This is a genomic window from Pollutimonas rozaliensis, assembly GCF_048751585.1.
Classification (GTDB): Bacteria; Pseudomonadota; Gammaproteobacteria; order Burkholderiales; family Burkholderiaceae_B.
The window spans coordinates 54,536-111,531 of sequence record NZ_JAZHOB010000008.1 but is presented as its reverse complement, the minus strand read 5'-3'; the positions used below and the strand labels follow the sequence as shown (position 1 = coordinate 111,531).

At 59.3% G+C, this 56,996-nt stretch carries 57 protein-coding genes and 1 pseudogene (2 of these 58 running past the window's edge); 31 read left to right on the top strand and 27 right to left on the bottom strand.

Going from position 1 to position 56,996, the window contains the following annotated elements; translation table 11 throughout:
* The 8 genes from V0R37_RS15800 to gapS6a all read right to left on the bottom strand — a co-directional run.
* Positions 1–984: the 5' portion of an assimilatory sulfite reductase (NADPH) flavoprotein subunit gene (locus V0R37_RS15800; RefSeq protein WP_420375414.1), read on the bottom strand. It extends 810 nt beyond the left edge of the window; the window shows 984 of its 1,794 coding nt (coding positions 1–984); its start codon is at positions 982–984; its stop codon lies off the left edge, out of view.
* Positions 985–1,176: 192 nt separating this feature from the next.
* Positions 1,177–2,364, bottom strand: a complete 1,188-nt coding sequence (locus tag V0R37_RS15795; RefSeq protein WP_420375413.1) for a JmjC domain-containing protein — start codon at positions 2,362–2,364, stop codon at positions 1,177–1,179.
* The gene (gene mutS, locus V0R37_RS15790) at positions 2,361–4,979 is read right to left on the bottom strand and encodes a DNA mismatch repair protein MutS (protein WP_420375412.1); all 2,619 of its coding nucleotides are present in this window, start codon (positions 4,977–4,979) and stop codon (positions 2,361–2,363) included. Before mutS ends, V0R37_RS15795 begins: the two co-directional genes overlap by 4 nt.
* 5 nt (positions 4,980–4,984) lie before the next feature.
* Positions 4,985–6,250 (bottom strand): tyrosine-type recombinase/integrase, encoded by a 1,266-nt coding sequence (locus V0R37_RS15785; RefSeq protein ID WP_118994193.1) that lies wholly within the window; start codon positions 6,248–6,250, stop codon positions 4,985–4,987.
* Positions 6,251–6,273: 23 nt separating this feature from the next.
* Positions 6,274–6,498, bottom strand: a complete 225-nt coding sequence (locus V0R37_RS15780; RefSeq protein ID WP_118994194.1) for a helix-turn-helix domain-containing protein — start codon at positions 6,496–6,498, stop codon at positions 6,274–6,276.
* 123 nt (positions 6,499–6,621) lie between these two features.
* The gene (gene xisR, locus V0R37_RS15775; RefSeq protein WP_118994195.1) at positions 6,622–6,825 is read right to left on the bottom strand and encodes an excisionase family protein; all 204 of its coding nucleotides are present in this window, start codon (positions 6,823–6,825) and stop codon (positions 6,622–6,624) included.
* 298 nt (positions 6,826–7,123) lie between these two features.
* The gene (gapS6b, locus tag V0R37_RS15770) at positions 7,124–10,438 is read right to left on the bottom strand and encodes a GapS6b family protein (protein ID WP_118994196.1); all 3,315 of its coding nucleotides are present in this window, start codon (positions 10,436–10,438) and stop codon (positions 7,124–7,126) included.
* Between the two features lie 22 nt (positions 10,439–10,460).
* Positions 10,461–10,802 carry a GapS6a family protein gene (gapS6a, locus tag V0R37_RS15765; RefSeq protein WP_254499649.1) on the bottom strand — a complete coding sequence of 114 codons (342 nt, stop codon included), beginning with the start codon at positions 10,800–10,802 and terminating at the stop codon, positions 10,461–10,463.
* 707 nt (positions 10,803–11,509) lie between these two features.
* On the opposite strand from gapS6a, the gene V0R37_RS15760 reads away from it, so the two are divergent.
* The 5 genes from V0R37_RS15760 (at position 11,510) to V0R37_RS15740 (ending at position 16,649) form a co-directional block, all read left to right on the top strand.
* The gene (locus V0R37_RS15760) at positions 11,510–12,334 is read left to right on the top strand and encodes a DUF932 domain-containing protein (protein ID WP_118994198.1); all 825 of its coding nucleotides are present in this window, start codon (positions 11,510–11,512) and stop codon (positions 12,332–12,334) included.
* 81 nt (positions 12,335–12,415) lie between these two features.
* Positions 12,416–14,449 carry a ParB/RepB/Spo0J family partition protein gene (locus V0R37_RS15755; RefSeq protein ID WP_118994199.1) on the top strand — a complete coding sequence of 678 codons (2,034 nt, stop codon included), beginning with the start codon at positions 12,416–12,418 and terminating at the stop codon, positions 14,447–14,449.
* Positions 14,450–15,167: 718 nt separating this feature from the next.
* Positions 15,168–15,695: a JAB domain-containing protein gene (locus V0R37_RS15750; RefSeq protein ID WP_164878371.1), complete on the top strand. Its 528-nt coding sequence runs from the start codon at positions 15,168–15,170 to the stop codon at positions 15,693–15,695.
* A 78-nt stretch (positions 15,696–15,773) separates the two neighbouring features.
* A complete protein-coding gene (locus V0R37_RS15745; protein WP_128354956.1) occupies positions 15,774–16,109 on the top strand; it encodes a hypothetical protein in 336 nt (111 codons plus the stop codon).
* A gap of 225 nt (positions 16,110–16,334) precedes the next feature.
* Entirely contained in the window at positions 16,335–16,649 is a 315-nt protein-coding gene (locus tag V0R37_RS15740; RefSeq protein ID WP_254499648.1) for a DUF736 domain-containing protein, read from the top strand.
* 71 nt (positions 16,650–16,720) lie between these two features.
* Here the strand turns inward: V0R37_RS15740 and V0R37_RS15735 are convergent, their stop codons facing one another.
* Positions 16,721–17,017 carry a helix-turn-helix domain-containing protein gene (locus V0R37_RS15735; protein WP_254499647.1) on the bottom strand — a complete coding sequence of 99 codons (297 nt, stop codon included), beginning with the start codon at positions 17,015–17,017 and terminating at the stop codon, positions 16,721–16,723.
* Positions 17,018–17,281: 264 nt separating this feature from the next.
* On the opposite strand from V0R37_RS15735, the gene V0R37_RS15730 reads away from it, so the two are divergent.
* From V0R37_RS15730 to V0R37_RS15715, 4 genes are all read left to right on the top strand, one after another.
* Positions 17,282–17,632, top strand: a complete 351-nt coding sequence (locus V0R37_RS15730; protein WP_118994203.1) for a DUF2958 domain-containing protein — start codon at positions 17,282–17,284, stop codon at positions 17,630–17,632.
* A gap of 370 nt (positions 17,633–18,002) precedes the next feature.
* Positions 18,003–18,809, top strand: a complete 807-nt coding sequence (locus V0R37_RS15725; RefSeq protein ID WP_420375411.1) for a DUF2285 domain-containing protein — start codon at positions 18,003–18,005, stop codon at positions 18,807–18,809.
* An 83-nt stretch (positions 18,810–18,892) separates the two neighbouring features.
* Entirely contained in the window at positions 18,893–19,177 is a 285-nt protein-coding gene (locus tag V0R37_RS15720) for a helix-turn-helix transcriptional regulator (protein ID WP_118994205.1), read from the top strand.
* A 26-nt stretch (positions 19,178–19,203) separates the two neighbouring features.
* Complete coding sequence (locus tag V0R37_RS15715) at positions 19,204–20,064, top strand: replication initiator protein A (RefSeq protein ID WP_118994356.1); 861 nt, start codon at positions 19,204–19,206, stop codon at positions 20,062–20,064.
* Between the two features lie 174 nt (positions 20,065–20,238).
* Here the strand turns inward: V0R37_RS15715 and V0R37_RS15710 are convergent, their stop codons facing one another.
* Positions 20,239–20,379 carry a hypothetical protein gene (locus V0R37_RS15710; protein ID WP_164878370.1) on the bottom strand — a complete coding sequence of 47 codons (141 nt, stop codon included), beginning with the start codon at positions 20,377–20,379 and terminating at the stop codon, positions 20,239–20,241.
* Between V0R37_RS15710 and parA the strand changes: the two genes are divergently transcribed.
* The 5 genes from parA (at position 20,378) to V0R37_RS15685 (ending at position 24,899) form a co-directional block, all read left to right on the top strand.
* Positions 20,378–21,016 (top strand): ParA family partition ATPase, encoded by a 639-nt coding sequence (parA, locus tag V0R37_RS15705; protein WP_254499645.1) that lies wholly within the window; start codon positions 20,378–20,380, stop codon positions 21,014–21,016. The genes V0R37_RS15710 and parA overlap by 2 nt on opposite strands.
* Complete coding sequence (locus V0R37_RS15700) at positions 21,013–21,297, top strand: chromosome partitioning protein ParB (protein WP_254499644.1); 285 nt, start codon at positions 21,013–21,015, stop codon at positions 21,295–21,297. Before parA ends, V0R37_RS15700 begins: the two co-directional genes overlap by 4 nt.
* A complete protein-coding gene (locus V0R37_RS15695; protein ID WP_118994207.1) occupies positions 21,294–21,839 on the top strand; it encodes a DUF2840 domain-containing protein in 546 nt (181 codons plus the stop codon). The genes V0R37_RS15700 and V0R37_RS15695 overlap by 4 nt, the downstream gene beginning before the upstream one ends.
* A complete protein-coding gene (locus V0R37_RS15690; RefSeq protein ID WP_118994208.1) occupies positions 21,836–22,435 on the top strand; it encodes a S26 family signal peptidase in 600 nt (199 codons plus the stop codon). Before V0R37_RS15695 ends, V0R37_RS15690 begins: the two co-directional genes overlap by 4 nt.
* A gap of 460 nt (positions 22,436–22,895) precedes the next feature.
* Positions 22,896–24,899, top strand: a complete 2,004-nt coding sequence (locus tag V0R37_RS15685; RefSeq protein WP_420375598.1) for a DUF3363 domain-containing protein — start codon at positions 22,896–22,898, stop codon at positions 24,897–24,899.
* Positions 24,900–24,914: 15 nt separating this feature from the next.
* Here the strand turns inward: V0R37_RS15685 and V0R37_RS15680 are convergent.
* The 17 genes and pseudogenes from V0R37_RS15680 to V0R37_RS15600 form a co-directional block, all read right to left on the bottom strand.
* A pseudogene (locus V0R37_RS15680) lies at positions 24,915–25,487 on the bottom strand (LysR substrate-binding domain-containing protein); the annotation flags it as partial.
* Positions 25,488–25,579: 92 nt separating this feature from the next.
* Entirely contained in the window at positions 25,580–26,428 is an 849-nt protein-coding gene (gene ccmI / locus V0R37_RS15675) for a c-type cytochrome biogenesis protein CcmI (RefSeq protein ID WP_118994212.1), read from the bottom strand.
* Positions 26,425–26,892 (bottom strand): cytochrome c-type biogenesis protein, encoded by a 468-nt coding sequence (locus V0R37_RS15670; RefSeq protein ID WP_420375410.1) that lies wholly within the window; start codon positions 26,890–26,892, stop codon positions 26,425–26,427. Before V0R37_RS15670 ends, ccmI begins: the two co-directional genes overlap by 4 nt.
* Positions 26,889–27,413: a DsbE family thiol:disulfide interchange protein gene (locus V0R37_RS15665; protein ID WP_254499641.1), complete on the bottom strand. Its 525-nt coding sequence runs from the start codon at positions 27,411–27,413 to the stop codon at positions 26,889–26,891. The genes V0R37_RS15670 and V0R37_RS15665 overlap by 4 nt, the downstream gene beginning before the upstream one ends.
* Entirely contained in the window at positions 27,410–29,371 is a 1,962-nt protein-coding gene (locus V0R37_RS15660; protein ID WP_254500287.1) for a heme lyase CcmF/NrfE family subunit, read from the bottom strand. The genes V0R37_RS15665 and V0R37_RS15660 overlap by 4 nt, the downstream gene beginning before the upstream one ends.
* Before the next feature lie 5 nt (positions 29,372–29,376).
* Positions 29,377–29,817, bottom strand: a complete 441-nt coding sequence (ccmE, locus tag V0R37_RS15655; protein WP_118994215.1) for a cytochrome c maturation protein CcmE — start codon at positions 29,815–29,817, stop codon at positions 29,377–29,379.
* The gene (locus V0R37_RS15650) at positions 29,814–29,996 is read right to left on the bottom strand and encodes a heme exporter protein CcmD (RefSeq protein ID WP_118994216.1); all 183 of its coding nucleotides are present in this window, start codon (positions 29,994–29,996) and stop codon (positions 29,814–29,816) included. The genes ccmE and V0R37_RS15650 overlap by 4 nt, the downstream gene beginning before the upstream one ends.
* Complete coding sequence (gene ccmC, locus V0R37_RS15645; protein WP_118994217.1) at positions 29,993–30,730, bottom strand: heme ABC transporter permease CcmC; 738 nt, start codon at positions 30,728–30,730, stop codon at positions 29,993–29,995. The genes V0R37_RS15650 and ccmC overlap by 4 nt, the downstream gene beginning before the upstream one ends.
* Positions 30,731–30,740: 10 nt before the next feature.
* Positions 30,741–31,424, bottom strand: a complete 684-nt coding sequence (gene ccmB, locus V0R37_RS15640; RefSeq protein WP_118994218.1) for a heme exporter protein CcmB — start codon at positions 31,422–31,424, stop codon at positions 30,741–30,743.
* A 4-nt stretch (positions 31,425–31,428) separates the two neighbouring features.
* Complete coding sequence (gene ccmA, locus V0R37_RS15635) at positions 31,429–32,046, bottom strand: cytochrome c biogenesis heme-transporting ATPase CcmA (RefSeq protein WP_228255687.1); 618 nt, start codon at positions 32,044–32,046, stop codon at positions 31,429–31,431.
* 238 nt (positions 32,047–32,284) lie between these two features.
* The gene (gene trxB / locus V0R37_RS15630; protein ID WP_254499640.1) at positions 32,285–33,238 is read right to left on the bottom strand and encodes a thioredoxin-disulfide reductase; all 954 of its coding nucleotides are present in this window, start codon (positions 33,236–33,238) and stop codon (positions 32,285–32,287) included.
* A gap of 4 nt (positions 33,239–33,242) precedes the next feature.
* A complete protein-coding gene (gene trxA / locus V0R37_RS15625; RefSeq protein WP_254499639.1) occupies positions 33,243–33,560 on the bottom strand; it encodes a thioredoxin in 318 nt (105 codons plus the stop codon).
* Between the two features lie 56 nt (positions 33,561–33,616).
* Positions 33,617–35,863 carry a heavy metal translocating P-type ATPase gene (locus tag V0R37_RS15620; protein WP_420375409.1) on the bottom strand — a complete coding sequence of 749 codons (2,247 nt, stop codon included), beginning with the start codon at positions 35,861–35,863 and terminating at the stop codon, positions 33,617–33,619.
* 7 nt (positions 35,864–35,870) lie between these two features.
* Positions 35,871–36,890 (bottom strand): c-type cytochrome, encoded by a 1,020-nt coding sequence (locus V0R37_RS15615; RefSeq protein WP_420375408.1) that lies wholly within the window; start codon positions 36,888–36,890, stop codon positions 35,871–35,873.
* 102 nt (positions 36,891–36,992) lie between these two features.
* The gene (locus V0R37_RS15610; protein ID WP_420375407.1) at positions 36,993–37,811 is read right to left on the bottom strand and encodes a c-type cytochrome; all 819 of its coding nucleotides are present in this window, start codon (positions 37,809–37,811) and stop codon (positions 36,993–36,995) included.
* Between the two features lie 7 nt (positions 37,812–37,818).
* The gene (locus V0R37_RS15605; protein WP_420375406.1) at positions 37,819–38,472 is read right to left on the bottom strand and encodes a cbb3-type cytochrome c oxidase subunit II; all 654 of its coding nucleotides are present in this window, start codon (positions 38,470–38,472) and stop codon (positions 37,819–37,821) included.
* A complete protein-coding gene (locus tag V0R37_RS15600) occupies positions 38,469–40,064 on the bottom strand; it encodes a cbb3-type cytochrome c oxidase subunit I (protein ID WP_420375405.1) in 1,596 nt (531 codons plus the stop codon). Before V0R37_RS15600 ends, V0R37_RS15605 begins: the two co-directional genes overlap by 4 nt.
* Before the next feature lie 238 nt (positions 40,065–40,302).
* Between V0R37_RS15600 and V0R37_RS15595 the strand changes: the two genes are divergently transcribed.
* From V0R37_RS15595 to V0R37_RS15515, 17 genes are all read left to right on the top strand, one after another.
* Positions 40,303–40,980, top strand: a complete 678-nt coding sequence (locus tag V0R37_RS15595) for a response regulator (protein ID WP_420375404.1) — start codon at positions 40,303–40,305, stop codon at positions 40,978–40,980.
* Positions 40,977–42,335 carry a sensor histidine kinase gene (locus V0R37_RS15590; RefSeq protein ID WP_420375403.1) on the top strand — a complete coding sequence of 453 codons (1,359 nt, stop codon included), beginning with the start codon at positions 40,977–40,979 and terminating at the stop codon, positions 42,333–42,335. Before V0R37_RS15595 ends, V0R37_RS15590 begins: the two co-directional genes overlap by 4 nt.
* A gap of 76 nt (positions 42,336–42,411) precedes the next feature.
* Positions 42,412–44,262, top strand: coding sequence for a protein-disulfide reductase DsbD (gene dsbD / locus V0R37_RS15585; protein ID WP_420375402.1), 1,851 nt, complete (start codon positions 42,412–42,414; stop codon positions 44,260–44,262).
* Positions 44,259–45,092, top strand: a complete 834-nt coding sequence (locus V0R37_RS15580) for a prolipoprotein diacylglyceryl transferase family protein (protein ID WP_420375401.1) — start codon at positions 44,259–44,261, stop codon at positions 45,090–45,092. Before dsbD ends, V0R37_RS15580 begins: the two co-directional genes overlap by 4 nt.
* Complete coding sequence (locus V0R37_RS15575) at positions 45,089–45,640, top strand: TlpA family protein disulfide reductase (RefSeq protein ID WP_420375400.1); 552 nt, start codon at positions 45,089–45,091, stop codon at positions 45,638–45,640. The genes V0R37_RS15580 and V0R37_RS15575 overlap by 4 nt, the downstream gene beginning before the upstream one ends.
* Before the next feature lie 35 nt (positions 45,641–45,675).
* Positions 45,676–46,449, top strand: coding sequence for a thiol:disulfide interchange protein DsbG (gene dsbG / locus V0R37_RS15570; protein ID WP_420375399.1), 774 nt, complete (start codon positions 45,676–45,678; stop codon positions 46,447–46,449).
* A 48-nt stretch (positions 46,450–46,497) separates the two neighbouring features.
* A complete protein-coding gene (locus V0R37_RS15565; RefSeq protein ID WP_420375398.1) occupies positions 46,498–47,301 on the top strand; it encodes a sulfite exporter TauE/SafE family protein in 804 nt (267 codons plus the stop codon).
* Between the two features lie 74 nt (positions 47,302–47,375).
* Positions 47,376–48,743 carry a dihydrolipoyl dehydrogenase gene (locus tag V0R37_RS15560; protein WP_420375397.1) on the top strand — a complete coding sequence of 456 codons (1,368 nt, stop codon included), beginning with the start codon at positions 47,376–47,378 and terminating at the stop codon, positions 48,741–48,743.
* A 27-nt stretch (positions 48,744–48,770) separates the two neighbouring features.
* Positions 48,771–49,277 carry a DUF302 domain-containing protein gene (locus tag V0R37_RS15555; RefSeq protein ID WP_420375396.1) on the top strand — a complete coding sequence of 169 codons (507 nt, stop codon included), beginning with the start codon at positions 48,771–48,773 and terminating at the stop codon, positions 49,275–49,277.
* Between the two features lie 497 nt (positions 49,278–49,774).
* A complete protein-coding gene (gene lnt, locus V0R37_RS15550; protein WP_420375597.1) occupies positions 49,775–51,463 on the top strand; it encodes an apolipoprotein N-acyltransferase in 1,689 nt (562 codons plus the stop codon).
* 97 nt (positions 51,464–51,560) lie between these two features.
* Positions 51,561–52,466, top strand: coding sequence for a LysR family transcriptional regulator (locus V0R37_RS15545; protein ID WP_420375395.1), 906 nt, complete (start codon positions 51,561–51,563; stop codon positions 52,464–52,466).
* A 32-nt stretch (positions 52,467–52,498) separates the two neighbouring features.
* The gene (locus tag V0R37_RS15540) at positions 52,499–52,765 is read left to right on the top strand and encodes an EexN family lipoprotein (RefSeq protein ID WP_420375394.1); all 267 of its coding nucleotides are present in this window, start codon (positions 52,499–52,501) and stop codon (positions 52,763–52,765) included.
* 233 nt (positions 52,766–52,998) lie between these two features.
* A complete protein-coding gene (locus tag V0R37_RS15535) occupies positions 52,999–55,014 on the top strand; it encodes a conjugal transfer protein TraG (RefSeq protein ID WP_420375393.1) in 2,016 nt (671 codons plus the stop codon).
* Positions 55,011–55,475, top strand: coding sequence for a CopG family transcriptional regulator (locus tag V0R37_RS15530; protein ID WP_254499624.1), 465 nt, complete (start codon positions 55,011–55,013; stop codon positions 55,473–55,475). Before V0R37_RS15535 ends, V0R37_RS15530 begins: the two co-directional genes overlap by 4 nt.
* Positions 55,472–56,524 carry a P-type conjugative transfer ATPase TrbB gene (trbB, locus tag V0R37_RS15525; RefSeq protein WP_254499623.1) on the top strand — a complete coding sequence of 351 codons (1,053 nt, stop codon included), beginning with the start codon at positions 55,472–55,474 and terminating at the stop codon, positions 56,522–56,524. The genes V0R37_RS15530 and trbB overlap by 4 nt, the downstream gene beginning before the upstream one ends.
* A complete protein-coding gene (locus V0R37_RS15520) occupies positions 56,521–56,898 on the top strand; it encodes a TrbC/VirB2 family type IV secretion system protein (protein ID WP_118994238.1) in 378 nt (125 codons plus the stop codon). The genes trbB and V0R37_RS15520 overlap by 4 nt, the downstream gene beginning before the upstream one ends.
* Positions 56,895–56,996: the start of a VirB3 family type IV secretion system protein gene (locus tag V0R37_RS15515; RefSeq protein WP_118994239.1), read on the top strand. The gene runs 183 nt beyond the window's last position; 102 of the gene's 285 nt are visible here — the first part of the coding sequence; its start codon is at positions 56,895–56,897; the stop codon falls past the right edge of the window. The genes V0R37_RS15520 and V0R37_RS15515 overlap by 4 nt, the downstream gene beginning before the upstream one ends.

Below are 56,996 nucleotides of genomic sequence, written 5' to 3'. Positions count from 1 at the left end.
CGCCGCCAGGAAAGGCTTGGTCAGTTGCGTCAGTTCGCGATACCGGCCCAGCCACTCCTTCAAAGTGCGCGAAACATTGTTGATGTCTATGCTTTCGGCGGCATCCAGGTCCAAGTGGGAAATGACCGTATCGACCAGGGCTTCGGATTGGGCGGGCCAGACGCCCAGGGCGTCGCCGGGCTGATAGCTTAGCTGGCTGCCTTCCAGCGATATTTCCAGATGGCGCACATCTTTGTCGCTGTTTCGCCCGGTTATGGGCTGGTTCAGCAGCAATTCGGCCAGGAAGGGCTGTTCCCGCGTGACCCTGGATGCCTTGGGATGCAGCGGCGTCACACTGGCTGTCGTTGCGGCCGTCTGCTTCAAGGCCTTTTGGGCGAGCCCGATCGCGGCATCCTGCCAGGGCAAGGCCACGGTTTCAATATCCAGGTCGGCGGTGCCCACTTCATGCAGGCGCTCGGCACCCAGTTCCGCCAAGCGGGCGTCCAGGGTCTGCGCAATGCCGCAGAACATCGGATAGCTGGAGTCGCCCAGGCCCAGTACGGCATACTTCAATTGCGGCAACTTGGGCGCGCGCCGGCTGGACAGGAACTCGACGAAGGCCAGGGAATCGTCGGGGGGTTCGCCATCGCCCTGTGTGCTCATGACGATATACAGCAAGTCCTCGTCCTTGAGTTCGCGTGTGGGATAGCGATCGGCGCGCAGCAGCCGCACGCTCAACCCAAGGCCGCCGGCCCGCTCGGCCAGCGATTCGGCCACGCGCTTGGCATTGCCGGTCTGGCTTCCATACACGACGGTCAGTTGCCTGGCCGCGCTCACCCCGGCCACCGCCGCGACGGGCGGGGGCGCGGAGCGGCTCGCCAGCCTGCCTTGAGCGACGCCGGCAAAGTAGCCGGACAGCCAGCTCAGCGCATTGGATTCCAGGCCGTCGGCCAGTTCGGTGATAAGGGTGTGCTTGGATTCGGGAAGGTAAGACGGGGCCAGCATGGCGTGCGCTCATGGTAATAAGTTCATCACCATTCTATGAAGCCCGCCGCCTTGCGCGAACGACAAGATTATTATTTCTATATCGCTTATAAGTTTATGCGCGCCGGTATTTATATGCTTTTGCGCATGTAATGCCCGGGGCGCGGGCGGTGTGCACGGGCCCTGCCTGCAAAGTCCCAGGGCAAGCAGGCCTCAGCCGGCGCCAAGATGCAGCCAGCCCTCGTGCAGCCATTCGGTCAGCATGCTCCGCTCATCCGCATTCAGTTTGCGGGCCAAAGCGTGGCCGCATGGAAGCTTGCGTTTGTCGGCCAGATGCCGCAGCGCCGCTGTCGCGGGCAGCGCGGCCACCTCGCCGTTTATGAACAGCTGTCGGCCGCGGTACATCAGGCGCGTGCAGCGATCCAGGACGAGCTCGCCGTCCGGCGGCATTCCATCGCCAAGATCAGTGTCCTCGTTGCCGGGTTCGAAATAGGCATTGGATGGCGGTTCGGTCAGCCATTGGCCAAGAAAGCGCTCGGCCAGCGCTTCGTTGAATTTTATTTTTTCGATGGCTTTGAGCGATGCATCGATCAGCGCTTGAGGAAGCGCGGCGGGATGCGCTGTTGCCGGCGTGCCGGCATCCTTGAACGTGGCCGACAGTGCCGGTCCCCGGATCACGGGATTGGCATACAGCCCGCCCGTATCGCCCAGGTTGGCCATGATCTGGTCGTTGGCTGCTTCCAGCATGCCGCAGGCCAGAGTGGCCATAGTCGGCGCGCGAAAGCCGATCGATATGGTCATGCAATCGCCCTCGGCCACGCCATCGTGGGCGGCATGCGGCGGCAAGTACAGCATGTCGCCGGGCTCCAGCAGGTATTCTTGCTGGGGCTGGAAGTGCTTGAGGATCTTCAGGGGCAGCCCGGCTTCAAGGGTCAGGTCTTCTTGCAGGCTGACGCGCCAGCGCCGTTTGCCGTGCGCCTGAAGCAGGAATACATCGTAGCTGTCGAAGTGCGGCCCCACGCCGCCGCCGTCGGTGGCGATACTGATCATGGCGTCGTCCAGCCGGGCATCCGATATGAAACGGAAGCGGTGCACCAGCGCGGCTGTGGCATCATCATGCAGATCCACGCTCTGCGCCAGCAGGGTCCAGTTCGGCCGGTTGGCCGGCGGCAGTCGCGAGAACGGTCCGCTTTTCATGTTCCAGCCTTCGGTATCGCGCCAGATCAGGCGCGATTCGACCTCTTCACGCCCGACCAGCTTGCGGATGTCGGCAATGGACAGCGACGGCTTGAAGCCGGGGATGGCCTGGCGTATCAGCAAGGGCTTGCGCTGCCAATAATCCCGCATGAATTGCTGCGGGGTCAGGCCGCCTAAAAGATCCAATGGCTGGTCGATGTTCATAGATGCTCGTTGCGCAGTCGATACAGGATATCCAGCGCTTCGCGCGGACTGAGTTGATCGGGGTCGATGGCTTCCAGCGCCGATTTAAGCGCAAGGGCGGCTCCGTCGCCATCCTGGCCGGCAGGCTCCTCGGAGCCGTCGCCGGCGCTGAACAGGTCCAACTGCGGCGTGGGCGCGCCTTGCGCCTCCAGACGCGACAGTTCGCGGCTGGCATGGCGAATGACGGCCGGCGGTATGCCGGCGCGCTGTGCGACCTGGATGCCGTAGCTGCGGCTGGCCGGGCCGGGCCGGACCTCGTGCAGGAATACGATGCCCGACGACGATTCGGCGGCGGCCAAATGTACGTTGGCCGCATTCGCCGCCTCGGCGGGCAGGCGGGTGATTTCAAAATAGTGGGTGGCGAACAGGGTAAGGGCCTGATTGTGCGTCAATAGCCTGTGCGCAATCGACCAGGCCAGCGCCAGCCCGTCGTAGGTGGATGTGCCCCGGCCTATCTCATCCATCAGGACCAGGCTTTGCGGGGTGCTGGCCGACAGGATCGCCGCGGCTTCGGTCATTTCCATCATGAAGGTGGATCGCCCGCCCGCCAGGTCGTCGGCTGCGCCGATACGGGTGAAGATGCGGTCGATGCGGCCGATGCGCGCCTTGCGCGCCGGCACGAAGCTGCCCATCCTGGCCAGCAGGGCGATCAAGGCTATCTGCCGCATATAGGTCGACTTGCCGCCCATATTGGGCCCGGTTATGAGCAGCATGCGGCATTGCGGACCCAGTTCGCAGTCATTGGGCGTGAACTGTTCGATGGTGTGCTCGACCACGGGGTGCCGTCCGGCCTCGATGGCGATTTCGTTGCCTTCGGAAAGCTCGGGGGCGGTCCAATCGTTCAACTGCGCATGCTCGGCTAGGGCGGCCAGCGCATCGATCTCGGCGAGTGCCGCAGCGCATTGCGACAAGGTCGGGGCATAAGCCGACAGTTCATCCAGCAGGTTCTCGAACAGCCATTTTTCGCGGCTCAGGCTGCGGTCCTTGGCCGACAACACCTTGTCTTCCCAGGTTTTCAGTTCCGGCGTGATGTAGCGCTCTGCATTCTTCAGCGTTTGGCGCCGGCGGTAATCGACAGGCACCTTGTCGGCCTGGGCGCGGGAAACTTCTATGTAGAAGCCATGCACGCGGTTGAATTCCACGCGCAGGGTGGTGATGCCGGTGCGTTCGCGTTCGCGCGCCTCCAGTTCGAGCAGGAATTCGCCGCTGTCGCTGGCCAGCCGCCGCAGTTCGTCCAGCTCGGCATCGTAGCCCGCGGCGATCACGCCGCCTTCGCGTATCAGCAGCGCGGGCTCGGGGTCGATGGCGCTTTGCAGCAACGCGCCGATCTCGGGTGGAATATTGATGCTGCGTATGAATGCGGCCAGCCGAGGCTGGGCGCTGAACGCCGCGTCAAGATGACGGGCGACCGTGGGCAGCAGGCCCAGCGCTTCGCGCAGGCTGGCCAGTTCGCGCGGACGCACCGAGCGAAGGGCGATACGGGTGGCAATGCGTTCCAGGTCGGGATAGCGGTCCAGCATCTGGCGCAGCGTGTCCAAGAGAGCCTGGGCATCCAGCGCATCCTTCACCGGCGGGGCCGACAGGAAGGCGGCGATGACATGCTGCCGTTCCAGCGCGGGCGGATTGCCCTGCAGCGGATGGTGCAGCCAACGGCGCAGCAAGCGGCTGCCCATGGGCGTTGCGCAGTGGTCCAGCGTGGAAAACAGCGTGGGGCTTTCCTCGCCGCTGATGGTTTCCGTCAGCTCAAGGTTCTTGCGGGTGACGGGATCCAGCACCACATACTCGCCCGCGTGATCGACGCGTATCGCCTGAATGTGGGACAGCGACTGGGTCTGGGTGCGGCTTACATAGCGCAGCAGGGCGCCGGCGGCGCAGGTGGCCACGGGCAAGTCCGCCAAGCCGAAGCTGGCCAGCGAATCAACGGAAAAATGCCGTTGCAGGACATCGCGAGCCCCATCGGCCTCGAAGTGCCAATCCGGAATGGCGCTTACGGCAATGCCGCCATTGGTTTGCAGCCGGGCGCCTTCCGCGCAGACCAGTTCGGCCGGGCCGATGCGATGCAGCTCGGTATCGAGCATGTCCGGCGCGCATTCGCTTACCCTGAATTCGCCGTTGGCCAGGTTCATCCAGGCCAGTCCGGCGCGTTCGGCCCGGTTGGCACGGGCCGTCCATACGGCAGCTATCATGCGGTCGGCCTTGGCCGGCAACAGGGCTTCGTCGGTCAGCGTGCCGGGGGTTACGATGCGGACGATCTTGCGCTCGACCGGTCCCTTGCTGGCGGCCGGATCGCCGATCTGTTCGCAGATCGCCACCGATTCCCCCAGGGCCACCAGGCGGGCCAGATAGCCCTCCATGGCATGGAAGGGGACGCCGGCCATGGGAATGGGCGCGCCGTTGGACGTGCCGCGCTTGGTCAGCGTAAGGTTGAGCAGGCGGGCGCCGCGCTCGGCGTCGCCATAGAACATTTCGTAGAAATCCCCCATGCGATAGAACAGCAGATGCGAGCCGGCCTCGGCTTTCAAGCGCAGGTATTGCTGCATCATGGGGGTGTGCGAAGATAAATCGGTTTTATTCATACAAATCAAATAGTTACTGTTTCTTCGCGGTTTTCTTGGGACAAATTTGGGACAATTTGACGCATGTTTTGCATGCTCTCCCAGATACGTTCCAGCTCGCTGGGAGACTCTGAATCTATCCAGCGCGCGTACACTTGCACGAGCATGGAGTAATCATTGTGGCCCATCTGATTGGCGATAAAGGCCAAGTTTCCGCGAGCCGTCAGATTCCAGCATGCGTAGGTGTGCCGCGTCTGATAGGGTGGGCGTGGGCGAATCTCCGCCCGTCGGACCAGGTTGCTCCATTTGGTATTCCAGGCGCTGGGCACAAAGAATTCGTTGACTTCCTTCCTGCGTGCTTGAGTTTTGGGCGACAGGAGAACGCGCACGCGGTCGGTACGCGATTCATGGCGGTTTAGCCAGACTTGCAGATCAGCGGGCTTGCGATGTTTGGCGTCCTCGATAAGCACCCGCAGTGCCTCACGGGCGGGCGGGAACAGCAAGACGGTGCGTTCCTTGTTTGTCTTGGGAACCTTGAACGTCATGGATTGGGTCACTGACCGGCGTACCGTAATCTTGCTCAGGTCGGTGGCCACGTCCTCCAAAGCCAATGCCAGCAGTTCGCCGGGGCGTAGTCCGGTATAGACCGCCAACGTGACTGCCGCCCGGTCAATCGGGTGTATGCAGCCTTTATCAATGAGCAACTGATACTCCTCGAAGCTCAACGGGTCGGGGTCTTTGTGGCTTTTGGTGAAGCGGGTGCAATGCTTGGCCAGATCCTTGCAGTATCCGTTGTCTTCGCACCAGTACAGGAAGCCGGAGAAGGTTGCGAGGTAGTGGTTGACGGTAGAGACCGCGCGGGTGGCGATCAGATCGACTCGCAACTGCTGGATGTCGGCGGGCTTGAGCGCGTCGACTTGGCGGTCGCGGCCGATCGTCTCCAGGCAGACGTTTAGCGCGTTCTCGTAGCGTGACTGTGTTTCCGGTGTGATGTCGACCGCCTTGAGCGGCTTGTAGCGGTCGCACAGGTCGACCAGGCGCTTGCTGGTTTGGGCAGTGCTTTCCGCTGGGCGCGTGTGCGGAAACATTTCTGCTTCGTTGTAGGTGCCGGTGCGCAACGCATACAGAGCCGCACTGCGCAGACGCGCGGCGTGCTTGAGGTTTGCTTTGGTGGGGTCAAGTCCAAGCGTATGCCGATGGCGCACGCCCTGGTGCATGAAGTCCACGCGGATCGATTTGCCGTGTATCCAGATGCCGGGGAAGCCGGTCTTCGCTACTGCTTCGACTGCCATCACGATGCTCCTGCTGCTTATGCTTACTCCGCCTTCGTTTGCTCGTTCAAGGGCCATTGGCCGGTCTTGAGCATGAAAAGCTCGAAAAGACCGGGAGGCATGGAACGGTCGCCCGCCTCCCAACGCTGCCATGCGCGCAGCGATACCCGCACAATTTGCGCGGCTTCCGTTTGAGTAAGGCCAGCTACGATGCGGGCATCACGAATGGTGGCGACCGGCGGGCTTTGCTGCTTCGTCGATTCAGACATAGACAAGAATGGTGGAAACCTGCGCGTTTGCAGCTAATCCCCGAATTATATACGACCATTGGTCGTATTGCAAGAATTGCCATTCCCAACAGGTGACGGATGCTTATGCCTTCTAAACGTCACTCAGAAGGATCTGGCGTGCGCTGTGCTTTCCACCCATCGTTCGAACTCTGCAAGGTTCAAAAAGATACGGCCATCCGGCGCTTTGCGCCAGATGCGACCTTCCAGCCAAATTCCGCCTTTAACCTTGTGGCGCACCGCGTTCTCGCTGTAGCCAGTGACTTCGGCAAACCGCTTGACGAGTACCCATCGGCTTGGATTGCTCACGGCGTTCTCCCTGTGTTGTCGGTGCCACAATGCAACCGAACCAGCATGGGGAAATTGTTGCCGGGGTTTGTTATTGGGGAAACTTGTGTGGGCGTAGTTGAGCGTAGGCGGGTGTGTGGGGTGGCCTCGGGGTATGTCGTCTCACCGATAGGCCTGGAGCCAGGAGCAGTCGCGTTCGCGGGGATGCGCCCGCCCGTGCTTCAAGTCATGGTTATCCGGCATGACACCTTCGGTCAGTCTGGTTGAGTCGGGTCTGCGCGTTACGTTTGCTAAAAACAAACAGTGTGTGCAGATTTTTTCATGGTTCGGATTCAAATGATTGAAAATATTCAGCAATAATTTTTAAAGACATGAAATGCCCTTCAGCAAAGCTTAAAAATTTTCGACAAATATGCTCCCAAAGGGCGTGGTGCGTCCCTGTTCTGAAGAGCATGTACTTCATAACCTTTGCTAGTCGAAGTTCCGTGTAGCCCTTGCCAAATGAGAGATATAGGCTGAGTCCGTGATTAAATACATGATCGGTGAAAATCTGCCAAGGTGTGTAGCGTGGCCATAGAGTTCTGAGATCTCCGCCAAAGGTATAGCGACTGGACAGATGAACAAAAATCAAATGGAGCAACAGCTCGGATTCCCCTTCATCTGAAAAAATTTGGCGACCGTGATTTTTTATCAGTTGGAACAGAATGAAACTAGCCAACGGATTTGGTGTTTGTGCTAGCGAATGGAGATTTTGGGCAGTGAATGCCAGTGGAAGGGCGCCAACAGAGTAAAGTAAAAAGCCGTGTCGCAGACTCTCAAAGTCGAACTCTTCTTTTGACACAGCCCGAAGAACTATAGCGGCTACATTTGCCGTAGGACTCTTGTTGGCGTGGTGTAAAGCAGAAAAAGCCCCATCCATACAAAACCAAGGAATGTTATTGGCCATGGAAAGCTGAATGGCATCGTAGACGGTAGCGTCTATCCCTTCCTTGATTGAAAAAACCTCAAGATTTGCATCATGAGCCATCGGATAGGCTACAGATGAATTGTCCAGCACTAATTGCAGCGTCTCTACTATGTGTGCGCTATTTTCGCGAATATCCGATGCCGTGGTTCGAACAAGTCTTCCACTATCCGTCACACCTAAGAGCATGAACTTTTCATCGGAGATCTCATTGATGAACTGTGTCAGCTTCTCTTTGGTGGCTGCGGGTAAAATAAATGAAATGCCAGCATCTAGTACTGCGCGGACTAGGTTTGTAGTTGCTAAGTAGCCAATGCCGTAAGCGTCAAGCACAATGGCATTAGGGCTAGCCTCACCTTGATTCCATAGGGGTGATTTGGGAATCCGGACGTCAGGCCAGCAATTCAAAGCGCTTTTAAAAGCATCGTTTGGATAGAGCGCATGACCACGAATATATAACGGTAAGGCATCAACCTCTTCCAGTTGCTTGCGACGCTCAGCATCTGAATTTTGGCCGAGTTTTTTCTCTAAATAGGGTACTAACTCAGCAGGGTCAGATGGCATCTGCATCATGACGAAGCAATCGCTGCCATCGTTGTGGATATGTCGCAGTCTTAATGCAAGACGTAAACACCCCACGTAAGGGGGCAGGCGGTCTATCACCCTGTAAGTAGCCATTCCCAAATTGGCGCTTTCGCCTTTCGGCAGATCTTGCAGCAGCCTCCCCAAGTGGCTGGAGGACCTCAATGTGTATTCACCGGAGTTTTGGTCGTCCTCAACGATCAGCCGAGTCTGAATATTTCCTTCCTGCTCATACTCAATGGCAACTGCGCACTGCTCTAATGTAGCCGAGACATCTAAGTCTAAGTCGGTCATGAGGCCTGTGCCAAAGTGGAAATTTACCAAGTCGACGGCTCGGTCTCTGGGGGATTGGATGAACCAATCCACCCACAGCGGCTCTACGCGTTTGAAGTTCCCGGCTCGGGTAAGAAACCCAAGAATGGCCATGACCTCGGGAATCGGAGATTGCAGCACAGCATCAGGTATCCTCTGATGAAAAAGCTGTTGCTCGGCTAAACTCTGATGGCGCGCTCGAAGGTGGCAGCCCTGATACCATGCATATGCCATATCAGGTGCATACTCGACCATGAGATCACTAAATTTCAGTGCAGATGTGATATCCCCCATTCGTTCGGCTTTCATCGCACTGAGGTTTAAGATCATTACAGACTTTTCTGCATCTTTGATTTTGTCGATCACCTTCTCGAATGTTTCGTACTGCTCCGCTTCAAGTAAGCATCTCAGATAGGCTACGACGAACTGAGACGGCCATAACGTGTCATCGGGTATGAGACGGGAGGTGAACTCGATTGCCTTATTAGGTAGTTTGCTGGCGGATAGCTTTTCTGCCAATTCAAATACCACTTCCGGCATCAAGGTCGTTATGTCGTTCCCCCATCGCGAAATGAAACGATCCGCGTGCTGGGCCAATTCCTGTCTCTGCCGTGCACTATGGTTATCTTCATCGTGCTTAAGGGCGTGGACTAACAGTCGAACGTAAGCTTCCTCCATTTCAGAGGCGTCATTTAGTATATGCTCACGACCCACCCATTCTTCGAGCTCGGGTGGTGTTGCCAGTCGAAGGAAGGGCATTATGTCGCTGATTGGGTGACTATTCGCTGCAAGGAACTGGTTGCACCAGGCAGTGCGCTTTTGAGGATTTTCAGTTGCCGCTTTCAGCTCCCTCTGTGATTCGTTCAGCGCGGTCTCGTCACCTAAAGCAGCCTTGCACATCGCAATAGAAGCAGATCGAGTGGGATCAAGATTCGGAAGGTGCTTTTTCAGCGTTTTGAATAAGCTGAGTGGTGCGTAGCCCTGATAAGCGTTGAAAATGGAGCAGGCCAGTTCCTGGACGCGTATATCGGTGCCTTCCGATTGCTCGAATAGCTGAGCAGTGTGGTCAGCCAGATCGTCCAGCCCTTCCTTCACTGCAGGCCGGTTCAACCAAAAGTGACATTTAGCAAGATCAGGGTTGAACTTCATGCCTGTTGCGATGGTAAGAAGCACCTTGGAGTTGTAGGAGGGAAACCACGTATCCAAGTGCTTGGCCATTCGCAGCATCAGATCTGTTAGTTGCAGTCGGGCGGCACCCTCAACGATCCCAGTCAGTTCTGCCTCTGTGGGGTTTCCTTTTCCCGCTGCCTCCAGGTACTCCTTGTCTGCGTACAAACGTAGATACGTCTCTTGGGAGTACGGTCCGGGAGGCGATTTTCCTTCAAAAAGGTCTCTCGCCGCCTGTTCGCGATCAGTACCACTTGACAACTTCAGGAGCGCCGCTAAGCACATGTCCTTAACCACATGATTGCTTGCGGTCGAGATGATCTTCGCAACGGTTTTCCAGGCGTCATCGTGATCTTGAGCTTCAACCAGTCCGCTATAGATTGAAATGACCTCTACCAAGGCGGCAGCTTCAGGGTCTCGCTGGGCCATGGCTTTGAGCATGACCATCTGGGTTTTGGCCGTAGCATTATCCTTTTTTCGAAGGCTTTCGAGCACCAAATCCATTGGAGGAATCAGATCAGCCGGAGCCAGCGATTTGATCTGGACCATGATCTTATCGCCAGCCACGTTATCACCAACACCGGTGTGGCTCTGCTCAATTGTGCTCACGTATGCGGTTCCTGATTATTGATCACTGGGTGATTTTGTTGCCTGCTACATTGTCGCCACTGCTGTTGTGAGTTTGAGTGACGGTATTGATTGTGGATGGCGTAGCTATGGCAGCCTTTGCGTTGATTTCTTGAAGTAGGGTGAGTAATTGCGAGGAATTTTCTAGGCGGCGATTAATGGCTAGCTCACTTAACTCGTCGTTGATATTGAGTTTCGCAAGTTCGGTGGCCAAAGCATCAGCAACCACCTCGTCTTTAATCCAGCTACCTAAACGACTCTTTAGAATATCGCCGCTTAATTGAGCGCCGCGTTTCAATACGTCGTAAATCGTGCTTGCGATGACTCCGGTAGTAATGAAATCCATTCTAGATATTCCTTTGGTGTGAGAAAGGTGGTTTTTACGGCAGCTATCTGGGGAACATGGTGTAGGCTACAGCCGAACGAATGACTGGATGGCAATATGTGCCCGACCAGCATTGCCACTTCTTGTCGTCTCTTGCCACGAAAGGCAGTGGCGCCCCTCAAGAATGTATCAAAAATGAACAGGGCGGTGTTGTCGCTGTTGAAGTTCATCACCTAATCAAACCATAGCGTCTGCGCTTCGCGCACCACGCTGCTCCAGGTTCGCTCCCGCTCATCCCTGACGGGACTGCCTATCGCCAGCCTTCCACATCCCTGACGCCTACGGCCCGGCTTCCCCGCTTCGGGCCTGCGCGCTTCGCTTGCCTGCGGGCGACACCAAAGACCTGGCCGTTGCCTGCTCAACCATCTTTCCTGACTTCATCACCTTGTCCGCGACTGTAGCCCGTGGCCGCGTGCCGTCAAGGCGCGCCAGGCCGTGTCCTCGGCTGCGCCTGCGGGCCGCACCCTCCTGACGCTTCTTTCCTTGACGGCCCCCGTTCGTGGGCTCCTGACCGTCGCGGGCGACGAACTCAGGAAAGACGGTGGCAACGAGGCCAACCGGGTTCTTCGTGCCGACCGCACAACAACAGCTCAAAAGCGTTGGGCTTCCGAATCTTGGAATCCGGTGTGCGGTGAACAGCAAACCCTTTCTTTGTCAGGAGAAATCCCATGCTTGCATCCCGCTTCGCTCCCCATTCCCCCGTGCTTCGCAGCGACCGCCCACTATCGGACGATCAGATCAGGGCGGTGGTGCCGTCCATCTATGCCGATGCTCCACACGAAAGCCGTTCAGAACGCTACAGCTACATCCCCACGGCGGCAGTGCTGACGGAGCTACGGAAAGAAGGTTTTGAACCCTTCATGGTGACGCAGACCCGGGTACGTAACGAAGACCGGCGCGAACACACCAAACACATGATTCGCCTGCGCCATGCCAATCAGGTGAATGACAGCATTGCCAATGAAATCATTCTTTTGAACTCGCACGATGGCACGAGCAGCTATCAGATGCTGGCGGGCGCGTTCAGATTTGTTTGCGCCAATGGGCTGGTGTGCGGCGACACCGTCGCCGATGTTCGCATCCCGCATAAAGGCGACATTACCGGGCAGGTCATCGAAGGTGCTTATGAAGTGCTAGACGGTTTCGAGCGGGTACAGGAATCCCGCGAAGCCATGCAGGCGATCACGCTGGACGCGGGAGAAGCCGAGGTTCTCGCACGCGCAGCACTGGCCCTGAAGTACGACGACCCCGACAAACCTGCACCTATCACCGAAAGCCAGATTCTGATGCCGCGCCGGTATGACGACCGCCGCCCCGATCTGTGGATGACCTTCAACCGCCTGCAAGAAAACCTCACCAAAGGCGGTTTGCGTGGCCGCAGCGCCAACGGTCGCCGCCAAAGCACCCGAGCGGTGCAGGGCATTGATTCCGACATTCGCCTGAACCGTTCCCTGTGGCTGTTGGCCGAGGGTATGCGCCAGTTGAAAGCCTGATTCCCCTACGCGGCAGGGGCAGGCAGCCACCCTTGCCGCGCTTTTCATGGCTGCAATGCAAAACCTCAAGGAGTGTTCACCATGAACGCGATCAACCACACCGAAGCCCAAGCTATCGACACCGCTACGCCCGAAGCCGCCGCCCCGGCGCAAAACCTGATTCTCGTACCGCTGTCGCAGCTTCGCGTTTCAAAGCGCAACGTGCGCAAGTCCAAGACCGCAGGCCAGTCGATTGATGCGCTGGCGGAAAGCATCGCCCGCGTGGGGCTGCTGCAAAACCTCACCGTCATCGCCGCCGTCAATGGCGAGCATTACGAGGTCGTGGCCGGTGGCCGCAGGCTGGCGGCGCTCAAGCTGCTGGCGAAAAAGCGCCGCATCGCCAAGGATTGGGAGGTTCCATGCCTGCTGGTGCCGGACGCCAGCGCCCGCACCGTGAGCCTGACCGAAAACGTGCAGCGTGAGGCCATGCACCCGGCAGACCAGTTTGAAGCGTTTGCGGCACTGGTCAAGGAAGGCCGACCCATTGAAGACATTGCGGCGGATTTCAGCGTCACCCCGCTGGTGGTGCAGCGCCGCTTGAAACTGGCGAACGTCTCGCCGCGCCTGCTGGCCGATTACCGCGCCGATGCCGTGAACCTTGATCAGTTGATGGCCCTTGCCATCACAGACGATCATGCGGCACAAGACGCCGCGTTTTATGACGCGCCCGAATGGCAGCGCAGCCCCCATGCCTTGCGTGATCGGTTGACCGAGCGAGAAATTGACGCAGGCCATGCGCTGGTGCGCTTCGTCGGACTGGACGCCTACGAAGCCGCAGGCGGCGGCATTCGTCGTGATTTGTTCGCGCAGGACGATAGTGGCGTGTATGTCACCGACGCGGCACTGTTGGAAACGCTGGTGCGCCAAAAGCTGGACGACCACGCGGCCACAGTGAAGGCGGAGGGGTGGGCTTGGGTGGATGCCACGCCCTTTGCCACCTATGCCGACCTGCAAGCCTTCCAGCGAGCCCCACGTGAGCGGCGCAATCCCACCAAGCGGGAGGCCGAGCGCATGGAGCGGTTGGAAACCAAGATGCAGGCCACTGGTGCAGCGATTGATGCGGCATTGAGCGATGATGACGAGGAAAAAGCCGATGCCTTGCAGGAGCAGGGCGACAGCTTGGGCGAACAATTGCAGGCGCTGGAAGATCGCTTGCTGGATTACGCCCCGAACGTGAAAGCCGCCGCAGGGGCCATTGTTACCCTTGATCGGCAAGGGGAAATTGTGGTGTATCGCGGTCTGATGCGTGAAGCCGAAGCGAAGGCGCTGCGCACTTTGGAGCGGCTGCGCCAAGGCTTCGGCGGTGAGGATGACGTTAACGGCGAAGGCGAGGATGACGAACAGCCCAAGGCCGCTTCCATGACCGACCGGCTGGCGCAGCGCTTGAGCGCCCACCGCACCGCTGCGCTGCAAATCGAACTGGCCCGGAATCCACAAGCTGCCCTGGCCGCTGTGGTGCATGGCATGGTGCAGACGGTTTTGCAGCGTGATCGCTATCATCGCGACGGCTTGCCACTGGAAATACGCTTGACCGTGCAAGACCGGCTGGAAAGCATGGCCCCGGACTGGCCGGAATCTCCCGCCGCCGTGGCGCTGGCAGAATTGCAAAAGGTCTTGAGCGAAGGCTTGCCGCAGGACAGCGCCGACCTGTTCACCGTCTTGCTGGCAACGCCGCAAGATGCACTGGTGCGGCTGCTGGCAGTATGCGCGGCGGCAACGGTGGACATCATCACCCCCCGCGCTACCGCACAGCAACCGGGTGCGGAGCTCGCGCAGGCCGTGGGGCTGGACATGGCGGCATGGTGGCAGCCGACCGCCGAAGGCTACTTCAAGCACATTTCCAAGGCCGTGATTCTGGATGCCGTGGGCGAGTTCGCGCCTGATCAGGTGTCGCGGCTGGCGAAGCTGAAAAAGGCCGATATTGCCAGCGAAGCCGAACGGCTGGTGGCCGGTATGGGATGGATGCCCGCCATCTTCCGGGTGGCAGCCTCGCAGGACATGGCGGCAGACGAAGATGGTGAAACCGTCGAGGATGCCGATACGCTGAATGATGCGGTGAATGCCGTCGCCGCATAACCCTGACGAGCAACCAGCGCCCCGGTTTCAGCCGGGGCGCTGGCGGTTCATGGGTTTATTTCGCACCGTCCACAATGTCTCCCCGTCATTGTGGACGGTGGGCAAAATCCGGACGCGGCATCGCCGCGCCCGGTGATAACAGCCAAAGCGAAAAGCCAAATCAGCCGTTCGCCGCCCACCGGGCCAGCGGCGACCGGAGCCTATGACACAAGCGCGCCTGGGGGCGGGCGGCCATCGCTGCGCTGGACAAATAGCAGCCCATCCAGGCGCAAGGCACGGAATGACAAGGGCTGTCATAAAGTCTTCATCTCTTATGCACAGGCTTGCTCACAGAATCTGTGGATAAATCCGTGCGTGTCGGCGCACGCGCCGCCGGGCTGTCGGGCAGCGCCCCATGCCGGCTTTGCCGTCACGGCCATTCGGCTTCCATCCCTCACGCCTTCGCGTCGGGGGGCGCTGCGCACTGCGCGTGCACGTTGCGCGACCCGCAACGATTAAAGTCTGGCTGCGTTGCACGCAGAGGATTCCAACGCAAAACCCAGTGACACGGTGGGGGCTGTTTTACTCCCGGTCATTGTGTCATGTCGTTCTTATTTTCAAGGGCGGCGCGTCGCCGTGGGCGCCGCTTGCGGCCGCTGGCCGTCTTTGACCCTTGAAACCTGCGCTGCGCCATGCCTTCGGGTTCCGGGCAATCCCGCCCTGAACACTGGAGAGCATCATGAACAACACCATCGCCGCACTGAGCTATGACAACATGGACGAGACATACGCTCTGTATGTACGCAGTCCCAGCGGCCGCTACAAGCTGGCCAGCGACGAGCAGATTCTGGCGGCGGGCCGCACGGCTGCGGAAAGCCTGGTTTCCCAATCGTCGCCGGTCGATCAGCCGACCAAGGTGAAGCAGTTTTTTCAGGCCAAGCTGGCCGGGCTGGGACACGAATGCGCCGCCTTCCTGTATCTAGACTCACGTTTCAAGCCGATTCGCTATATCGAGCAGGGGTCGGGCACGTTGAGTCAGGCCAGCGTCTATCCCCGCGAGATCGTTAAGACGGCGCTGCGTCTGAACGCAGCCGCGCTCATCATGGCGCATAACCATCCGTCGGGTTCAACCGAGCCAAGCATGGCGGATCTGAACCTGACCAAACATCTGAAAAACGCGCTGGCGATGGTAGACGTACGGCTTCTCGATCATGTCCTCGTGACGGCGGCAAGCACAACCTCACTGGCAGAGCGGGGGCAACTGTAAAGCTCCGACAACAGCACAGGGCGCGTTATACCCTGTGCTGTTGTCAGATAGGCAGCCTCAAGTGCTTTCGGTTTTTATATGGCGCCCCGCCAAACCGCGGCGCGGGTCACGCTACGCCTGGGCTTGCTGGCGCAGGTTGCACGCAAGCGTGCCGTCCTCGATGCTGGCGGTTGTTTGTCTGGACATCAGGAGGGGCGGTTCACCGACACGCTGCCCGGTCTGGCTTATGGAGCTTCCACACCGCGTTTTCGACGACAGCGCCGCCACTTGCGGCGGGTGCGTTTTCACCCCACATTGGGAGCCTGGTTCTTGCCCGCATCAGGGCGCTTGCCGGTCAAGCCTGTATGCGGAGAAACCGAGTTCGCCACCTCTCTTTGCAGGACGGTCGGCCTGTACGTCCTTGTCTTGTCGTGAATCCTGGCGGGGGACGGCAAGCCTTCGGGCTTATTGGTCGCAACCGTCCAGCACAAACAATTTCCCCGCCGCCGCGGGCGGCTTCCTCGCGGGACAAATTCTTTGTGCTTCCCGGCCCTTCACGTTGTTACGGCCGCTGGCGCGGTGCGGCCCGCCCACCCCCGCCGACCGGATCACAACAAGGACGCACTGGCGCGACCTTGATTTCCTGAAAGGAGAATCATCATGGCCAACATCGGCACCTTCACCGCAGACAAAGACGGCTACACCGGCACCCTGCGCACCCTGACGCTCAACGTCAAGGTCAAGCTGGTTGCCAACGACAAGGGCGAAAACGACAAAGCCCCCGACTTCCGCTTGCAGGCGGCGAGTCATGACATCGGCGCGGCGTGGAAGAAAACCAGCGAGGCCGGGCGGGAATACCTGTCCGTCACCCTGGACGACCCCACGTTCCCGTCCACTGTCTACGCCCGCCTGATCGAAGGCGAGGACGGCACGCATGATCTGCTGTGGTCGCGCAGCAAGCCGCAGGCGGCTTAAATCACTACGCCCCGCCTTTTTGGTGGGGCGCATCCACTCAAAGGCCTATGGCGGCGCGGCCGCCCCAGACCTTATTCTGAGACCTTGCCTTCGGCAAGCTGGGCTTCCGTGCGGGTCATGAGCACGGCCGTGCTGCATTCGAGCGCGCCGGCGATCTTGAAGATAATGGCCAGGGTGGGCGCGTGTTCGCCGCGCTCGATCTTGCCCAGGTGGGAGCGTTCAACATTGGCGAGGTTCGCCAGCATTTCCTGGGCGATGCCGCGCTCGGTGCGCAGCGCACGCACCGCTGTGCCGAAGGCTTGCGCCAGTTCGGCATCATAGGTGGTGGCGCCGGGTGGCCGACCGCGCTGTATGGGACGCTTTTGCATAGACACAAGCGTCGTTTGGCGGCACAATTAAAACCACGTTATCTTTAACTCATTCATCCAGATTTCAGCTTTTTCTTGTGTAATGACGCAAACCCGTCAAGGTGGATTCCTTTTAAAGCGCAGATGCGCAAGCGTGCTTTTCAGGGCTTGCGCACAATCGGCATTACGATTGCCCGCTTTTACGGATTCGAGACAAACCGCTTTCGGGTCTTCGCACAAATGCACAAAGGCAGATCAGCGGTTTTACGTTTTGGCAGAGCACACGTGAACCTTTCACTCATCACCGACGACGAACGCGCACAACTGCTCGCTCACGGGCAGGCCCGCGCTGCGGGCCAGCGTATCGACCCGCCGCCGGTCGTGCGGCTTTTCACGCCGGACGCGCATGCGACCTGGCTGCTGACCGCACTCGATCCGGCTGATGGCGACACGGCGTATGGGCTGATCGACCTGGGGATAGGCATGCCGGCGCTGGGCACTGTGCAGCTTTCCGCCTTGGCCTCCATCGTCGGCCCACGCAAGCAGCCCGTGATGCGCGACCGCTATTTCCAGGCGGTGCGCCCGCTCTCGGAATACGTGCGCCTGGCGCAAGAAAACGGTTCGATCACGGATTAACAGGCAGTCGCAATACGAGCCGCGCAGCCCATCTCATCCAGGCGCATTGTGACTATTTCAGTCATGTTCAAGACCGTGACGGTCTGAATCATGAGTCTTGCATGAATACGCGACGGCCCAGACTTAAATAGTCATGATCTTCTGCGCGAAATGCGGCAGGGTCATGGATGCTGCTTGCTGATTCTTCAGCGGTGCCATCATCGCATTCTGATCACTGGTGCAATGGTTAAGACGCAATCGGACTTGATGTTTTTAGTTTCATTTTATGCGATTGGTAGTTAAATCTTAACGTATTGAAACTGGCTTGTGTTTATTGGCTCGTGTTTATTTTCCGATGGTGCTGCCCCGCTGAGTCAAAGGGGGTTGCGTCATGGCCGATTCGCTCGCCAAGCACTGGCATCCGGTTGCCGCGTATCTCTACATCCTGCACTTGGATGGCCCGGCGCTGGCCTGGGAATATCTGCGCCGCCATCCTGATTACCGGCAAGATTGGCTGCGCCATTCCCAGCAGCCGGAAGCCGCGCAGCCCACGGCGCAGCGCTGGGGCTTGCGCCTGCTGGAAGACCCCGCCCTGGATGCGCGTGACGCACATCCGATCTGGTTCCCTAATTCTCATGGCGTTCATCTTTACCCGGACGCCGACCCCATGCCGGGTGCCACGCTATTCACGCTCTGGCGCATCCTCGGTGACAAATCCCTGATTCACGACGGTGTACGCCTGGTGCTGCGGGTGCGTTGGCCGGGTAGCTGCCTGCGGCTGGCGGTGGCCCCTGGCGTGGCAGACGGCATGGCCTACGTCTATGCCGTGCGCGCCGGCGCCGATCTTCTTGCGCACGCGCAAGCGCTCACGCTGGAAATGAACAATCTGGCTCTGGTCAACGACGCCGTTCCCATTGCCGTGGTGCGGCCCCGGCCCGCCTTGTCGGCCTTGCAGGAACTGCACACCTTGCAAGCGCTCGACGCGACCCTGGCGGGTGCGTCCTTGCGCGACATCGCCGAAGGGCTGTTTGGCTCCAAGGCGGTGGCCCGCGACTGGCATGCCGATGGCGCTATGCGCGCTCGCATGCGCCGCCTGGTTCGGCGAGGCGATGCGCTGATGCGCGGCGGCTACCGCCGCCTGGCACAGTTGCCCGAGCCTGTACAGGGACGATCTTCATCCCCTGCAAAACGTCCCTGAGCAAGTCGCCCGGCTTTGTTGAGACTGTCTCCATCCGGCAGCACTGGCGCCGCCGGCTCTACCGACCGATGGAGGTTCATCTCATGCGACCCGCTCCCTTACGGCCCGCCGCCGCACCCATTGCCACGCCCGCGCAGCCCCAACGCTACTTGACCAACGACGAAGCCGCCCAGTACCTGCGCCTGTCGCCGCGCACGCTGGAAAAGCAGCGCGTGATCGGCGGCGGGCCGACGTTTCGTAAATTCGGCCGGCGCGTCATGTATGCGGTGGCCGATCTGGACGCCTGGGCCGATGCGCGCAGCTACGAGGCGACATCCGACCCGGAATACGCCGAGCGCCATGAGGGTGATTATCGTGACGGTCGCTGAGCGTTCGGGTGCGGGCGGCCATCGCCATGTCCAGTCCTTCGCAGTCATCACGGCTGCGACCCCCGCCGCAGCGCGAACAACTGGCGTTGTTCCGCGCACTACCGGGCGAGGACATGGCGCCGCGCGATGCTCAGGATTTGATGGCCTATCCCTTCTTCTCGTTGGCGAAGTCGCGGCGCGTTGCGCCCATCGACTTTCACAGCGGGAACGTCACCATCCGCGTGGAGGGTACACAGGAACACGGTATTGCCACGATCTGGGATGCCGACATTCTGATCTGGGCCGCCAGTCAGATCGTGCAAGCCCGCGATGCGGGCATCCGCAGCTCACGGTTGATGCAGGTGCGTCCCTACGAGATCCTGCGCTTCATTGGGCGCGGTACGTCCTTGCGCGACTACCAGCGCCTGAAAGCCGCCCTCGACCGGCTGCAATCGACCAGCGTGGCCACATCCATCCGCGAAACCACGGGGCGGCGGCTGCACCGCTTCTCGTGGATCAACGAATGGAAGGAGCTGGCCGATGCCGATGGCAAGCCGCTGGGCATCGAACTGATTTTGCCGGACTGGTTCTATGCCGGGGTGATGGATGCGGCCCTGGTGCTGACCATCGACCCGGCATACTTCCGCCTGACGGGCGGCATCGAACGCTGGCTGTACCGCCTGGTGCGCAAGCACGGCGGCAAGCAGCCGGACGGCTGGCAATTCGACTTCCGGCACCTGTACCGCAAATCGGGCAGCGTAGCGCGCTTCTACGACTTTGCCGCCGACTTGCGCGCCTTGGTTGCGCGCCAATCGCTGCCGGGCTACGTCCTGGGCATCGAACTCGTACCGGAGGACAAAACCGAACTGCTCACGTTCCGGCCCGTGCCGCCCACGGCACGGGGATAAATCTGTGGGTAAGTTGTGAATATCCTGTGGATAGTGTCGTGCTATCAGGCAACGGAACACTCGTGCTATCAGGCAACACATCCTCGTGCTATCAGGCAACAAAAATGGCCGCAACCCGGCGCCATTGCTGGCTTTGCGCGCCCCTTAACTTACCTAACTTAACTACTCTAACTTTTAATAGAGAAGCGCCATATCGGTGGGCAGCTTCCAAAAACCAACAATCGGGACGGTCTGAACAGCAAAATCAGCCGAAGCACCATGCCCGTCTGGCAAGGCAAAAACAGACAGGCATTCCAGGTGGGAGGGCTGCGCCATGATTATTGCCTTGCTCAACCAGAAAGGGGGCGCCGGCAAGACCACACTCGCCACCCACATCGCTGGAGAACTCGCGCTGCGCGGTCAGCAGGTCATCCTGCTGGACGCCGACCCGCAGGGTTCCTCACTGGACTGGACGCAGCGCAGAAGTCAGCAAGGTTTGCCAAGGCTGTTCAGCGCCGTGGGCCTTGCTCGCGAAACACTGCATCAGGAAGCGCCGGAGCTGGCCAGACGGGCCGATCATGTCGTGATCGACGGGCCGCCACGCATCGCCGCCCTGGCGCGCTCCGCGCTGCTGGCGGCCGACTACGTGCTGATTCCCGTTCAGCCCAGCCCTTACGACTTGTGGGCCAGCGCCGAGATGGTGGCGCTGATCCGCGAGGCCCAGGTGTTCCGGCCCGCCTTGCAAGCGGCCTTTGTCATCAATCGACGGGTCAGCACCACGGTGATCGGGCGCGAAGCGCGCCAGGCGCTCGCCGACCAGCCGCTGCCGACGCTGCGCGCCGAGGTTCGGCAAAGAATTGTCTTTGCCGACAGCGTGGCCGCTGGGCGGCTGGCACGCGAAACGGCGCCTGATGGTGCGGCGGCGCGTGAAATCACCGCGCTGGTCGATGAACTGCTGCGGTGGCCGACATGACAGCGAAGCCGCCACCGAACAGCAAACGTCCGGCCAAACGCGTCGGAATCGGCGCGCGTCCGCCCGCGAATCCGCACGCCGAGGCCTGGATTCGTCAGGGTGAGGCCAGCGCACTGAACAAGGGCGACTGCTACACCGCCCGCCTGACGCTGGACATCACCCCCGCCATGCGGGCGCGCATCAAGGTGTCGGCCTTCACGCAAGGCCTGACCGTGGCCGACCTGCTGCGCGGTCTGCTGGAGCGCGAGTTTCCAGAACATCGCAAAGAGGACACGCCATGAATACATCCGCTTCGCCTGCTTTTGGCGCGGCGACGGCGGCATCGCTGCCGCTATCCGCCACGCTTGCCAACCAAGCCAACAGCGTGCCGCTGACGCGGGTGGCGCTCGCCACGATCGAACCGCATTTCAATCTCTATCTGCGTTTTGGCGAACCGGCACACATGATCCGGCTGGATCGCTGGCGGCGCTGGGCGGTGTTTATGCCGGGCGTGATGTTCTGCCGCGTCCGCTGGCAGGCCAACGATTACGGCACGGTACGCTGGCAGCTCATGGTAATGCAGGCTTGCACACCGTTGGACGCGGCGCAGCGCATTCCCGGCGTGCAGCCCGGTGCGCGTTTGCTGCTGAACGTCGAAGGTAATCATCCAGTTCGTTCTGTGCTGGAGCGCATTGACGCCATCGAGGCGCTGGGCATCGTGCCCGCCGCTACATCGCCAGCGTACTGGCGCACGCTGGGCAACCGTTTGGCGGCCCGCCTGGCGTTGCCCGAATACACCATTGAGCGGCACACTGCCTGGCTGGCTGGGAGGGCGCTGTCATGACCCCCGATTCCACCACCGCCCGCACACCCGAAGTCGCGCCGTTTCCTCGCTCACGCGTGCGCGCTCGCATCGTCCTGGCGGGCTTCGCCGCCGTTGGCCTCGCGGCGCTCGCCTGGGCGACGTTCGTGCAGCCGCTACCGCGCCTGATCTACAACCCGTCCAGCAGCGTTCCGGCCGGCTGGTATCGCGTCAAACCATTCCAACATCAGTCCGGTTCGCTGCCCCGTCGGCTGGAAGTGGGCAGTATTGTTCTGACTCGATTGCCTGCTGACGCCGCCGTACTGGCCGCGCAGCGCGGCTACCTGCCCGCACATATCCCGCTGCTCAAACGTGTGGGCGCCGTCGCGCCGCAGCACGTCTGCATTATCGACGGTCAGGTGCGTATCGACGGCGTGCCGGTGGCCGCCGCACTGCCTGCCGACCGGCTAGGCCGGCCGCTGCCCTTCTGGCCGCATTGCCGACCACTCCTTGAGAGCGAACTGTTCCTGCTGAGCGCCACACATCCGGCGTCGTTCGACAGCCGTTATTTCGGCCCGGTCAGCGCATCCGGCGTGATTGGCGTCGCGCATCCGATCTGGCTGGAGACACATCCATGATGGCCGCCGATTCGCTGCACGTTGCCGTGCATCTCATCGTGCCATCGGGCATGCTGTTCCGGCTGCTGCCGCCGTGTCGTCGCGCGTGCAGCACGGGCGCATTCGCGCCGCGCCTCGCGCAACATCCGGCGCAGCCGTCCAACGAGCAGGCGTCTTGCCTCGAACGCGCCCGGCCTGCGGCCATTGGCGCGTTCGCCGGCGGGCTGGCTGTCGGCAGCACAGCGCTGCCGGACCGCCGACGCCCGGAGCGAAAGCGACAGGCAAAGGCGGAAGGCAAGACAAAAGGGGGCGGCACACAGCCGCCCGCAAAGCCAGTCTGCACGTGGGGGTGGCGCGGCACGACGCGGCGTTGCCGTCGTGCCGCTGGGGGCGCAAGGCTCGCGCCAAGAGAGGGCTTGCCGCGTGCTTCACACGACCGGCTACGCCGCAGCTTCAGTCAGAACTTACAGAAAGCGTAGCCATGAGCGACCGCCGCGATGATGATTTCCGGGTGCGCCCCAGCGCCCCGAAGAACCGGGGCAAGGGTCAAGGCCAAGGTTTTATTTCCAAGGTGCTCAAGCAGACCGGCAAGGCCAGCGGGGGCAAGTCCTCGATGCGTCATTCCGCAGCCGGTAGCCGTGGCGCACGCACCGGTCAGCGTCCCGGCGCACGCCTGGGTCGCGGCCATACGGCGGCGCGCTTCGCAGGCGCCAATCTCACGCCATTCTCGCGGCGCGTGACCATTAAGACGCTGCTGGTCAATCAGCAACGTGCCAGCCCACAGTCGCTTGCCAAGCACCTGCGCTACATCGAGCGTGACGGCGCGGGCCGCAATGGCGAGCCAGGCCAAGCCTATGGGCCACAGACGGACGTCGCCGATCTGGATGCCTTCAAGGAACGCTGCGCAGACGACCGGCATCATTTCCGCTTCATTGTCTCGCCCGAAGATGGCGCGGAGCTGGGTGACCTGCGCACCTACACCCGGCATCTGGTGAACCGCATGGAAGCCGACCTGGGCACGCGCCTGGATTGGGTGGCGGTGGATCACTGGAATACCGACAACCCGCACACCCACCTGATCGTGCGCGGGCGCGACGAGACCGGTCAAGACCTCATCATTGCGGGCGACTATATCGCCCAGGGCTTGCGTCATCGCGCTTCTGAGCTGGCGACCGAATGGCTGGGGCCGCGCACCGAGCTGGAAATCCAGCAGGCCATGCAGCGCGAAGTGGAGCAGGAACGGTGGACGAGCCTGGATCGCACCCTGCAACGTGAGATCGGAGAGGATGGACGGGTGCAGATCCAACGCTTCAATGAGCCGACATTGCAACGCCAGCGCCTGTTGCTGATCGGTCGCCTGCAACGCTTGCAGCGCCTAGGGCTGGCCGATGAAATACAGCCCGGCACCTGGGCCATGCACACCGACGCTGAAAAAATCTTGCGCGCCCTGAGCGAGCGGGGCGACATTATCCGCACCATGCAGCGGGCCATGAGCGGAAAACAACGCGAACTTGCCGTATTCGAGCCGGGCCAAGATGATGATGGAGGTGGACGCGTCATCGTTGGGCGCGTGGCGGCCAAGGGGCTGGATGATGAGCTGCGCGACCGGGGCTATCTGGTGATCGACGGCGTGGACGGCAAGGCCCATTACGTTGCACTCAATGCTCGCGACGAACCGGCCAACTATCCAACCGGCGCGGTGGTGGAAGTGAAGGGTTCCGCCGACATTCGAGCGGCTGACCGCAACATCGTGGAACTGGCAAGCGACGGTTTGTATCGTATCGATCACCACCTTGCTATTGAGCAAGGTCGCGCCAAAGCTGGTCGCGACCCGCAGGAAGTCGTCGCGGCGCATGTTCGCCGGCTGGAAGCCCTGCGCCGCGCCGGAATTGTGGAGCGCGTGGCTGATGGACTATGGAAAGTACCGCGTGACCTCCCCGAACGTGGCCGCCAGTATGACGCGCAGCGGCAGGGAGGTGTGGCGGTGGAACTGAAATCACCCCTTCCCATCGAGCGGGAAACTCGCGTGATTGGGGCCACCTGGCTTGATCACCAGTTGATTGGCCGCGGCAAGGGGCTGGAGGATATGGGTTTTGGTGGCGAGGCCAAACAAGCCATGCAGCAGCGCGCCGACTTCCTCGAAGAGCAAGGACTGGCCCAGCGGCGCGGGCAGCGCGTGATCCTGGCGGGCAATCTGCTGAGCACGCTGCGCAATCGGGAACTGGCGCGGGCTGCCAAGGACATTGCCGCCGAAACCGGTCTGGAGCATCGGCCCGTGGCTGATGGGCAGCGCGTGGCCGGTATCTACCGACGCTCAATCATGCTCGTCAGCGGGCGTTACGCGATGCTTGATGACGGCATGGGGTTCAGTCTGGTGCCGTGGCGACCGGTGATCGAGCAGCGGCTGGGCCAGCAGATCGCCGCAACAGTGCATGGCGGTGGGGTGTCGTGGGAGATTGGGCGACAGCGCAGCCCTTCCGTTTGAAATTTTACTTTGTGATTAGTCATCCGCCTCAGTGATTAACCACTCCCTGAATGCCGCTAGTGTGGGTAGATTGGCGCACTCGGGTCGGTAAACGATGTAATAAGAGGCATTCAACGCTAAGCTGATGTCTGGGAATAGCCTCACGAGGCGCCCGCTCGACAGATCGTCGCGGGCCATGATGCTGCGTGCGAGCGCGATGCCATGCCCCTCAATAGCTGTCTGCAGCACGGCTGCAGAGTTATTGAGGGGCATGCCGCGATGGATCGTCGCTGTGTCGCTAACGCCGGCTTTCTTCATCCATTCCTCCCAGGTCGGGAAGCCCGCATGGCCGGCCATCGTCAAGTCATGGATCAGCGTTTCGCGAATTAGATTACTTGGCTTGCGTAGTTGCCTGAACTGATGCAGCAGCTCAGGGGAGCATACGGGAAAAGCTTCTTCATCCATGAGCTTGTCGGCCTTCAGGCCTGGCCAGTCCCCCATGCCGTAGCGCACACCGATATCGATGCGCTGGGCTGCGAAGTCTACCGATTTGTGGTTGGTGTCCAAGCGTACATCGATGTCCGGACAAGCTGTCTGGAATCGATCTACCGAGATGAAGTGCAGTCCCCGGGCTTATATGCGAGAAACCGATTAGCTGGTTTGAAGGCGATTTCCAAGCGAGTTCGAAGTATGCTGATGGGTTATGGAGAGGCGGCACCAGCACTTCGTCGAGCCATATCAATGCCATTTAGTACCGCCTGGGCCGCTTCCGAACCGGCCGGGAACTGTTCTAGTAATTGTTGCCAATAGCCAATAGCCGCCTGATATTCGCCGCGCTCGAATGCAGCCCTTCCCGCCAAGGTGAGGGCGAATGGTTCGTCCGGGTCGAGGGTAAGGGCGCGGTCAAGTAGTCGCGTGGCTTCCTGGGTAAATCCGCTTGCGCTGCTGCGTGCGATCACTTCGGCATATTCCGCCAGGGAAAGCGGGTCCGCCTCGATGATGGGAGCAGCTTTGGAAAAAGCTTGGGCTGCATCTGCATATCTTCCAAAGTATCGATAAGAGCGGCCCAACATCAGCCAGCCCTCGGGATCGTCCGGATTTTCTTTCAGGCGCGCCTCTAGAGATTCCACCATCTTCTGCACATCAGCCTGAGTCATTGTGGCAGCACTGGGAGCTGGGGCGGGCCGCGTTGCGGCCGGGCTGCCAAGGTATGCGTACACCAGCAGGGCGGCCACAGGCAAGACGATGCCCACTACCGCGGCTGCTCGTCGGCTGTTATGCGCACCGGTAGCGGGAGCCGAGCCAGGTATCGCCTCATCCAGCGCGCGGCGCTGCAACTCTTGCTTGGCCACGGAAAAATCGTGCTCGGATAGTGTACGGTTTGCGACGTCTCCTTCCAATTCAGCCAATTGATCGCGCAAAACTGTTGCGTTGACCGAGTGATGCCCGATCTCATCACCTTGGCCTGGGCCGCGCCAAAGGGCGCGGCCGAGCCACAATGCCACCGTTGCGCAAAGCAACGACACAATGCCAGCGAAGAGCAAGCTCATGATGAATTACCTTTTGAATGAGTTTCGCTGGTGCTGCGCTGTAAAAGGGCGTCAGCCATGCGTTGTTCGTCATCGTCAAGCGGGTCAGGCGCGGCGTTTCTATTTCGGCGCCGCAGTGTCATGGCGAGCACCAGGAGCCCGCCCACCATCAGCAGCATGGGTCCGAGCCACAGAAAGAGCGTGGTAGCTTTCAATGGCGGCCGATAGAGTATGAAGTCGCCATACCGCGCCACCAGGAAATCCTGAATCTGAGCTTCTGACCGTCCCGCCTTGATCTGATTACGAATCAGCTCCCGTATGTCCCTCGCAAAGTCAGCGCGCGAGGCGGCAATTGATTCGTTCTGGCACACTAGGCAGCGCAACTCGGTGGCGATATCCAGCATTCGCGCCTCAATCGCGCTGCCGTTGCTCCAGACGGGCTGGCAAACCAGTGCGCAAAGCAGCAACAGCCATATACGCCTCATTTCTGCAGCTCCCGAACCAGGGGCAGGATGGTGTCGCGTGCATCGCCGAAGCTGACCGCCCCGATATGCTTGTAGCGGATGACACCCTGTTTATCGATGACATACGTTTCCGGCACGCCATAAACGCCATAGTCGATACCGACGACGCCTTCGGAATCTGTGATCACTGCTTCATAGGCATTGCCATGGCGCTGTAGCCAGGCGATTGCATCATCGGCTATATCCTTGTAGTTCAGGCCGACAATCGACAATCCGTGGGTGGTGGACAAATCGGTAATGACGGGGTGCTCTTCAAGGCAGGGCGGGCACCACGATGCCCAGACATTCAGCAGCCACACCTTGCCGTCCATGGATTGCGGCGAGAATGTTTCGTCCGGGGCTGCCAACTTGGGCAAACTAAAGACGGGCGCCGGTTTGCCGATAAGCGGAGAAGGCACTTCGCTGGGCTTCAACGTCAAGCCGATGGCCAATAAGCCTATCAGCAACAGTAGTCCGGTCAAAGGCCATAAAAAACGATTCATGCGCCGGCTCCATGGGCCGCCGTGTCTGTTTGGCGCCGGCGGCGTTTAAGCCGGTAGCGGCGATCACTGATGGCCAGCAGCCCGCCAAGCGCCATCAAGATACAGCCGATCCAGATCCAGTCGACAAACGGCTTGTAGTAGACCCGCACGCTCCATGACCCATCGCCCAGAGGTTCGCCCAGGGACACGTACACGTGCCGCAGGCCGTTGGCGTCAATGGCCGCTTCTGTCATCGGCATGTCCGACGAAAAGTAATCGCGTTTCTCGGGGTGGAGTGTGCGCAGGGTTTTGCCGTTCTTTGAAAGCAGCACGTCACCGATTTCCGCCTCGTAGTTGGGGCCTGTTGCCTTGGTGACCCCGCGGAACGTCAAGTCATAGCTTCCCGCCTGCACCGTAGCGCCGGGTTCCATGCGTAGGTCTTGTTCGGTTTCATACCCCATGACTAGCGTGACGCCCGTGACAAACACGGCAATGCCAAAATGAGCCAGATGCATTCCCAGCCAGCTGCGCGGCTGTTTCAGCGGGCCACTGCGGGTGGCGCGCACACGTTGCATCACGCCGATGGCCACCGACGCCGCGATCCAGGCCGCTAGGCCCAGTCCCAGCGCTATCAGCACAGACCATCGCCCCAGCAAGAGCGGGGCACCGATGCCGACGATCAGCGCTATCCATGCGGGATGCAGAAGCTGCTTTGTCAAGGCCGCGATTTTCGCCGATTTCCAGTTGGCTGCGGGCCCTATGGCCATGAGCAGCAGGGCGGGAATCATCAGCGGCACGAAGATGGCATTGAAGTACGGGGGACCGACCGAAATCTTGCCTAGGTCGAAGCCGTCGAGCAGCAGCGGATACAGGGTTCCGAGGGTTACGGCGCCGGCCGCTGCAGCCAGCAGCACATTGTTCACCAGCAAGAGAGTCTCGCGCGACACCAATGAGAATTGGCCGCCTGTGCTTACTTTGGGGGCGCGCAGAGCAAAGAGCACTAATGATGCTCCCACCACAACAGCAAAAAGAATGAGCAGGAACACGCCTCTTCGGGGATCGGTGGCAAAGGCGTGCACGGACGTCAGCACACCCGAACGCACCAGAAAGGCCCCCAGCAGGGAAAATGAGAACGTACAGATGGCAAGGAGCACTGTCCAGTTCTTGAAGCTGCCGCGTTTTTCCGTCACGGCCAAGGAGTGAATCAGGGCAGTGCCGACAAGCCAGGGGATGAAGGACGAGTTTTCCACGGGATCCCAGAACCACCATCCGCCCCATCCGAGTTCGTAATAGGCCCACCAGCTACCCAGGGCGATGCCCAGTGTCAGAAACAACCAGGCAGCCGTAGCCCAGGGCCGGGACCATCGCGCCCAGGCAGAATCCAATTTTCCGGCCAGTAAGGCGGCCACGGCAAATGCGAAAGCCACCGAGAACCCGACATACCCCATATACAGTAAAGGTGGATGAAGTATCAGGCCGATATCCTGCAGTAGCGGATTCAAGTCCATCCCCTCCATGACGGGAGGCATCAGCCGCTCGAACGGATTGGAAGTTGCCAGTACAAACAGCAGAAATCCGACGGTGACCAAGCCCAGCACGCCCAGTACGCGCGCCACCATAGCCTCCGGCAGTTGTCTTGAAAAAAAGCTTACGGCAAACGCCCATCCGGTTTGCATCAGCAGCCACAACAGCAGCGACCCTTCGTGTCCACCCCACGTCGCGGCGATTCGATAGAACCAGGGAAGTTGAGAGTTGGAGTTCTGCGCCACGTAGAGAACTGAAAAGTCGTTGGCGAAGAACGACCCGCCAAGCGCGATAAAGCTGATGGAAACCAAAAGAAACTGAGCGCGTGCGGCGGGACGCGCGAGGGCGATCCAGGCGGCATTGCCACGCGCGGCGCCCGCAAGGGCCAGGCTGGCCTGCGCTAGCGCCACGAACAGCGCGAGTATTAGGGAGAAATGTCCGATCTCGGGAAGCATGGCGATCATGGCCTCCCTGCATTGGTGGCTTTCTCGGCTTCGTTCAAGGCGTGCTGAGCTTCGGGAGGCATGTAGTTTTCATCATGCTTTGCCAGTACCTCCTGGGCCAGGAACCGGCCGCCAAGCTCAAGCCTGCCTTGCACCACTACGCCCTTGCCTTCGCTGAAGAGGTCAGGGAGTATGCCCGTGTAGCTGACGGGTACCGTCTTGGCGTTGTCGGTCACGACGAACTGCACGGTTAGGCCGTCACGCCGTACGCTGCCCGCTTGCACGATCCCCCCGACGCGGAAGAGGCGTTCCTGGGGAGCTTCGCCCGCATTGACCTGCGTAGGCGTAAAGAAGAACACAAGATTATTCTGGAATGCATTGAGGACGAGCGCCGTCGCAATGGCGATGGCGGCCAGCCCGCCTCCAATGAGCAAGCTGCGTTGATGGCGCTTCTTCATTGGACTGCCTTTTTTTGCATGCGCTGCTCGCGAACTGCTTGCAGCAGCGCTGATCTACGGCGCCGTCCAAGAAGCATCTGTTCGGCGCACACAGCGATGATGGACATTCCCATGGCGCCCCATACGTATGCACCATAGCCGCCCATGGCCAGGAATTCAGTTGGACTTGACCATGTCATTCTTGCATCTCCTTCAATTCGTTCAGCCACCCGGCATGGCGCTCGCGCTCCAGAATGATGCAGCGCATACGTCTTAGTGCGGTGGCGATGGTGTACGCCCAGGCGGCCAGGGCCATGAGCAGCATGCCGGCCAGCATGATCGTTGCCATGGACGGAGCGCGTGTCAGCGAGACCGAGGCCCCCTGATGCAGGGTGCTCCACCACTGGACCGAGAAATAGATAATCGGAATGTTCACCACGCCGACAAGAGCCAGCACGGCAGCGGCCTTGTCGCCGCGTCGAGGGTCGTCCACGGCCGACTGGAGCGCAATGAAGGCCATGTACAAGAAGAACAGAATCAGTTCTGAGGTCAGGCGCGCATCCCACACCCACCAGGCTCCCCACATGGGCTTGCCCCACAAGGCGCCGGTCCATAGGGAGAGAAAGGTGAACATGGCGCCGGTGGGGGCCAGGGCCGATGCCATCATGGCCGACAGGCGGCTGTTGAGAACCAGCCCCACTGCGGCCCAGAAAGCCATCACCAAATAGATGAACATCGACATCCATGAGGCGGGCACATGCACGAAGATAATGCGGTATCCCTCGCCTTGCTGGGCGTCGGTGGGCGCCATGAAGAAACCTGCGTATAACCCCGCCGCAGTCAACAGGACGGAGGCTGCGCCAAACCACGGGATCAGGCGCCCAGCAAGCGGATAAAACGTTCTTGGCGATGCGTATTTGAACCAGTTGATCATCTGTTTTTCATTACTCCAGCGCAATCTTCAGCGCGGCAGCCGTCGCCCAAGGAGCAAAAAACGCGGCCAGCACCAACATCGCTCCCAGCAGCGAAATATTCGCGCCTGTGCGTGCCCCGCCGGTGGCGACGTCAACAGCGGCCGTGCCAAAAATCAACACCGGTACGTAAAGCGGCAAAATCAGCAGTGTCAGCAGCACGCTGTTGCTGCGCAAGCCCAATGTCAGGCTGGCTCCAATCGCTCCAAGCAGGCTCAGCACCGGGGTGCCGAGCAATAACGAGGCTGTCAGCGCGTATAGAGATGAAGGCGGCAAGTCGAATTGCAGTGCCAAAAATGGCGCCAGCAATGTCAGCGGCAGGCCGGTCAATAGCCAGTACGCGACGACTTTGCCCAATATCAGTACGCCCAACGGAGCGGGGGACAGGAGCAGTTGCTCCAGGGTCCCGTCCAGATAATCCCGTTCAAACAGGCGATTCAACGAGATCAAGGTGGCCAGCAATGCGGCAATCCAGAGAATGCCGGGTGCAATCTGTCTGAGTATGTCTCGTTCAGCGCCAACGCCCAATGGAATCAAGCTGACCACGATGACAAAGAACGAAAGCGAAGTCAGGACTTCGGACTTGCAACGCATGGCGACTTTTAAATCATGTTTGATCACTCCATGGAAAGAAGCCAGCCCCAGGGGCGCACTCATGTGCTTATCCGCATGTGATGTGATACGTCGCATGCTTCAGTTTCATCTCATGATGCGTCGTGACAGCGGCTATTCCGCCACGGCACAGGTGCCGGTCTATCGTTTCCGTCACCCATTGGGCGGCTTTGCTGTCCAAGGCGGCCAGAGGTTCGTCCAATACCCACAAAGGGCGTTTTTGCAGTACTAATCTAGCCAAGCTCACTCGACGCTTCTGTCCTTCAGACAAGAGCCGCGTCGGCAGATTTTCCTTGCCTTGCAATCCGACCTGATGCAATGCCGTGTGTATCGCACTTACGCTGGACGGTTCATTCGCCAGGGTCAAGGCAAACTGCAGGTTTTCCTCTGCATCTAGCTCTTCCTTCAGTCCTGGGAGGTGGCCTGCGTAAATGAGCTGACATCGGTATTCTTCATCCAGAGAGTCGATCTTGCGCCCGTGCCAGTACAGTGCGCCAGCAGCGGGGGCTGCCAGCCCCACAAGTGTGCGTAGCAGACTCGTTTTTCCACTACCGTTGTCGCCATGAATCACCAGACACTCTCCGGCCTTGAGATGAAAACTCAGGCCGTTGAACAAGCTGCGATCACCGCGTACACATTCTAGGTTGAGAGCTTTGAACAACTTCACCTCAATTTATGGGATTACTCCCAATCGGTAAAAGCGCAGGTTGCATGTGTTGATTCACTCACACTGCTCAGCGCATTCGTATGGGTAATGACCCGTTCGATTGGGCCAATCATTACACACGATACGCCAACCCGATTAAGTCAATATTAAAGGCGCAGTGGCCGTATGTAACTCCGGTTTCAGCCTTTGGGCCGGTTTGAACTGGCGGAGGCTGTCAGGTTTGCTTCTATTCGCAGAGTCACACGAAAGGCGGCTGATCCAAAAACCGTTCTGCGTCCAGCGCCGCCATGCAGCCGAATCCGGCGGACGTGATGGCTTGACGGTAATGTTGATCGGTCACATCGCCAGCGGCGAACACGCCTTCCACTGACGTCTGTGTCACATTTCCGCTAAGTCCCGAATTGATTTCTAGGTAGCCGTTGTTCATGGCCAACTGCCCCTCGAATAGCGCGGTATTAGGATGATGACCGATAGCTACAAAGAAACCCTGTGCATCGATGTCGCGAGTGCTGTCGTCGGATACCGACTTGATACGCACGCCGGTAACGCCCGTATCGTTGCCCAGCACTTCATCAATGGTGTGATGCCAGACGGGTTCAATCTTTCCCGTAGCAGCTTTCTCGAACAGCTTATCCTGAATGATCTTCTCGGCGCGTAACGTATCGCGGCGATGGATCAGATAGACCTTGCGGGCAATGTTGGACAGATATAGTGCTTCCTCGACTGCTGTGTTGCCGCCGCCGACCACTACCACGTCCTGCTCCTTGTAGAAGAAGCCGTCGCAGGTGGCACAGGCCGACACGCCGCGTCCCATAAATTTTTTTTCTGACTCAAGCCCCAGATATTTAGCTGTTGCGCCGGTCGCGATGATGAGAGCGTCACAAGTGTACTCGCCACTGTCGCCGACAAGTTTAAAGGGACGTCGCGACAAGTCGCTGGTGTGGATGTGATCGAACACCACTTCCGTATCGAAGCGCTCGGCATGTGCCTGCATGCGGCTCATCAACTCCGGCCCCACCAAGCCGTGTGCGTCGCCAGGCCAATTATCGACCTCTGTAGTAGTCATCAACTGACCACCTTGCTGTAAGCCAGTAATGACCATGGGCCTAAGATTGGCTCTTGCTGCATAGACGGCGGCGGTCCATCCCGCAGGGCCTGAACCAAGGATAATGAGAGAACGGTGCGTGCTCATTCGATCACTCCAAGTGTTGCTTGACGAATTTGTTCAATTGGGCCTTTCCAATCGCTCCTACCGCTCGGTTCACGAGTGAACCATTCTTGAATACCAGCACTGCGGGTATGCTCTGAACCTCGAAGCGATGCGCCAATTCCGGCGCATGATCAACGTTGATCTCGCCGAATTGGGCGTTGTCGGCCATGTCACTGGCAGTTTGCTTGAATGTGGGCGACATGGCCCGGCATGGTCCACACCATTCAGCCCAGAAGCGCACAACGTGTACGCCGGGTAGGCCAATGGCGGTATCAAAATTTTCGGAGGTGAGTTCTTTGATCATGGATAAGTTTCCAGGCAAGAGGGATGAAAGGTTTGGCGGTGCTGCTCAATGAGCGGCTAAGCCAGACCGTTGGACTGAAATGGACGAGCAGAATTACCGAGGACCGTCATGCTGCTTAGAAGCATGGCGACGGCGGCCGCACCGGGGGTAACGCCGATATGCAAGAACAACGCAACGATTGCAACGTTGTAGATGATCGAGAAAAAGAGGTTTTGACGGATTCGCCGCATGATGTGGCGGGCCATTTGACGTGCCAGGACCACTTGGCTCATGCCGCCTCGCGTGATCACCACGCCTGAGGCCGTGACGGCGATGGCATTTGCACCAGTGACGGCCACACCGCAGCCGGCCGCAGCAAGGACCAGCGTGTCGTTGATGCCGTCGCCGACAAAAACAGTGTCATGCCCATGTTTCTGAAGGATTGCGACTTTGTCGTCCGGCTTGCTGGCTGCGTGAACGTGCTTCGGCGCAAAGCCAAGTTTTTCACCCACCCAGTTTGCCGCCATGGCGTGATCGCCCGTTACCAGCAGAGTTCGACAGCCTTCTTTACGCAGGAAGTTCAAGGACTTCAGCGAATCGGCCCGGATATTGTCTTGCAGTTCGATTTTGCCTTCCCATCGCCCGTTACGGGAAATATGCACTGTGGCGCTTGGTGCTGGGCCTGTTGCTGGATTAGCGGCTGCTTCCCCCTTCTCGGTGCAGCGCACACCCTGCCGCTCCAGCCATTTGGCGGCTCCGATCAGCCATGTCGCCCCATCGGGCGCGATATAACGCACGCCGGCCGGATGCCGCTCCACAAGGGGCGTCAGGGGCAGATCTTCGATTCCACGAGAACGGGCATGCTGGACGATGGCGTTGGCCACAGGATGGGCAACGCCTGTTTCCGCATTCGCGACGACTCGTAGGAGATCGTCGGGCGCCAGGTGCTCGCTTGTCAGGCGCGCCACTGTCAATTGCCCCGTCGTGAGCGTTCCCGTCTTATCAAAGGCAAATGTGCGGCCTCGCGCCAGGGCTTCGACACTGGCGGGATCCCTGAACAGGATGCCGGTGCGTGAAGCGCGAGCACTGCCTGCCGAGAATGCCAGCGGCAGGGCAAGCCCGACGGCGCAGGGGCAAGCCGCGACGAGTACCGAGAGCGAGGCTAGTAATGCGTGGTCGACGGCCATACCCATCCACAGGTGGCGCATCAGCGCAAGCAGCGATATAGCGCCAGCCACTGGAAGTAGCCATCGGGCAAATTGTTCGGCGAGTTTTGACGTCGAGGACTTCGCGCCGAACAGCTCAAGCATGCGCAGCCCCAGTTTATCGGCATATCTTTCGCCTTGAGCCTTTTCCACCCGCAGCACTAACGGGGCCTGCAGATTCACCATGCCGGCATGCAAGTAGTCGCCGGCGCTGCGCTCCAGCGGCAGAGATTCTCCCGTCAGCAAAGACGCGTCTACCTGCGACGCGCCTTTTTCTATGAACCCATCGACAGGTATGCGTTCGCCAGCGAGCACGTAGACTAGAGAGCTCGTCTGAACCGACTCTAGCGCAACGATTTGTTTGTTTTCATCAGGTTGGATGATGCGTGCCGTTTCCGGCATGAGCTGGCGCAGGGCATCGATCGCTACCATATTGTGCTTCCGTGCCTGGATTTCGATCAGCCTCCCCACCAACAGGAATGTGATGAGCATCGTGGCGGCATCGACGTATACGGCGGGCGAATTTCGAGAGAGGTTCCACAGCGACAGCAATAAGGAGCCCCAGACGCCGAGCGATATGAGGGCATCCATGCCGGGAACTCCGGCTCGCACGGTTTTCCAGCCCGCCCGATAAAAATCGAGGCCGCTGTATAGAACCACCGGCAGGCTGAAAATGGTTGCGGTCCAGCCTACCAGCAAGGCATCGATGCCGGCCACGGCCTCGATGCCAAAGTAAAGCATCCAGGACCCCAGCATGCTCCACATGCCGAAGAAGGCGGCAACGATCAACTGCAGCCGTATCCGCGATGCTTGTTTTTCCAGAGACAGGTTCACCTCGTTGTCGTCCAGCAGCGGCGACATTTCGTAGCCTAGGCCCTGCACCCGATCGAAAAGCTTTTGAAAATCGAAGCGCGCCGGTTCCCACCGAACTAAGGCGGAGCCGGAGGTGAAGTTTACGTTGCTGTCCAGCACTCCCGGCGCTTTGTCGATGACGCGCTGCACCGCCATGGCGCAACTGGCGCAGAACATGCCGCGAACAGAAAAAATCATGCGCCCGGCGGGACGTAGGGACTCCAGGTCCAATGTGTTGGCAGCAGTGGCCGTTGTCGTCGACTGCATGGCGTGATCAGCCCTCCCGTTCCGTGCCCCCGCCGACGATCTTCCCATTCACTTCTTTGCCATAGAAGCTTTCCTCTCCATCGTGGAATTCGACGCGCGCCTCTTCGAGGGTGCCGGTCTGACGAGGATCCTTGGGGCGTTCGTGGCTGTCGACGAAAGCAGCAACGTCCCAAGCTTCCTGGTCGGTCAGCGAGAATGGCTTGCCTAGCGGCATATTCGCCTTGATGAAGCCGGCAGCCGTATCGATGCGCGCCATGCCCGCGCCCCAGTTGTAGGAGTTTGGACCCCAGAGCGGCGGAAACACCACACCGCTGTCGGGATCTCGTTGGCCCTGGCCATCCGCGCCATGGCACAGGGCGCAGTTCTGCGCGTAGACCGTCTGTCCGCGCATCACGTCGTAGTCTTCTTCGGGCTTTTTGAGCTTGGGATAGCCTGAACCGGGTAATTTCTCTCCCGTGGACGCACCATCGGCCATCCAATAGAAGTAGGTTGTCAGGTCGCGGTAGATGTCGCTCCCGGCTGGGGGAGGCTGGCCCGACGGCGAGCCCTGTGCATTCATTGAGTACGTGAAGCAGCCCTTAATGCGGTCCTCAAGGGTACTGATTGACTTTGTCTTGCTTCGGTACGCTGGATAACGCACATAGGCGCCCCACATAGGAGCTGAGTTTTCTCGGCGTCCGGCATCAAGGTGACAATTGACGCAAGCGAGCGTATTACCGACGTGCTCAGACACCATGGTTGACGGTTCCATGAAGATGGCGCGGCCTCGCTTGACGGCATCGCCGTAGGGACCGTCAGGAATACTGTCCTCCGATGGAGGGGAGTAATAGCCATCGGCACCGACTGGCATGCCGGCTGTAGGCGCAGCCCTGTCTGCGTTGTGTGTCTTACGGTCGGACTCCATGGCTTCACGTGTGTAGACCTGGCTGCCGATCTGGGTAATGCCGCCTTTCTCGGAAGTGAAAGAGAGCGACATCAGGCCGCTGTCATGAATCAGGTAGCCGGCGCCGAACAACAGGATACCCAACCCCGCGCTCCAGGCTAGCCGTCGGGTGCCGGACAACCGCTTGGGAGTGCCGGATTCGGGTCGGTCCGAGGAATGGTTTTTTGTCATCTTGGCTCTCTATGCTTAATTAGCGGCGCCGGTGCCCTGTCCTGGCAAGGACGCCGCGTAATTGGATACCGCATACAGATCCTGGTAGGACAGTCGGCTTGCGATGTCGTCCATCAAGGATTGCGGTGAGTTGTGCCGGTGACCGCCCTTCCATGCCGCCAACTGGCTGAACAGGTACTCGGGTTGTTGCGCAGCCAGGGGTGGGAAGGCTACGCCCACGCCTTGTCCCTGGTCCCCGTGACAGCTGACGCAGGCAGGCACGTCCAGTTTCCAATCGCCTTTTTCGAACAGCATGTGGCCTCTCTCCATGTCGGCATCGGAGTGCGGCAGCATCAACTGGGGGGCAGGCAGACTCGCGTAGTAGGCAGTCACTTCAGCAATATCTTGAGCCGTTAGTTCGCGCGCCACGTAGTGCATGGATTCGTTGATGCGGTCTTCGGAAGCGAAGTCGCGTAACTGCTTGGCGAGGTAAGCTTCGTTCAGGCCGGCAAGGCGGGGAGTGTTGCCAGCACCTTCTCCTTGATCGCCATGGCACGATGCACAGCTCCACACGCTTCCTCGGCCGGCATGGACCAGCTCGGGCGCATCCTGCGTCACTACGGGGGTAGGTACTGCGGGCGTTACCGGCGCGACTGGACCGCTGGCGACCGTGTCGGGCGAGCCGGAGTCCGTCCATGGAGCCAGGTCGCTCAGATACATGCCGACGCCAGCGAGCGCCAAAGCAATCAGAACCGCAAGCAGGAAGATGGGAATCGGGCGGGGCGGCTCCCAGGGTTCGAACGTGGGATCGATGTCGTCGACTCGGGGCATTGTCGAGTGGTGATTGGTTTTCATGGCGTTCCTAACCCGAATGTCCGTCCGCTGCCGCCGTTTCCGGACGGTGGTCATATCCGCGGTCTCTTTTCTGCAATTCCTCATGGCTGGCCGGATAGGTGCGATCCAGGCTCAGCAGGTATTCGACGAGGTCCAACGCTTCTTTGCGAGCCACGACTACCCGCCCGTCTGGCGGCTGGAACTGCGCGGGTAGACGCACCACGACGTCGTCCCGCGCAGCTTCATCCTTCACTTCGAACATATAGGGGTACGAAGGCATGATGCTCCAGTCGAAGATGACGCGCGGCTGGTACAGGTGCGTCAGATGCCAGTCGCGGCTTTTCAGGCGTGCGCCGACGTTGAGCAGGTCGGGGCCGGTACGCATGGTGCCCAGCAGGTGGGGCGTGTCGTAGAAATAGTCTCCCGGCGTCGAGGCGCGGCCCCAGCCGCGGGCGCCATCGAACAGTGTTTGACCCGTGGAACGGGGCTGCTGGCTGTGGCAATAGATACAGCCGTTGGCGACGTACTGTTGGCGCCCCAACAGCTGCTGCTCGGTGTAGGGCTGGAGCTGCGCTGGCGGTTGCGATGTGCGAAGCTGCCAAGCGGGCAGAATCACCAGCATTAGTGTGGCGAGCAGCAAGACGCCAATTGCGCCAATGAGAAGTGGCAAAAGTTTGTTCATGACGCTTTCACAGGAGCGAACGTATCGACGGACTTGGTGCTCGATTCTTTTTTCAGTAGCAGCAAGGCGAAATGTGCGGCAAAGACGAAGTGGCCCAAGGTCATCAACGTGCCGCCGATGGAGCGGCCTTCAAGATAAGGAATCATCGACCGGGTGATTTCGGCAAAGCTAGATCCCGGGTCCATCAACCCCATGCCTTGCAGGACACCAGCGACGGTCAGCGAGACGAAGTAGATCGTGAATCCGATCACCACCAGCCAGAAATGCGTTTGCACCAGCTTCGGGTAGGGCCAGCGCCGGCCAAGGATGTGCGGCATCATGTAATAGAGAGTGCCAAATAGCACAAGCGAGACGAAGCCATAGGCGCCCAGGTGCGCGTGTCCGACGGTGTAATGGGTGAAGTGAGTGATCGAGTTGACCGAACGTATCGCCTCGATTGAGCCCTGGAAGGAAGAGAGGGTGTACATCAGCGCGCCGATCCATACGAACCGGAGCGACATTGACTGCTTGAACGCCCACATGTTGGTGGCGACAGTGACGTGCTGGTTGATCGCCACCGCGATCACTGGCACAAACATCATGATGCTGTGGACGACGGACAGGGTTACAGCCCAGGTCGGGATCGGTCCGCCCATCAGGTGGTGGATACCGACCTGGCTGTAGAACAACGCCAGGCTCCAAAAACCGAGGAGCGAGACGTTGTATGAATACACCGGTTTGCCGATGATCTTGGGAATAATGTAGTAGGCCATTCCAACGCCCATTGGCGTCAGCCACAATCCCAGCACATTATGCGCGAACCACCAGTTCACCGTCGCCTGCTGGGCCCCGATGTGCAGGCCAGGAATGTTCGCCACCAGAAAGAGGAAAGGGAACCACACCATGCCGGCTAAGAAATACCAGCCGGATACATAGATGTGGCGTGATTTCCGACGAGCAGCGGTCTCAATCGCAGGCCAGGCAAGGAAGAAGCCCCCCAATGCAAGCACCAAGTCGATTTGCCAAGGGAACTCCAGCCACTCAATGCCATCCGACCAGCCGTTAGCGACGGCGATTGTTCCACCCAAAACACCCAGCGTCCAAAGAAAGGCCCCAAGATAGGCCATGTTGGGCCGTCGCAGCGGCGTGTGAAAGATTCGTGGCAACAGCCATAAAGCCACGCCGATGCCCGTGACCGAAAGCCAGCCATAGGCAACGATATTCAGATGTAGTGTGCGTGCACGGCCAAAAGTGATCTGTGCAACATCTGAGAGCCAATCTGGCCAGTGCAGTTTCAAAGATGCAATGACGCCGAACGTCGAGCCTATCAGTAGCCAGAGAATGCCAGCCGTGATTAGAACCAGAACTGGGCCCTTCCCGGCGTGATCGATGCCAGCCCGCAATACGTCGAAGCGATGTGATTCGGCCTCGTTCTTTTTACCAAAAGAGGCGCTGTCATCGGGATGGCCGAGCTCTCCTTCCATGAAAATCGTGGAGGCTTCGGCTTTACCCACGAATATCAACTTATTGGCAACAGCCCAGACGAGAATGCCCAGCGCCACCAATGAAGCGACAAAGCTTGTCGCTAACAAAGTTCCCAGTATAGGTGTCATAGCATACGTGTCCGCTTCCAGTGGCAGCTGCGTTTGGTAGATTCGTAATCTGATGCCGCCTCAGGAGGTACGCGGCAATCCAGATTAAAAGCAGCGAAATTGACGACACAATAAGTTGCCAGAATTAAGGCAGTATTAAGAGGTGAGGAACAGGTGAGCAAAGCTTGAAAGGCTGTTAAGATTTTTGCTTGATAGAGAGCTCAGAGAATGTTTAGCGCCGGTACGCAAGGAGAATGAAATGCATATTTTGCTCGTCGAAGACGATCTCCTCGTCGCGAGCGGTATCGTGGCGGGATTGAGATTGCATGGTCTGACGATCGACCATGTGAGCACGGCTAACTTGGCGGATGCTGCATTGGCGACGTCATACTTTGATGTATGCATCCTTGACCTTGGGTTGCCAGACGAAGACGGAATGGTGTTACTGCGCCGCTGGCGCGAAGAAGGTCGTGATCTTCCCGTTCTCGTGTTGACGGCACGTGACGCACTCAGTCACCGTGTGGAGGGGTTACTTGGAGGGGCCGACGATTACCTGGTCAAACCTTTCGACTTGGATGAGTTGCAGGCTCGATTGCACGTACTGACGCGCCGGGTCGCAGGTCGTGTCACCGACTGCATGAATCACGGGGAACTGAAGTTCTGTTCGTCAACAGGCCGAGTATGGCTAGCCGATAAGCCGGTTACGCTGGCACGCCGTGAGCTGTCATTGCTGCGCGCGTTGTTGCAGAATCCTCAGGCCATCCTTAGCACAGAACAGCTTTGTGATAGCGTCTATGGTTACGAGCAGAACGTGGAAAGCAATGCGATCAACGTCCATATTTATCATTTGCGCCGCAAGCTTGGAAACAATATTGTCGAAACAGTGCGTGGACTCGGTTATAGGCTTGGCTCAACCGAGAAGGTAGCGGAAACATGAGTCTGCGGCTGCGCCTTCTGCTGTATATCGGTATTTCGCTGACTGCGCTTTGGACTTTGGTGGCGACCTGGATGTTCATTGACGCCCGTCAGTCGTTAGGCCAGGCATTGGACAACCGTCTGGCGGCGTCGGCACGAATGGTTGCCGGGCTGGTTTCCCAATTTCCCGAACCTCAAGATATTGCCGCAATGGGTGATAAGCCATTGGACGTCGTCGCCCGAGATGGGGTGGCGTGCGAAGTAAGCCTTGTGCGCAGCGAAGTCGTGATTGAAACCGTGGCACGTACGGCAGGCAGCCCTGAACTGATGCACGCTGATCCAGGCTTCAGCACCTATACATACGGTAATAAGCGATGGCGCACTTATGTACTGCGGCAGGGCGATGTTCAGATCGCCACCGCCGACAGCATCGAGGTCAGAGAGGCATTGGTCAAAGAGTTGATCCTTTCGGCGGGGGTGCCGTTCGTTGTCGCCTTGTTTGGCACCCTGATCGTGCTGTGGTTGGGCATCACCCGTGGACTGGCGCCTGTGGAGCGTATCCGCAGCCTTCTGGCACGGCGCCGACCCGGCGACGATAGCCCGTTGCCGGAAGTGAAGGCCCCGGTAGAGTTACAGCCACTCTTGCATACGATTGAGCAACTTTTGGAAAGGCTGCAGGATGCAATCGTGCGAGAACGCCGATTCACCGATAGCGCTGCGCACGAATTGCGTACGCCACTTACCGGTGTGAAAACACACATTCAAGTAGCGAAGCTTGCACTGCAACGGCGAGAGGAAAGAGCCACTATGGAAGCTGCGCTGACCAACGCAGACCAAGGGGTACAGCAGCTGCAAAATATCCTTCAGCGTTTGCTTGATCTGGCGCGGTTAGAAGGCCATTCCATCGCGAAGGAAGCTAGCGACCCGATTGAGGCGGCATCCATTGCAATTGAGGCATTGAAGCCAATGTACGGTGACTCTGTGGCTAGAATATCGCTACAAGGGGTTGACAGCTCGCGGCCGGTACGCGCTGCGCGGCCACTTCTAGTTGGGGCCATCCAAAACCTAATTGATAATGCAATACGCTACGCACCCTCCGACACTCCCATTACAATTCGCCTGGAGCCGCAAAGCAATGGCACCATGCAAATTAGTGTGCTGGACGAAGGTGCTGGCCTGAATGCGCAAGAGCGGGTTCAAGCAGTTAATCGGTTTTGGCGTGGAGACCCCAAAATACCCGGTTACGGACTAGGCCTATCTATTGTGAACGCGATTGCATGCCGACATGCGGGTGCATTTGAGCTTCTGGAGCGCGATGGCGGCGGGCTGGAAGCGCGACTTACGCTTCCAATAGCGGACGATACTACGCTTTCTTGAGTTTCCTGCGAAGCCTTAAGCTTCCCTTAATCCTGCAGGTGCATGATCCACCTAAGTTTATCTGCAGGAGTTCAGCTTGTCTGTCTACCGGATTGCCCGTGCGGCTCTCGTACTGTTTTGTTTTGCCGTCGGAAACGCCTGGGCCAGTAACGGTCTATTCTCGTCGGCCACGGAACCCGAATTTCTTGAAGCCTCGGATGTGTTCAAGGTAGAGGAGGTGAAGCAGCAAGGCCGAGAGTATATAGTCGAAGGGCATATTGCCGACGGCTATTATGTCTACCGCCACTCGTTGAAGCTGGTGGACGACAAAGAGAATGCTGTTGATCTGGCTCTCCCTTCTGGAACGCCCCGGCACGACGAGTTTTTTGGCGATACTGTCATCTACACCGGCGATACGGCCCGTCTGCGCTTCCCGACGGCTGTAACCGGCCCACTGACACTGCATTGGCAAGGCTGTGCAGAAGACGGTATCTGCTATCCACCGCAGACGATACAGATCAGCGCGCCAGTAGCAACAGCGGTAGCTGACGGTCAGGCTGTCGAGCAGCCGCCTCAGGCATCGGAACCTGAATCAGCCTCGGAGCGCGGGCCTGATTCGGCCGGCATGCCTTCGGGCGCCAGCGTTGGCGAGGATCAGGCGGCTGCTCAGCGGCTTGCTGCGCTGGGGCCTATCGCCGGCACGCTGCTGTTTTTCGGATTCGGCCTATTGTTGGCTTTTACGCCCTGCACTTTGCCGATGATTCCCATCGTTTCCAGCATGGTCGTTGGTAGCCAGGCCAAGCCGCGTCGGGCTTTCATCTTGTCGTCGTCATACGTCCTGGCGATGGCGGGTACCTACGCCGCAGTGGGGGTGGCGGCTGGACTGGCGGGCGCCAATTTACAAGCCACGCTGCAGTCGCCTTGGTTGCTTGGCGCCTTCGCAGCACTCTTTCTCATCCTGGCCAGTTCGCTATTCGGTCTGTTCGAGTTGCGCTTGCCATCCGCTGTGATGAATCGCCTCCAGGCAGCGGGGCCTGCTCGTTCGGGGGGGAGTATCACCGGTGCGGCGGTGCTGGGTTTTCTGTCGGCGCTTTTGGTTGGTCCATGCATGACGGCTCCCTTAGCGGGTGCGCTGTTGTACATCGGGCAGACGGGCAGTGCGATCCAAGGGGGACTGGCTTTGTTTGCGCTGGGTCTGGGTATGGGCCTGCCATTGTTGGCCATTGCAGTGTTCGGCGCCCGTGTGCTGCCCAAGCCCGGTGCGTGGATGGATCGGGTGCGCGTCGCCTTCGGCTATGTCATGGTTGGCATGGCAGTGATGATGCTGACGCGTTTCCTGACCGGCACGATGAGCCTGTTGCTCTGGGGGGCCTGGATACTGCTGGTGGCGGTGGGGTTCGTCGCTTGGGCGCAAGCCGTTGCGAACAGGCAGCGGTTGGCGTGGAGCTTGCGTTCGGCGGCGGCATTCGTCGGTCTGTGGTCTGTCCTGATGCTCATGGGCGCCGCTTCAGGAGGGGATGCCGTCTTGCAGCCCCTGGCGCATCTGCGCGGCGCGCCCGCTGCGGCCACGCCAACCGCCGAGGTCAGTTATATCCAGGCGAAATCGGTGGCCGACGTGGATGCTCGCCTCGCGGAAGGCGCCGCGCGCGGTCAGTGGACCTTGATTGATTTCTACGCCGACTGGTGCGTCAGCTGCCATGTAATCGAGCGCAATGTATTCGGCGATCCCGCGGTTGCGGCGCAGCTGGCGCGTATGCAGATCGTGCGGCCAGACGTGACGCGTAATGACGCTACGGATAAGGAACTGCTCAAACACTGGGGCGTCATGGGGCCGCCCACGCTCATACTCGTGGGACCGGATGGTACGGAGCGGCGGGATCTGCGCGTGGTGGGTGAGATCGGTGCGCGCGAGTTTCAGGACCGCTTGGACGCGGCGGGGGTGTCATGAGCGGCATTGGTCCATTTCCTATACAGGTCGTCACGGTTATTGCCGCCGTACTGCTGGCTTGGCTGACAGCACGAATTGTCGGTCGGCGGACGCCCGATGTGCCTTACAAAGCCGCCGGATCAATGATTCTTGACGCCGTGGTTTGGGGACTCTTGACTGCACGCTTGGCATACATTGCGCAGTGGTGGGAGGAGTACTCGGCCGCACCCAGATCCATGATCGCCATCGGCGATGGGGGATTTGTCTGGTGGGTCGGCGTGCTGGTGGTCGTTGCTTATATCTGGCAGCGAACCCGGTCCGCTCAGATCTTGCGCGTCCCCGTGCTGGCGGGCGTCATGGTCGGCGTCGTCGCATGGGCCCTCGCGGGCGGGGTGCTCGCTTTATTGCTGCGCTCCGCGCCGCCTTTGCCGGACCTGCAACTGGCGACGCTGGACGAACATCCCGTTTCACTGAGCGAGTATGCAGGGCGCCCCATCGTACTCAATCTTTGGGCGAGTTGGTGCCCGCCATGCCGACGCGAGATGCCGGTGTTTGAGCAGATTCAGACCGATTTTCCGAATGTGGCCTTCGTGTTGGTTAACCAAGGGGAAAGCGCGCAGCAGGCGCAGGCTTTTCTTGAAAGCGAGGGCTTGAGTTTGACGGATGTTTTACTTGACCCCGCTTCCGAAGCCATGCGCACAATGAACTCGCGCGGCTTGCCCACCACCTTGTTTTTCGATGCGCAAGGGCGCCAAGTGGACATGCATTTGGGCGAGATCACCATGCCCAGTCTCAAGGACAAGATGCTGCGTCGTTTCGACCTATCTTCCGGCTCGGGGGCCGAAAAATGATAACCAAGCTTACACCGGCTTTACGCCTACCCATTCTTATTGTCGTCACCCTCGTGCTGATGGCGGGCTGCAATCAGACAGACAACGCAGAAAACTCCTCAACAGCACGGGGATTGGAAGCCGACAAGCTGGCGCAGCAGGCCGCGCTGCGTTTGCCGGACTTGCAGCTAATGACGCTGGAGGAGCGTCCCGCCCACTTGAGCTCGTATGTGGGGGTGCCGGTCGTGCTCAATCTTTGGGCGACCTGGTGCCCACCATGCCGGCGCGAGATGCCGGTGCTCGAGCAGGCCCAGACGGCATTTCCCGACATTGCCTTCGTCTTGATCAATCAGGGGGAAACCGCGCAACAGGCTAAAGCGTTTCTTCATAGCGAAGGTCTGAATTTGAAGGATGTTCTGCTCGATCCACCGTCCAAGGCGATGCAGGAAATGCGAACGGGTGGCTTGCCCACAACCTTCTTTTTCGATGCACAAGGGCGCATGGTGGACTTGCATTTAGGCGAGATCACGATGAGCGATCTCAAAGACAAGATATCACGCCATTTTTGACCATTCATCGAACCCAGTACGGATAAGGAACGACTATGTTTGCACAGCGTGTGCTTTTCGCTTTTATGACTGCGGCGCCTCTCATTCTGATACCCAGCGGAGGCCAGGCCCAGGTCACGGATAAACCGCCGGTTATCGACGCGTTGGAAGACCAAGGTGTCATCTTCAAGCAGGAGTTCGAGGCCGGTAAAGGCGTGCGCGCCTTCGCCGGTGTTCTGGGCGACAGCCCCGTCGCGGTCTACGTTCTGGCCGATGGCAATGCCGTTGCGGGCACGCGCCTGAATGCCAAGGGCGAGCCGATTGACCAAGCGACACTGCAGAGCCTGGTTGCCAAGCCCATCAGCGACCAGGCTTGGGCGCAGCTGGAGTCGGCCACATGGGTGCTGGATGGTAAGGCCGACGCGCCGCGTATTGTCTATGCCTTCACCGATGCAAATTGTCCCTATTGCCATTTGTTCTGGGAGGCCGCGCGCCCGTGGGTGGATGCTGGAAAGGTCCAGTTGCGCCACCTGTTGGTCGGCGTCATCAAAGAGGACAGCCCGGCCAAAGCGGCGGCGATTCTTGGCGCAGCCGACCCTTCGGCTGCGTTGCGCGAGAATGAAGTCAAGTTCGACCAGGGCGGCATTACGCCCGCCAAGAGCGTACCGGACGATGTACAGCGGACGCTCGAAGATAATCAAATGCTCATGCTTTCGATGGGGTTTCGAGGTACACCTGGCATCATCGTTCAGGACGACAAGGGGTTGATCCAGAAGTACAACGGCATGCCGCAACAGGGCGCGTTGACCGAAGTGTTAGGTCCGCGCTGATGGATCATCTGAGTACAGACGTACGGAATTATGTGTCAGGCAGGGGGCATGATGCTTAGTGGCGGGCTGCTTGGGCTTGTAATCGGCGCTGTCTTAGGACTCACTGGGGCTGGAGGCGGTATTTTTGCCGTCCCGGCACTGGTGTTTGGCCTGGGTATGGATATGCGTGCGGCTGCGCCTTTGGCACTCATGGCCGTTGGCTCCGCAGCGATGCTTGGCGCATTGCAAGGGCTGCGCCAAGGCCTTGTCCGGTACAAAGCCGCGATCGTCTTGGCGACAGCGGGTACCATTACTGCGCCACTCGGTATCAGGCTGGCTCACTGGCTTCCTTCCCGGTGGCTGAGCTTGATCTTTGTCGCCGTCATGTTTGTGGTCGCCTACCGTATGTTCATGTCTTCACGCGGTGCTCAAAACGATGGCGAGTTGCCCATGGTGCAATCTGGGGTTTGCAAAGTATCCAAGGAAACCGGACGCTTCATCTGGAACCCACGCACCGTCACAACGCTGGGCGGTATCGGAGTGGTCTCGGGTCTTTTTACCGGCATGTTGGGCGTCGGCGGTGGATTCATCATCGTCCCCGCGCTGGGGTACTTCAGCGAACTTCGCATGCACAGTATCGTCGCAACATCTCTGCTGGTGATTGCACTGCTATCTGTAGTCACCGTCTTCATTGCGTCGGAACAAGGTCTTTTACTTACTGCTGGGACCTGGGCGTTCTCGGCCGCCACACTCGCAGGCATGGCGGGCGCTCGTTTGCTGGTGCCGAAGATTTCCTCAACGGTATTGCAACGAGTTTTTGCGATCGCCTGCGTTGTGGTGGCGGCCATGATGCTCATGCGCAATATCGGATAGCCGTTCGTAGACTGGTGCGCTGTTGCGAACGTGCTTCAGCGCCCATTTCTTTAATTATGGATAAAGGGAGTTCAATGCCCAACCGGAAAATCGATGTCGCCATTATTGGCGCAGGCACCGCAGGAATCACTGCATTCCATGCGATAAAGGCTGCAGGCAAGAAAGTGGTACTCATTGATCGAGGGCCGCTGGGCACGACGTGTGCCCGCGTCGGATGTATGCCGTCGAAAGCTGCTTTGCATGCGGGTATGCGTTGGGAGACCGCAAAGCAATTGCCAGACGGAGCTGTCCTCTTCCCGCGGGGACGACAGGCTTTGTGGAAACATGCTCGCGAGACACGGGACATGTTGGCGAACGGAGCAGCAGAGCGTACGCGCAATGCGGCAAAGGATAGCTTGATTTTGGCCGAAGCAAGCTTCATTGAACCCGGCGTTTTGCAGGTAGGATCGGAGCGTCTCGAAGCCGACGCCATCATTGTAGCGACCGGTTCTAGCCCCGTTGTGCCGAAAGTACTTGAAGGTGTAGCGACTAGAATCCTGACAACCGATACGCTTTTCGACCAGGAATCACTGCCGAAACGATTGGGAATTCTTGGCATGGGAGCGGTTGGACTTGAGCTGGGTTTGGCGCTCGCTCGTCTAGACGTAGAAGTAATAGGAGCCGATCAGCGCCATACTATCGGTGGCATTCAAGATCCCATGGTCCAGGAGCGGGCCATTTCTGCATTCATAAGTGAGTTGCCGATGTGGCTGGGAGACTCGGTGGAAATCAACCCGGCTGGCGACGGTGTGCTCATGCGTACGAGTGAGCATAGTGCCGTTGTGGACCGCCTTCTGGTCGTCACAGGGCGGACTCCCAATACTGATGCACTGAATCTGGCGGCTGCGGGAATTTCGCTGGATGATCAAGGTAGACCCTCTATTGACCCCGTTACCATGCAGGCATCAGATGTGCCGATTTTCTTTGCTGGTGACGTGCAGCCCGACCGGGCTCTGATGCACGAAGCAGCGGATGAAGGGCTAATGGCGGCGCACGCCGCGTTGTCCTACTTGCGCGATGAGCAGTGGCCAAGTGCATCACGCCGGGTACCGATGTCGATCTTGTTTACGGACCCGGATGTTTGCACAGTAGGGGTGTCCTACGATGTCGCGATGCAGAAGGGTGCGATCATAGGGTTGGCCGAAGGCAGTGGCAACGGTCGCTCCAAGATATTGGGTGCAAAAGATAACCTGCTGCGAGTTTATGCCGAGCCGGATACGGGCATCTTGCTTGGCGCCAGCATGCTGCTGACTCAAGGTGAACATATAGCACACCTGCTCGCATGGGCGATTCAGGCGAAGCAAACCGTCAATGAGCTACTGACCATGCCGTACTACCATCCCTCCATCGAGGAGATGTTGCAGAGTGCATTGAAATCGGCGTCCCAGCAAATCGGTACTTAAAGTGACCCACATTCATAGGAGCCGCTTATGACTGTCCATGCCCGTTCGATTCTTAGCTTTGTTCTCGGATTGTCGAGCTTAATGGTTGCGGTGCAAGTCCCCGCAGCTACTCCCTCTGAGGGATGGAAAGTGATAGATACCAGCCAAAGCTATTCGGAGTTGCTGAGCCATCTAAAAGAAGCTGTTTCCGAGAGTGACCTGCAAGTGGTATTTGATGTTGGCCCCACAGAGGCTGCAGCAAAGCGAGGTATCGACATTCCAGGAAACCGAGTGATTGGTGTGTTCAATAACGAATTTGCCGTAGATATTCTGAGTTTGAGTGTGCCGGCGATGATCGAAGCGCCGATCCGGTTCTATGTGACCGAAGGTGAACATGGCCAAGCTACGCTTTCATGGATTCAGCCTAGTCATATATATGCTCCGTATGCCGATTCTGCTGACACTGCAACAAGTGCTAAAAAACTTCGTGAAAAATCAAAGGAGCTTGATCTTCTCTTTTCGGAGATTGCAATAAACGCCACGCAAGTGAAGTAGAAGAAACGTATGCTCGCACGGGTTGCCATGGCTATTAGTCAAGAATGGCAAGCTTGGGGCCTCCTAACGAAGTAACACGATGCTCTAGCTTTCGCGTTCCCTATATAGCGTGGCCTTCGATTCGTAAACTGCTTGATTTAACTTCCTAATTATGATGACAGGTATGCAGCAAGATAATGAACTGAAAGTTGTGTTTCACGCCCCGACGCCGGAGGCGCTTCAGCGAGCGCGTAACAACGCGATGAACTTGAGACGGGAGGATCCTGGAGCATATGTGTGTATCGTCATTAACGCTGAGGCGGTCGCCGGAGCCTTGGATGAGGCGCATCCAGATGCGGATGAATTCACTTGGGTGTGTCCGAATACTCTTGCTCGAATCAATAGGGAGAATCGACCCCCACTTCGCTTACTGGATAGAGCCGCAGTCCTTGAGCTTGTTCGCCTACAACAAAGCGGTTGGGCATACATTCGTTCGTAGCTGTGTGTCCATCCGGCATATGGTGTTCCCAAGCGTACAGGCAGCTTCTTTCCCCGCCGGATATTTGCGTTCCGCTACGGTGTTGACCCTGTCTGGTGGCGTACACGCAATGACATTCGCGACAGGCCCGCTGCCTTCCTGGTCATTGGCGATTGTACAGATCGCATCTTTGGCGGTGCTTGTGCGTGTCGTTGGCGATGCCAAGTCGCTTAAACAAGCTGCCATACGGGGCTGGTGGTTCGGCGCGGTGAGCTTTGGAGTCGGTTTGTACTGGCTCTTTATTAGCATGAATCACTATGGAGGTCTTTCCGCTACGCTGGCTGCTGCTGGTGTAATTGCGTTATCGGCCTTCCTGGCTTTGTTTACCGGTATAGCATGTGCAATTTTTTCTTGGTTGCGGCCACCGTCTTTACGCACAGCGCCACTAATGAGTGCTTTGGCTTGGTCGGGAGCATGGGCAAGTATGGAGTGGCTGCGCGCTGTGGCCTTTTCCGGGTTCCCATGGCTGAATATCGGCTACGCTCATGTTGATAGCCCGCTGGCAGGATGGGCGACAGTCCTGGGCGTGCATGGTACCGCGCTGTCAGCTGCGTTCGTAGCGGCTGCACTGGCTACTCTTTGTTCGTTTCCAGCTTCTTTGCGCCAGCCTACCATTTTCACGCTATCCGGGCTGCTAGTTGCAGTTGGCGTGGGTGAGCTTTTGACTCATGTCGAATGGTCTTCGGCCGAAGGTAAGCCATTGAATATTCGGCTAGTTCAAGGCAATATTGAGCAGTCTCAGAAGTTTGATCCGGCATTGCTTGAGCTGGGCGTTGCCAGACACTTGCAGCTTGCGGCGAAACTGCCTCTTCCTGACGAACCAGCTCCCGATCTAATCGTGCTGCCTGAGACCGTACTACCAGTATTCCAGGACGAACTCGAAACCCATGTCTGGGAAGCGTGGCGCGACATTGCCGAGCGTCAGCACAGTACGATTGCTATGGGGGCGCCTCTTCGAATCGCACAACCGAGCGGAGAGTTTCGGTATACCAATAGTGCAATCGGTTTTGACGCTAGTACGCCGGTGCAGCAGTTGATAGAAGGCACGATGCCGCAGCGTTATGATAAGCGCCACTTAGTGCCATGGGGCGAATATGTGCCACCGGGCTTTGATTGGTTCGTGCAGATGCTCGACATGCCCATGGGCGAGTTCGACCGTGGTCCCATCCGACAGACTCCGTTCACGGTAGGCGAGCAGCAACTGGCTTTCAACATTTGCTATGAGGACGTGTTCGGGCCGGAAATTCTACCGGCGTTACTCACAAGCTCCGGCAGCGACGAAGGTGCGAGCGTTATCGTCAACATAAGCAATCTCGGCTGGTTCGGTGATACGTGGGCACTTCGCCAGCATCTACAAATCGGCCGGTTGCGCAGCATTGAGACTGCTCGACCTATGGTTACTTCCACCAACACCGGCATTACGGCAGCTATTGATCCGCATGGCCGTGTTCTAGCCGCATTGCCCCCGCACCGCGCTGGTGTGCTGCCGGTCACTGTGCAAGGTATGACGGGCCTGACTCCGTATACCCGCTTCGGCGATATCCCCGTGCTGATATTGGTGGCGGTCTTTCTGACGATTGCTGCCCGATGTCGTTATAGCCATCGCTTGTCGAACAGGAGGCACTCGAACGCGCCGGAGTCCTGCTACAGAAGTAATGGAGGCATTTGAGAGTCGGGACATCGATATTTGGGAAAACGCCTTTAACGGACTACGACACTTGCTAAGTGCTCGTGGGATCTGGTCAAGCTAATTAATGGAGAGTACGGTGGAACTGCGTCATCTGCGTTGCTTTCTAGCGGTTGCTGAAGAGCTCCATTTTGCCCGCGCCGCGGAGCGGCTCCACATCGAGCAGTCACCCCTGTCGCGTGCTATCAAAGAGCTAGAAGATGAGTTGGGTGTGGTGTTATTCGCTCGAACTACACGAAGCACTCGGCTAACTCGAGCGGGGCTACTGTTCTTGGAGCATGCACAACGAGTCTTCGTCGCCTTAGAGCAAGCCAGAGACAGTGTCAAAGCGGCGGCCAATGGCTTCTACGGTCAATTGCGCTTCGCGTTGTCCGATGGCATTACTCCATCACGCTTACCGACCTTGTTAGCGCTCTGCCGCCAGGAGGAACCTCAGATTGAGATCCGCCTATTCGAGGTGCCTGTGTCGCAGCAGCTCAAAGGGCTGCAAGAAGACTTGTACGATGTGGGGCTTGCACAATCCAATGAGGTTGGGGACGGCATAGTTGCCGAGCCGGTATGGAGCGACCCGCTGATGGTAGCCGTGCCGGCGAGACATCCGTTGCTGAGTTATAAGCGAATTCCTCTGAGTGAAGTCTTACGGTATCCACTTGTGCTGTGTGATCCTTTGGCGTGTGAAGGGTTCTCTCGTCAAATAGACCGGGTGTTGCGGCAGGCCGAAGTAGAGCCTCTAATCGCAGAGCGAGTTGCATCTTACGACCTGATGATGGCACTGGTGTCGGCGGGTTTTGCACTCAGCCTAGCTAGCGCCCCACATATTGCAGCAAGTCGGGAGCCAGGTATAGTGGCACGGCCGCTTGCGGGCCGCTCGCCGGTGTTAATGACGTATCTGCTGCGTCGGGATGACGAAGTTTCTGATGAGTTGGCCCGCTTTATCAAGCGCGTGCAGGCTATTGACATACTCCGTCAGCTCAAGCCGATGTAATCTGAGGTCGACTCTAAGGAGCAAATAGAGCCATGAAACGAGTCATCTTTATTTTTCTGGTAATCATGCTGAGCGGTTGCGGCCAGTCAGAAACGACTGAACAGAAGCCGGATGTCCCGACCGTAGAAGAGTTGGCTGCCGATCCTACGATGTTAAAAGAGCTACGCGGGCAGTGCAAGACGGATCGTACCAATATGGAAGATCTACTGTGTGACCGGGTGGCCCAAGCAACGCGCCAGCGCTTTTACGGGGACGGCACCGTACCTTACTCCCCACCGGATACGCAACCTAAGTTCTGAGTCGTCGGCATTTCCCTACGAACCCCATTTTTCTTTATCAACACGCCGTAACGCGCCCGCGCCTGCGGCGTTTTCTTTGTATTCGCCCCTCCATGAATTGATGCTTTTTTTATCAGCATTGTCCCGATAACAGTCTTTGACCAGCACTGATCTGGCACCGATCCTCATAGGCAGGCACATTCGTGTGCCGCTGTTGAGCGAGAAAGTCAGGCAAGAAAGTCGGAGGCTGGGTCATGCAAGGGACGAACGTACTGTTCGGGCAGATCGCCGTCGTATTCGGCATCGTGATCGCCGGAGTGTGGAGCGCCACACAATGGACAGCTGCCGCCCTGGGTTATCAGCTACGCCTGGGCTCGCCGTGGTTTGATTTCTACGGTACGCCGATCTATCACCCCTGGCGCCTGTTCGAGTGGTGGTTCTTCTTCGACGCCTACGCGTCGGAGGTCTTCAATACCGGCGGTGTGATCGCAGGCGGCAGCGGCCTGGTTGCCGTAGTGATCGCCATCGGCATGTCGATCTGGCGTTCGCGCCAGGCGCGGCTGGTCACCACCTACGGTTCGGCACGCTGGGCCGAGACTCGCGACATCCGCGAAGCCAGATTGACCCAACCTGTCGGCGTCTTCCTGGGTCAGCATGAGGGGCAGTATCTGCGTCACGAAGGGCCGGAGCATGTGCTGGCCTTTGCACCCACGCGTTCGGGCAAAGGCGTGGGCCTGGTAGTGCCTACCTTACTGTCCTGGCCGGCGTCGACCGTCATTCACGACATCAAGGGCGAGAACTGGCAGATCACCGCCGGCTGGCGTGCGCGCTTCTCGCACTGCTTGCTGTTCAACCCCACAGATAGCCAATCCGCAGGCTACAACCCGCTGCTGGAAGTCCGGCGCGGCGCGCATGAAGTGCGCGATGTGCAGAACATCGCCGACATTCTGGTTGACCCCGAAGGTGCATTGGAGCGTCGCAACCATTGGGAAAAGACCAGTCACGCGTTGTTGGTGGGCGCCATCCTGCATGTGCTCTATGCCGGTGAAGACAAGACGCTGCGCGGCGTTGCCAATTTTCTCAGTGACCCAGCGTGTCCGTTCGAGCTGACCTTGCACCGGATGATGACGACCCCGCACCTGAGCCCGGAGGGGGGCGAAGGCAGACCGCATCCTGTGGTGGCCTCCGCCGCCCGTGAGGTGCTCAACAAATCGGATAACGAGCGTTCGGGTGTGCTGTCCACCGCCATGTCGTTCCTTGGCCTGTACCGCGACCCGACGGTAGCCGAAGTCACCTCGCGCTGCGATTGGCGCATCGCCGACCTGATTGCCTCTGCCCATCCGGTATCACTGTATCTGGTGGTGCCGCCCTCGGACATTTCACGAACCAAGCCGTTGATCCGCCTGATTCTCAATCAGATCGGACGCCGGTTGACGGAATCGCTCGACGGCTCCGACGGCATCGAACGTCGCCACAAGCTACTGCTGATGCTCGATGAGTTTCCGGCGCTGGGCCGCCTGGACTTCTTCGAGACGGCGCTGGCCTTCATGGCGGGCTACGGCATTCGCAGTTTTTTGATCTCGCAGTCGTTGAATCAAATCGACAAAGCCTACGGCCAGAACCATTCGATTCTGGATAACTGCCATGTGCGCGTGACGTTTGCCACCAACGACGAACGCACCGCCAAGCGGATTTCCGAAACCCTGGGCACCGCTACCGAACTACGCGCCCAGCGCAACTATGCGGGACATCGGCTTGCGCCCTGGCTGGGACACCTTATGGTGTCGCGCCAGGAAACAGCGCGGCCACTCTTGACTCCTGGCGAAGTCATGCAGCTTCCGCCGGACGAGGCCGTGGTGATGGTCTCCAGCGTGGCGCCGATCAAAGCCAAGAAGCTGCGCTACTACCGGGATGCCAACTTCAAACACCGCCTGTTGCCGCCGCCCGTGCTCGCCGCCGGTCGCTATGCGGACGCGCCGCCAGCCCGTTCCGATGATTGGAGTGGTCTGTCGATTCCGGCTGTTCCCGTTGCGCCCGCCTCGGCGGGTGGCGATGGCATGGCGGGCGTGGCCGATGACGGCGGCCCGCGCCATCGGCCCGAGCTAGACGAAGCCGCCACCTACAGCCCGCAGCCAGAGTACCCCGCCAGCGACCTGGCGCTGCTCGATGACGACGATCTGGCGCCTGTTCTTCCCAGCCAGCTTGATCCGGCCATGCAGCGCGTGGCGCGGCTGGCTGTCCTCGACCCTGATGACGGAATCCAGTTATGAGCCGATATCGCCTGAATCTCTTCATCCACCCTGAACACGCCAAGCGCCTGGACGAGCTGGCCGCCAAGAAAGGGGTGTCCAAATCGTCCATCGTCGCCGCCGCCTTGGCTTCGTGGCTCTCGCCCGATGCCGGCGACCAGCGCGAAGCGGCGATGGCCAAGCGCCTGGATCGCCTGTCACGCCAGTTCGAGCGCTTGGAGCGTGACCAGAATATCCAGATCGAGACGCTGGCGCTGTTCGTGCGCTATTACCTGACGGTGAGTACGCCGGTACCTGAAGCCCATCAGGATGCCGCCCGCGCCCAGGGCAAGGCGCGCTTTGAGCAATTCATCGAACAGCTTGGCCGCCACCTGCTGCGCGGTCGCAGCCTGGTGCGCGACGTGGTGGAGGAACTGCATCCCGAGCCGATACGGATGGACGACGCGCCAGTGCATTTCGAAGCACAGGAGCGTGTCTCATGAGTGCTGTCCCGCAGTCTTCTTTGTCCACTTCGCTGGATCGCCGTATCCAGATGCTGCGCACGGCGATGGGGCCGGTGATCGCCGCCGCACTGGAAGACCCGGACGTTGTGGAAATCATGCTCAACCCCGACCGCAGCCTGTGGGTGGATCGGCTCTCGTCGGGGCGTACCCCCTTGGGCGTCGAACTGTCCGAAGCCGATGGTGAACGCATCATTCGTCTGGTTGCCGCCCACGTCGGTGCGGAAGTGCATCGCGGCCAGCCGCTCTTGAGCGCTGAACTGCCCGAAACAGGCGAGCGCTTCGAGGGCATCTTGCCGCCCGCCGCACCTGGCCCGGCTTTTGCGCTACGCAAGCGGGCAGTGAGCATCCTTAGCCTGGATCGCTATGTGGCCGACGGCATCCTCACTGCCGAACAAGCCGAGTTTCTGCGGCGTGCGGTACGTGAGCGCCAGAACATCCTGATTGCCGGCGGCACCAGTACCGGCAAGACGACGCTGGCCAATGCCTTGCTGGCCGAGATCGCCGCCACAGGTGACCGCGTACTGGTGCTGGAAGACACCATCGAACTGCAATGTGCCGCCCGTGACCACGTGCCGCTGCGTACCCGTGCCGGGGTCGTGTCGATGCAGGAGCTGGTGCGCGCCACCATGCGCCTGCGCCCCGACCGCGTGGTGGTCGGCGAGGTGCGCGGCGGCGAAGCCCTGGATCTCATCAAGGTCTGGGGCACCGGCCACCCCGGTGGCATCGCCACCATTCACGCGGGCTCCGCCTTGGGCGCGCTGCTGCGCCTGGAGCAACTGATTCTCGAAGTCGCGGTGAACCCGCCTCGGGCGCTGATTGCCGAGGCGGTCAACGTCGTGATTCACATCGCCGGACGGGGCCGCAAGCGCCGCGTGGACAGTATTGCCCGCGTCATCGGTTTCGATGCGGCGGGCTATCGCCTGGGGGATGCGCTGGAGACGCCGCTTTCTGCACCGTCACCTATTTCCGATGCCGCACCCGCTGCGGCGATCTTCCCATCCCCTGATTCCGTTGGAGAACTGCCATGACGCCTGCTGATGTATTTCGTATTTCCGTGATTCCGCTTTCTACTATGAACCGCCTGCGTCTGCTTGTCCGGCCTGCCGCGCAAGGGTTGCTGCTGGCCATGATGTTGATGCTCCTGGCCGGCGCAGCACACGCCGCTGGTTCCTCCATGCCCTGGGAAGGGCCGCTGCAATCCATTCTGGAGTCCATTCAAGGGCCGGTGGCGCGCATTGTGGCGGTCATCATCATTATCGCCACGGGGCTGGCGCTCGCCTTTGGTGACACCAGCGGAGGCTTTCGCAAACTGATTCAAATTGTCTTTGGTCTGTCCATCGCGTTCGCCGCATCTTCGTTCTTCCTGTCGTTCTTTTCGTTCTCGGGCGGGGCCGTCGTATGAGTGTCGACACCAAAGGCGCATCGAGCTTCGCGTCCGGCTTTGAAATTCCGCTGCATCGCTCGCTGACCGAACCCATCCTGCTGGGCGGCGCACCGCGC

Coding starts and splice junctions, on each gene's coding strand:
- V0R37_RS15590 (WP_420375403.1), top strand. CDS start 40,977: ATGAGTCTGCGGCTGCGCCTTCTGCTGTATATCGGTATTTCGCTGACT.
- ccmB (WP_118994218.1), bottom strand. CDS start 31,424: ATGAGTGCGCCCCTGGGGCTGGCTTCTTTCCATGGAGTGATCAAACAT.
- V0R37_RS15560 (WP_420375397.1), top strand. CDS start 47,376: ATGCCCAACCGGAAAATCGATGTCGCCATTATTGGCGCAGGCACCGCA.
- V0R37_RS15660 (WP_254500287.1), bottom strand. CDS start 29,371: ATGCTTCCCGAGATCGGACATTTCTCCCTAATACTCGCGCTGTTCGTG.
- mutS (WP_420375412.1), bottom strand. CDS start 4,979: ATGAATAAAACCGATTTATCTTCGCACACCCCCATGATGCAGCAATAC.
- V0R37_RS15530 (WP_254499624.1), top strand. CDS start 55,011: ATGAGCCGATATCGCCTGAATCTCTTCATCCACCCTGAACACGCCAAG.
- trxB (WP_254499640.1), bottom strand. CDS start 33,238: ATGAGCACGCACCGTTCTCTCATTATCCTTGGTTCAGGCCCTGCGGGA.
- ccmE (WP_118994215.1), bottom strand. CDS start 29,817: ATGAAGAAGCGCCATCAACGCAGCTTGCTCATTGGAGGCGGGCTGGCC.
- V0R37_RS15600 (WP_420375405.1), bottom strand. CDS start 40,064: ATGACACCTATACTGGGAACTTTGTTAGCGACAAGCTTTGTCGCTTCA.
- V0R37_RS15540 (WP_420375394.1), top strand. CDS start 52,499: ATGAAACGAGTCATCTTTATTTTTCTGGTAATCATGCTGAGCGGTTGC.
- V0R37_RS15580 (WP_420375401.1), top strand. CDS start 44,259: ATGAGCGGCATTGGTCCATTTCCTATACAGGTCGTCACGGTTATTGCC.
- V0R37_RS15740 (WP_254499648.1), top strand. CDS start 16,335: ATGGCCAACATCGGCACCTTCACCGCAGACAAAGACGGCTACACCGGC.
- trxA (WP_254499639.1), bottom strand. CDS start 33,560: ATGATCAAAGAACTCACCTCCGAAAATTTTGATACCGCCATTGGCCTA.
- V0R37_RS15760 (WP_118994198.1), top strand. CDS start 11,510: ATGCTTGCATCCCGCTTCGCTCCCCATTCCCCCGTGCTTCGCAGCGAC.
- V0R37_RS15650 (WP_118994216.1), bottom strand. CDS start 29,996: ATGACATGGTCAAGTCCAACTGAATTCCTGGCCATGGGCGGCTATGGT.
- V0R37_RS15565 (WP_420375398.1), top strand. CDS start 46,498: ATGATGCTTAGTGGCGGGCTGCTTGGGCTTGTAATCGGCGCTGTCTTA.
- gapS6a (WP_254499649.1), bottom strand. CDS start 10,802: ATGGATTTCATTACTACCGGAGTCATCGCAAGCACGATTTACGACGTA.
- V0R37_RS15795 (WP_420375413.1), bottom strand. CDS start 2,364: ATGAACATCGACCAGCCATTGGATCTTTTAGGCGGCCTGACCCCGCAG.
- ccmI (WP_118994212.1), bottom strand. CDS start 26,428: ATGAGCTTGCTCTTCGCTGGCATTGTGTCGTTGCTTTGCGCAACGGTG.
- V0R37_RS15785 (WP_118994193.1), bottom strand. CDS start 6,250: ATGGCAGTCGAAGCAGTAGCGAAGACCGGCTTCCCCGGCATCTGGATA.
- parA (WP_254499645.1), top strand. CDS start 20,378: ATGATTATTGCCTTGCTCAACCAGAAAGGGGGCGCCGGCAAGACCACA.
- V0R37_RS15725 (WP_420375411.1), top strand. CDS start 18,003: ATGGCCGATTCGCTCGCCAAGCACTGGCATCCGGTTGCCGCGTATCTC.
- V0R37_RS15575 (WP_420375400.1), top strand. CDS start 45,089: ATGATAACCAAGCTTACACCGGCTTTACGCCTACCCATTCTTATTGTC.
- V0R37_RS15780 (WP_118994194.1), bottom strand. CDS start 6,498: ATGTCTGAATCGACGAAGCAGCAAAGCCCGCCGGTCGCCACCATTCGT.
- V0R37_RS15715 (WP_118994356.1), top strand. CDS start 19,204: ATGTCCAGTCCTTCGCAGTCATCACGGCTGCGACCCCCGCCGCAGCGC.
- V0R37_RS15535 (WP_420375393.1), top strand. CDS start 52,999: ATGCAAGGGACGAACGTACTGTTCGGGCAGATCGCCGTCGTATTCGGC.
- dsbG (WP_420375399.1), top strand. CDS start 45,676: ATGTTTGCACAGCGTGTGCTTTTCGCTTTTATGACTGCGGCGCCTCTC.
- V0R37_RS15690 (WP_118994208.1), top strand. CDS start 21,836: ATGACCCCCGATTCCACCACCGCCCGCACACCCGAAGTCGCGCCGTTT.
- V0R37_RS15695 (WP_118994207.1), top strand. CDS start 21,294: ATGAATACATCCGCTTCGCCTGCTTTTGGCGCGGCGACGGCGGCATCG.
- V0R37_RS15735 (WP_254499647.1), bottom strand. CDS start 17,017: ATGCAAAAGCGTCCCATACAGCGCGGTCGGCCACCCGGCGCCACCACC.
- V0R37_RS15605 (WP_420375406.1), bottom strand. CDS start 38,472: ATGAACAAACTTTTGCCACTTCTCATTGGCGCAATTGGCGTCTTGCTG.
- trbB (WP_254499623.1), top strand. CDS start 55,472: ATGAGTGCTGTCCCGCAGTCTTCTTTGTCCACTTCGCTGGATCGCCGT.
- ccmC (WP_118994217.1), bottom strand. CDS start 30,730: ATGATCAACTGGTTCAAATACGCATCGCCAAGAACGTTTTATCCGCTT.
- V0R37_RS15520 (WP_118994238.1), top strand. CDS start 56,521: ATGACGCCTGCTGATGTATTTCGTATTTCCGTGATTCCGCTTTCTACT.
- V0R37_RS15665 (WP_254499641.1), bottom strand. CDS start 27,413: ATGAATCGTTTTTTATGGCCTTTGACCGGACTACTGTTGCTGATAGGC.
- V0R37_RS15555 (WP_420375396.1), top strand. CDS start 48,771: ATGACTGTCCATGCCCGTTCGATTCTTAGCTTTGTTCTCGGATTGTCG.
- V0R37_RS15710 (WP_164878370.1), bottom strand. CDS start 20,379: ATGGCGCAGCCCTCCCACCTGGAATGCCTGTCTGTTTTTGCCTTGCCA.
- lnt (WP_420375597.1), top strand. CDS start 49,775: ATGGTGTTCCCAAGCGTACAGGCAGCTTCTTTCCCCGCCGGATATTTG.
- V0R37_RS15610 (WP_420375407.1), bottom strand. CDS start 37,811: ATGAAAACCAATCACCACTCGACAATGCCCCGAGTCGACGACATCGAT.
- V0R37_RS15595 (WP_420375404.1), top strand. CDS start 40,303: ATGCATATTTTGCTCGTCGAAGACGATCTCCTCGTCGCGAGCGGTATC.
- V0R37_RS15755 (WP_118994199.1), top strand. CDS start 12,416: ATGAACGCGATCAACCACACCGAAGCCCAAGCTATCGACACCGCTACG.
- V0R37_RS15745 (WP_128354956.1), top strand. CDS start 15,774: ATGGCGCCCCGCCAAACCGCGGCGCGGGTCACGCTACGCCTGGGCTTG.
- V0R37_RS15720 (WP_118994205.1), top strand. CDS start 18,893: ATGCGACCCGCTCCCTTACGGCCCGCCGCCGCACCCATTGCCACGCCC.
- V0R37_RS15685 (WP_420375598.1), top strand. CDS start 22,896: ATGAGCGACCGCCGCGATGATGATTTCCGGGTGCGCCCCAGCGCCCCG.
- V0R37_RS15620 (WP_420375409.1), bottom strand. CDS start 35,863: ATGCAGTCGACGACAACGGCCACTGCTGCCAACACATTGGACCTGGAG.
- V0R37_RS15750 (WP_164878371.1), top strand. CDS start 15,168: ATGAACAACACCATCGCCGCACTGAGCTATGACAACATGGACGAGACA.
- V0R37_RS15700 (WP_254499644.1), top strand. CDS start 21,013: ATGACAGCGAAGCCGCCACCGAACAGCAAACGTCCGGCCAAACGCGTC.
- V0R37_RS15670 (WP_420375410.1), bottom strand. CDS start 26,892: ATGAGGCGTATATGGCTGTTGCTGCTTTGCGCACTGGTTTGCCAGCCC.